This window comes from Burkholderia sp. Se-20373 (assembly GCF_017104705.1).
GTDB lineage: Bacteria > Pseudomonadota > Gammaproteobacteria > Burkholderiales > Burkholderiaceae > Burkholderia.
Genome location: NZ_JAAGPH010000064.1, coordinates 1 through 41,071 on the forward strand (window position 1 = coordinate 1; position 41,071 = coordinate 41,071).

27 protein-coding genes and 1 pseudogene are annotated in these 41,071 nt (G+C 65.3%); 9 read left to right on the forward strand and 19 right to left on the reverse strand.

The genetic code is table 11. The annotated features are described in order from the left end of the window. From mhpT to G3N96_RS21035, 5 genes are all read right to left on the reverse strand, one after another. On the reverse strand, positions 1 to 943 hold a 943-nt coding region (gene mhpT, locus G3N96_RS21015; RefSeq protein WP_206138342.1), incomplete at its 3' end, for a 3-(3-hydroxy-phenyl)propionate transporter MhpT. Between the two features lie 143 nt (positions 944 to 1,086). Next, positions 1,087 to 2,979, reverse strand: a complete 1,893-nt coding sequence (locus G3N96_RS21020; RefSeq protein ID WP_206138343.1) for a feruloyl-CoA synthase — start codon at positions 2,977 to 2,979, stop codon at positions 1,087 to 1,089. An 11-nt stretch (positions 2,980 to 2,990) separates the two neighbouring features. After that, complete coding sequence (locus G3N96_RS21025) at positions 2,991 to 4,439, reverse strand: aldehyde dehydrogenase (RefSeq protein ID WP_206138344.1); 1,449 nt, start codon at positions 4,437 to 4,439, stop codon at positions 2,991 to 2,993. A gap of 71 nt (positions 4,440 to 4,510) precedes the next feature. Further along, positions 4,511 to 5,341, reverse strand: coding sequence for a p-hydroxycinnamoyl CoA hydratase/lyase (locus G3N96_RS21030; RefSeq protein ID WP_089495957.1), 831 nt, complete (start codon positions 5,339 to 5,341; stop codon positions 4,511 to 4,513). A 235-nt stretch (positions 5,342 to 5,576) separates the two neighbouring features. Continuing rightward, a complete protein-coding gene (locus G3N96_RS21035; RefSeq protein WP_124583261.1) occupies positions 5,577 to 6,080 on the reverse strand; it encodes a MarR family winged helix-turn-helix transcriptional regulator in 504 nt (167 codons plus the stop codon). Between the two features lie 231 nt (positions 6,081 to 6,311). Here G3N96_RS21035 and G3N96_RS21040 point away from each other — a divergent pair, with 231 nt between their 5' ends. From G3N96_RS21040 to G3N96_RS21050, 4 genes are read left to right on the forward strand one after another with little or no spacing between them, the layout of a single operon-like run. Then, the gene (locus G3N96_RS21040; RefSeq protein ID WP_206138345.1) at positions 6,312 to 6,581 is read left to right on the forward strand and encodes a PAAR domain-containing protein; all 270 of its coding nucleotides are present in this window, start codon (positions 6,312 to 6,314) and stop codon (positions 6,579 to 6,581) included. Then, entirely contained in the window at positions 6,582 to 9,110 is a 2,529-nt protein-coding gene (gene tssI, locus G3N96_RS21045; protein ID WP_241022756.1) for a type VI secretion system Vgr family protein, read from the forward strand. It begins immediately after the preceding gene. Continuing rightward, positions 9,094 to 10,437, forward strand: coding sequence for a hypothetical protein (locus G3N96_RS39280; protein ID WP_241022757.1), 1,344 nt, complete (start codon positions 9,094 to 9,096; stop codon positions 10,435 to 10,437). Before tssI ends, G3N96_RS39280 begins: the two co-directional genes overlap by 17 nt. Position 10,438: 1 nt before the next feature. Beyond that, a complete protein-coding gene (locus G3N96_RS21050) occupies positions 10,439 to 11,311 on the forward strand; it encodes a hypothetical protein (RefSeq protein WP_206138346.1) in 873 nt (290 codons plus the stop codon). A 109-nt stretch (positions 11,312 to 11,420) separates the two neighbouring features. On the opposite strand, the gene G3N96_RS21055 is transcribed toward G3N96_RS21050, so the two are convergent. The 7 genes from G3N96_RS21055 to G3N96_RS21085 all read right to left on the reverse strand — a co-directional run bounded on the left by G3N96_RS21055 (position 11,421) and on the right by G3N96_RS21085 (position 19,830). Further along, positions 11,421 to 12,323 (reverse strand): SMP-30/gluconolactonase/LRE family protein, encoded by a 903-nt coding sequence (locus G3N96_RS21055; protein ID WP_206138347.1) that lies wholly within the window; start codon positions 12,321 to 12,323, stop codon positions 11,421 to 11,423. A gap of 51 nt (positions 12,324 to 12,374) precedes the next feature. After that, entirely contained in the window at positions 12,375 to 13,394 is a 1,020-nt protein-coding gene (gene araH / locus G3N96_RS21060; protein ID WP_206138348.1) for an L-arabinose ABC transporter permease AraH, read from the reverse strand. A 32-nt stretch (positions 13,395 to 13,426) separates the two neighbouring features. Beyond that, complete coding sequence (araG, locus tag G3N96_RS21065; RefSeq protein ID WP_206138349.1) at positions 13,427 to 14,971, reverse strand: L-arabinose ABC transporter ATP-binding protein AraG; 1,545 nt, start codon at positions 14,969 to 14,971, stop codon at positions 13,427 to 13,429. Between the two features lie 20 nt (positions 14,972 to 14,991). Continuing rightward, positions 14,992 to 16,005 carry an arabinose ABC transporter substrate-binding protein gene (locus tag G3N96_RS21070; protein ID WP_046548784.1) on the reverse strand — a complete coding sequence of 338 codons (1,014 nt, stop codon included), beginning with the start codon at positions 16,003 to 16,005 and terminating at the stop codon, positions 14,992 to 14,994. Between the two features lie 74 nt (positions 16,006 to 16,079). After that, the gene (locus tag G3N96_RS21075; RefSeq protein ID WP_124583267.1) at positions 16,080 to 17,009 is read right to left on the reverse strand and encodes a Gfo/Idh/MocA family oxidoreductase; all 930 of its coding nucleotides are present in this window, start codon (positions 17,007 to 17,009) and stop codon (positions 16,080 to 16,082) included. Between the two features lie 36 nt (positions 17,010 to 17,045). Further along, positions 17,046 to 17,975, reverse strand: coding sequence for a dihydrodipicolinate synthase family protein (locus tag G3N96_RS21080; protein WP_206138350.1), 930 nt, complete (start codon positions 17,973 to 17,975; stop codon positions 17,046 to 17,048). A gap of 103 nt (positions 17,976 to 18,078) precedes the next feature. Next, positions 18,079 to 19,830: an IlvD/Edd family dehydratase gene (locus G3N96_RS21085; protein ID WP_069252773.1), complete on the reverse strand. Its 1,752-nt coding sequence runs from the start codon at positions 19,828 to 19,830 to the stop codon at positions 18,079 to 18,081. A gap of 114 nt (positions 19,831 to 19,944) precedes the next feature. On the opposite strand from G3N96_RS21085, the gene G3N96_RS21090 reads away from it, so the two are divergent. Next, positions 19,945 to 20,895 carry a LysR substrate-binding domain-containing protein gene (locus G3N96_RS21090; protein WP_174973911.1) on the forward strand — a complete coding sequence of 317 codons (951 nt, stop codon included), beginning with the start codon at positions 19,945 to 19,947 and terminating at the stop codon, positions 20,893 to 20,895. Positions 20,896 to 21,096: 201 nt separating this feature from the next. Here the strand turns inward: G3N96_RS21090 and G3N96_RS21095 are convergent, their stop codons facing one another. From G3N96_RS21095 to G3N96_RS21120, 6 genes and pseudogenes are all read right to left on the reverse strand, one after another. After that, on the reverse strand, positions 21,097 to 22,833 hold the full coding sequence (locus G3N96_RS21095; RefSeq protein WP_206138351.1) for a ShlB/FhaC/HecB family hemolysin secretion/activation protein: 1,737 nt from the start codon (positions 22,831 to 22,833) through the stop codon (positions 21,097 to 21,099). A gap of 24 nt (positions 22,834 to 22,857) precedes the next feature. Continuing rightward, on the reverse strand, positions 22,858 to 23,079 hold the full coding sequence (bcpO, locus tag G3N96_RS21100; RefSeq protein WP_206138352.1) for a CDI system lipoprotein BcpO: 222 nt from the start codon (positions 23,077 to 23,079) through the stop codon (positions 22,858 to 22,860). Between the two features lie 32 nt (positions 23,080 to 23,111). Next, the gene (locus G3N96_RS21105; RefSeq protein WP_241022758.1) at positions 23,112 to 23,927 is read right to left on the reverse strand and encodes an Imm49 family immunity protein; all 816 of its coding nucleotides are present in this window, start codon (positions 23,925 to 23,927) and stop codon (positions 23,112 to 23,114) included. Then, positions 23,924 to 33,340: a contact-dependent inhibition toxin BcpA gene (gene bcpA, locus G3N96_RS21110; protein WP_206138353.1), complete on the reverse strand. Its 9,417-nt coding sequence runs from the start codon at positions 33,338 to 33,340 to the stop codon at positions 23,924 to 23,926. The genes G3N96_RS21105 and bcpA overlap by 4 nt, the downstream gene beginning before the upstream one ends. A 353-nt stretch (positions 33,341 to 33,693) precedes the next feature. Continuing rightward, positions 33,694 to 33,876 (reverse strand): annotated as a pseudogene (locus tag G3N96_RS21115) (glutathione S-transferase); the annotation flags it as partial. Positions 33,877 to 33,896: 20 nt separating this feature from the next. Then, positions 33,897 to 34,373, reverse strand: coding sequence for an OsmC family protein (locus G3N96_RS21120; RefSeq protein ID WP_206138354.1), 477 nt, complete (start codon positions 34,371 to 34,373; stop codon positions 33,897 to 33,899). A 131-nt stretch (positions 34,374 to 34,504) separates the two neighbouring features. On the opposite strand from G3N96_RS21120, the gene G3N96_RS21125 reads away from it, so the two are divergent. Further along, positions 34,505 to 35,146: a GntR family transcriptional regulator gene (locus tag G3N96_RS21125; RefSeq protein ID WP_206138355.1), complete on the forward strand. Its 642-nt coding sequence runs from the start codon at positions 34,505 to 34,507 to the stop codon at positions 35,144 to 35,146. A gap of 106 nt (positions 35,147 to 35,252) precedes the next feature. Here the strand turns inward: G3N96_RS21125 and G3N96_RS21130 are convergent, their stop codons facing one another. Then, positions 35,253 to 36,293 (reverse strand): LacI family DNA-binding transcriptional regulator, encoded by a 1,041-nt coding sequence (locus G3N96_RS21130; protein ID WP_206138356.1) that lies wholly within the window; start codon positions 36,291 to 36,293, stop codon positions 35,253 to 35,255. Positions 36,294 to 36,481: 188 nt separating this feature from the next. Between G3N96_RS21130 and ugpC the strand changes: the two genes are divergently transcribed. From ugpC to G3N96_RS21145, 3 genes are all read left to right on the forward strand, one after another. Continuing rightward, on the forward strand, positions 36,482 to 37,630 hold the full coding sequence (gene ugpC, locus G3N96_RS21135) for a sn-glycerol-3-phosphate ABC transporter ATP-binding protein UgpC (protein WP_206138357.1): 1,149 nt from the start codon (positions 36,482 to 36,484) through the stop codon (positions 37,628 to 37,630). 9 nt (positions 37,631 to 37,639) lie between these two features. Beyond that, positions 37,640 to 39,625, forward strand: a complete 1,986-nt coding sequence (locus G3N96_RS21140) for a beta-galactosidase (protein WP_206138358.1) — start codon at positions 37,640 to 37,642, stop codon at positions 39,623 to 39,625. Between the two features lie 63 nt (positions 39,626 to 39,688). Beyond that, positions 39,689 to 40,948, forward strand: coding sequence for an extracellular solute-binding protein (locus tag G3N96_RS21145; protein ID WP_206138359.1), 1,260 nt, complete (start codon positions 39,689 to 39,691; stop codon positions 40,946 to 40,948). Positions 40,949 to 41,071: the final 123 nt, after the last annotated feature.

A 41,071-nucleotide genomic window follows, 5' to 3' on the forward strand; every position in this document is an offset into this window, starting at 1 on the left:
CGAACGCTGCGGCCGCGAGCGACGCGAAACCGGGCGCGGCCGCGAGCGCGGCGAGCGACAGCACGATCCCGACATACATGCCGCCGACCACGCGCGACGCGCGCATCCGGTCGAGCGCCGCGCCGATGCCGAGCGCGCCGAGCCCCGCGCCGACGTTGAACGCGATCTGCACGAGGCCGACGTGTGCACGATCGAGCCCGCGCGCGGCCATCAGCGACGGCAGCCAGTTCAGCAGGAAGTAGAGGACGATCAGCGTGCAGAAGTAGCTGACCCACAGCGCGACCGTCGACGTCGTGCGGCCGTCGCCGAACAACGTGCGCGCGACGCTGGTGCGCGCGGCCTGCGTGCCCGCTACGTCGAGATACGCACGCGATTCCGGCAGGAACCACACGAGCAGCGGCACGAGCAGCAGCGGCCCCACGCCGCCGACGTAGAAGATGTGCCGCCATTCAGTGTCGCCGGCGAGCAGCACGCCGATCACCGACGCGATCACGCCGCCGAACGGGATCCCGCAGTACATCGTCGCGACCGCGCTGCTGCGCGAGCGCGGCTCGACCGCTTCGGACGACAGCGCGATCAGGTTCGGCATCGCGCCGCCGAGCCCGATGCCGGTCAGCACGCGCACGACGACGAGCATCGCGAAGGTCGACACCTGCGCGGTCGCGATCGACAGCAGCCCGAACAGCACGACCGATGCGATCAGCACGCGCTTGCGGCCGATCCGGTCGGCGAGCCGCCCGCCGAGCATCGCGCCCGGCAGCAGCCCGAAGGTGCCCGCGCTGAACGCGATCCCCATCTGCGATACGGACAGCCCGAATTCGCGCGCCATGCGCGGCGCGGCGACGCCGACCGACTGCAGGTCGAGCCCTTCGAGGAGGGCGATCGCGAAACACAGCGCGAGCGTGGTCGCGACCGTGGGTTTTTCGGCAACGTAAGTGTTCATCCTGTCTCCAGTCCCATGTCTTGTAGTCGGTCGGCCCGGTAACGGCCGCCTTTATCAGGCAACCTGATTCACTGGCCGCAAGCGTGCCTGCCGGTATCGTGGCCGGCAGGTCATTGTGTCTGCGTGATGCGATGCGCTTCCGGTTACGCGTAAATCACGTCGGGATCGCGCCGCGCCGGGTCATACAGCGCGTCGATCGTCGCCGCGCGATGCTTCTGCACGGCCGCCTGGTTCAGCGAACCCTTGTCGGTCACTTCGCCGAGATCGAGCGACGGCGGCGTGTCGATCAGCCGGATGCGCGCGACGAACGTCGAACCGCCGCTCGCATTCCGATTCAGCTCGACGAGCCATTGTTCGAACGCCGCGCGCACGGCCGGCGCGCGCAGCACGTCGGTCACGGACGCATCGGCGGCAAGCCCGGCTAGCGCACGGCACGCATCGACGCGTGGAAACACCAGCAAGCCGATATCGTCGCGATTGATCCCGGTGACGACCACGTCCTGCACGTACGGCGCGCCGCTCGACACCGCGTTCGCGCGCAACGGCCCGACGCTGACGAAGGTGCCGCTGCTCAGCTTGAAATCCTCGGTCAGCCGCCCGTCGAACAGCAGCCCGAGCTCCGGCCGCGCCGGATCGGCGAACACGCCCGCATCACCGCTGCGGTAATACCCTTCGTCGTCGAATACGTCGCGCGGATCGACGTCCGCATGCCAGTAGCCGCGCATCACGTTCGGCCCCTTGAAACGCAGTTCGAGCTTGCCGCCGCACGGCACGAGCTTCGCATCGCAGCCGGGCGCGGGCAGCCCGATATAGCCGGCGCGCATCAGCGGCCCCGTCGTGAACAGGCACGACGGCGACGCCTCCGTCATCCCGAGGCCGGCCATGATCCGGATCCGCTCGCCGCAATGCGCGTGGGTCACGCGGTCGAGCCGGTCCCACGCGGCCTGCGACAGGCCCGCGCCGCCGAAGAAATACAGCTTCACGCGCGAGAAGAACGTGTCGCGCAGCGCGGCATCGCGTTCGAGCGCGGCCGTCAGTTCTTCCCAGCCTTTCGGCACGTTGAAGTAGATCGTCGGCGCGATCTCGCGCAGGTTGCGCACGGTTTCGTCGAAGCGGCCCGGCATCGGGCGGCCGTCGTCGATATACAGCGTGCCGCCGTTGTACAGCGCGATGCCCAGGTTGTGACTGCCGCCGAACGTGTGATTCCACGGCAGCCAGTCGACCAGCACCGGCGGTTCGCGCGTCAGTTCGGGCATCGTCTGGCGCAGCATCTGCTGGTTGCTGCACAGCATCCGGTGCGTGGTCGGCACGGCCTTCGGCTGCTTCGTCGAGCCGGACGTGAACAGGATCTTCGCGAGATGATCGGGGCCGACCGCCGCATGGATCGCGTCGATCGTACGCGGGGTGGTGGCGAGCAAGTGCGAGAGCGGCACCGCGCGGCCTTTTCCGTCGGCATCGACATCGTCGTCGTGTGCGACGATCAGCGCCGCATCGGCCGGCAACACGGCGTCGAGCGCGCGCGCGAACGGCGCACGTTCGGCGACGAACACCGCACCCGGCTTCAGCACGCCCAGCGTGTGGCGCAGCTTGCCGTAGTCGGTCGACACCAGCGAATACGCGGGCGAAATCGGTGAATACGGCACGCCGGCCAGCATCGCCGCGAACATCAGTTGCAGATGCTCGAGATCGTTGTCGGACAGCACCGCGAGCGGACGCTCGGCCGACAGCCCGAGATCGACGAGGCCCTGTCCGAGCGCGCGGGCGCGGTCGAGCATCTGCGCGTAGGTGATCTCGATCCAGCGGCCGTCGTCGCCGCGCTTCGCGGCCAGCACGCGATCGGGATGCGCTTGCGCGCCGTTCACGAGGCAGTCGGTCAGGCGCGTCGGGTAGTCGCCGAGCGGTTCGCGCGAACGCAGGTACCACGCGCCGTTTTCCGCGCGACGAATCTCGGCCGCGCCGACGGCGACGGCCGCTGCGCGATAGCGCACGCCGCCGGTATCTTGTGCGCCCTCACCCGGAGGCTTCGCTACATTCATCGTCGCCTCGCTCATATGGGGTAATGACGCGGCGTGGTCTGCACGGTGATCCAGCGCAGCTCGGTGAATTCGGCGATCGACGCACGGCTGCCGAAGCGGCCATAACCGCTTGCCTTCGTGCCGCCGAACGGCATCTGCGCTTCGTCATGCACGGTCGGCCCGTTGATGTGGCAGATTCCCGATTCGATCCGTCGTGCGACCGCCATCGCGCGCGCGACATCGCGGCTGAACACGGCTGCCGACAACCCGAACTCGCTGTCGTTCGCGAGCGCGACCGCTTCGTCGTCGCTGTCCGCGCGCAGGATCGCGACGACCGGCGCGAACGATTCCTCGCGATACAGGCGCATGTCGCGCGTCACGCCATCGACGATCGCCGGCTGCATCGTCGCGCCTTCGACGCGACAGCCGAGCGGCAGCTGAGCACCGTGCGCACGCGCATCCTCGACGAGCGATGCCGCACGCGCGGCGGCCGCCGCGTCGACCATCGTGCCGAGCGGATGGCCGGCCAGCGGATCGCCCGCGACCAGCGTGCGGGCCTTCGCGGCGAGGCGTTCGACGAGCGCGTCGGCAATCGGCCGTGCGGCGATCACGCGCTCGGTCGACATGCAGATCTGCCCCTGGTTGAAGAACGCGCCGAATGCGATCGCATCGACGGCCGCGTCGAGATCGGCATCGTCCAGCACGAGCACGGGCGCCTTGCCGCCGAGTTCGAGCAGCACCGGTTTCAGGTGGGCGGCCGCGTGACGCGCGATGATGCGCCCGACATGCGTCGACCCGGTGAAGTTGATGCGCTTCACGTGCGGATGCGCGATCAGCCGCTCGACGAGTTCGGGGGCGTCGGCCGCCGCGTGCGTGATCACGTTGACCACACCCGCGCCGAGCCCCGCTTCATCCAGCACCGCGCCGATCAGCGCATGCACGCCGGGGCACGCTTCGGATGCCTTCAGCACGACCGTGTTGCCGCATGCGAGCGGCATCGCCAGCGCACGCGTGCCGAGGATCACCGGCGCGTTCCACGGCGCGATGCCGAGCACGACGCCGCAGGGCACGCGCATCGCCAGCGCAAGATTGCCGGGCACGTCGGACGGGATCACGTCGCCGGCGATCTGCGTCGTCATCGACGCGGCTTCGCGCAGCATGTTCGCCGCGAGCGTCACGTTGAAGCCGATCCAGCCCGGCGTCGCGCCGGTTTCGGCCACGCCGGTCGCGATGAACGCGTCGATGCGCGCGTCCATCAGGTCGGCCGCCTTCAGCAGCAGCCGGCGGCGCTCGGTCGGCGCGAGCGCCGACCAGGCGGGAAACGCGCGGTGCGCGGCGTCGATCGCCGCGTCGGCGTCGGCCACGCCGGCCGCCGGCGCACGCGACGCCAGCGCGCCCGTCGCGGGGTTGAATCGGTCGAAGGTACGCCCGTCGCGGGCGGCGCACCACTCACCGGCGATCAGCATCCGTCTGTCGGTCATGTTGTCTCCTGCCTTGCCTGTCTCTTGCGATTACGCCGGCGGGGAAGCCGGCGGCTGCGTCCGCGCTTGTATCAGCGCTTGTAGGCCTGCAGGCCCGGCTTGATCGTCTTGTCGTCGAGGAACTGCTTCAGACCCTGCTCGCGGCCGCGCTCCGGGTCGCGCAGCTGCGCCTGGTCGAGCTTCGCATACAGGTAATCCTCGCACTGTTCCCACGTGAGTTCGCGCGAACGCTTGAAGCCGTGCTTCGCCGCGCGCAGCACGACCGGGTTCTTGTCCATCAGGCGGGCCGCGAGCGCGATCGTCGCTTCACGCAGTTCGGCCAGCGGCACGCTGCTGTTCACGAGGCCCATGTCCGCTGCTTCGGTGCCGGTGAACGTGTCGCCGGTCATGATGTAGTGCAGCGCGCGGCGGTGCCCGACCGTGTCGGCCATCGCCTTGCTGACGAGGTTGCCCGGCGGGATGCCCCAGTTGATCTCCGACAGCCCGAACACGGCTTCATCGGCCGCGATCGCGAGGTCGCACGCGACGAGCGGCGAGAAACCGCCGCCGAAGCACCAGCCGTTCACCATCGCGATCGTCGGCTTGTTGTACATCCGCAGGCGGCGCCATTGCCATTCCGATGCGTCGCGGCGCACTTTTTCCTGCAGTGCGTCGGAGCCGCCGTCGATCTCGCGGAAGTACTCCTTCAGATCCATGCCGGCGGTCCATGCGGCGCCCGCGCCGGTCAGCACCAGCACCTTCGCCTCGTCGTCGAACTCGACCGCGTCGAGGACTTCCAGCATCTCCCGGTTCAGCGTCGGGCTCATTGCGTTGCGCTTCTCGGGGCGATTCAGCGTGACCCACGCGATGCCGGCCTCCACGTTCACTTCAACGGTCTGCCAGCGGTTGTCGTACTTGCTCATGTCTGTTCCTGTCGTTCGTTTCCAGTGCGATTCGGTGCGCAGCATTCCTGCTGCGGACGGCTTCATTTAATATCAGGCTACCTGATATTGCAAGCGGCACGCGCGCCGGTGTAAACCCGGATCGGAACGCGGAGAACGCGGCGGGGAAATCAGGGAGCGGTCGGGCGGCCGTCGATGGCGCGGACGAACCGAGCGCGGGCCGGGCGGGCCCGTGTCGTGAAAAGCGGGGGAGCGGTCAGCCGCGCAGGTTGCGCGAGAACAGTTCGAGCGCGCGCTGCACGTGCGCGGCGTCGTCGGCGGAGATGTCGCCGAGCATGCGTTTTTCGAGCGGGCGCAGCACGGCTTCGCATTCACGCAGCATCGCCGCGCCTTCGTCGGTCAGCGTCAGCAGGATGATGCGGCCGTGGGAAGGGTCGGCTTCGCGCGTGACGAAACCGCGGGCGGCCATCACGCTCATCACTTCGTTCGCCGATTGCGGCGTGATCCACGAGCGCTCGGCCAGTTGCGCGTTCGACGATGCGCCGCGCGCCTCGAGCACCGACAGCGCCGTGTATTGCGCGAGCGTGATGCCAAGCGGGGCGAGCGCGTCGGTCATGTGGCGGCGCAGCAGCCGGTCGAGACCGCCGATCACGTAGGTCAGGCGCTGCTGCACGCGCGCCTTCGGCTTGTCTCCGGTCGCGCGGGCGGTGTGCTTCGCGGCGTTCTTCGGATTCGCGGGTTTGGTCGGTGCGGAACTCATGGTGCGGGCGGGATGGAATTGCGGGCCATCTTACCAGCACGTCGGAAGGCGAATCGCATAGCCGTGACATCGATCTCGACACGGGTCACATTCACAATGAGCTCATATAAGTACGAAAATATCAGTCGATCTGCTAATTAAAATATTGAAAATTACCCAATCCCATCTTGAAAATTGTGCGGCGCTTTGATGCGAGGTAAAAGAGTGCCTCATTCCTCGAACGTGTCATCGATGAAGAACGCACAAGGCCTCGAAATGGTTCGACTTGGAGACGCCACCGATCATGGCGGCACCGTCATTGAAGCTGCCAGTGATCTGAAGCATCGTGGCATCGGTGTCGCACTTGACGGCCATGGCGTTCGTTGTCCGAAATGCGGTGGCATTTTCCCCTTGCTCGCGAGTGGCCCACGCACGCATCGCGGCCGGCGCGTGGGTTATCACGGCGACAAGACCGCTTGCGGTGCGACCATCATTGGTCAGCGGACGACAGGGGCAGCGTAAATGGCGCTCTTTGCTCAGGCTCGCACGCTGTCACTTGCGGGCGCAGCGCTGCCGACTTACGGCATGGATGCGCTGCCGGTATTCGTCCCGGTGCGCCTGCAAGGCACCGAAACCATCGGCCGCCTCGACGAATGCCGCTACCTCGTCACGCTGCGCACCGATGATGCCTATGCCGTTTCGCCGAGCCGCACGGCCGATCTCGATCTGGACAAGATAGTCGGCACGGAAGTCACCGTGTCGATCCAGCTCGAAGGCAAAGGTCGGTTCATTCCAGGGCTGGCGGGTGCCGCCGGACTTGGCAATATCGGCGCGGGTACGCGTGAAATTACCGGATTGGTCGAAGCGGCACGGCTTGCCGGTCAGGATCGTGACGCGATCCTGTACGAACTGGAACTGCGGCCGTGGCTCTATCGCGCGACCCTGACGCAGGATTGCCGTCTGTTTCAGGATATGACCGTCGTTGAAATCACCGACGCAGTCCTCTCGAAATATCCCTACCCCGTCGATAAGCGTCTCGGCGCATTCAGGGGCGTCTATCCGAAACGGGACGTACAGCGACAGGCCTTCGAATCGGACTGGGCGTTCCTGCAACGCCTCTGGGAAGAATGGGGAATCTGGTGGTGGTTCGAACACGATGACGGCCATCACCGTCTGGTCCTGTGCGACGCGATGGGCGGACACCAACCGCACGGGGAGGCTTATGAGACGTTGCGCTATCTGCCGCCCGGCGGTCAGCGCATCGACGAGGAACACATTCACACGCTGTCCGTGACCAGTCGATTGACGGCAGGCTCCGTGAGCGTGACGGATTACGACTACACGCGGCCACGCGCGAGGCTGGGCACTACCGCGGAAGACCCTCGTCCGACGGCCTGCTCGGATGGCGAGATTTATGATTGGGGAGACTACAGTCAGCCGCTCGCCGGCGCGCAAGGGCTGACGGGCAAGCCAAACGATACGGAGTGGGAGGCGCGGCACTTCGCGCGTGTGCGGCTTGAGGCGCAGCGCTGTGCCGGGCGACGGGCAAACGGTAAAGGGAGTTTGCGCGGCCTCACGGTAGGCCACACGTTTACGCTCGTCGGCCATCCGCAGCAGGCGGCGAATCGTGAATATGTGGTTGTGTCCTGCACGCTCGATATCGAGGAAGTCGCCGGGCGAGCCGGCAGCGCGCAGACATATCGCGCCGACGCGCAATTCGAACTGCTGCCGACGAACGAGCCGTTCAAGCTCGAGCGCAGCGTACGCAAGCCCACTATGGGCGGCCCCGAGAAAGCGATTGTCGTCGGCCCCGCCGGGCAGGAAATCTGGACGGACCAATACGGCCGCGTGAAGGTGCAATTCGCGTGGGACCGGCAAGGCCAGCACGACGAGAATTCGGGTATCTGGCTGCGTGTGCTGTCGCCTTGGCAAGGCGCGGACATGGGTGCGACGTTCATTCCGCGTATCGGCCATGAAGTGGCGGTGTCGCACTACTACGGCGACCCGGATTTGCCCGTGATTATCGGGAGCACCGTCAACGCATTCCGCCAGCCTGCACTGGACCAGCCGCACAACCACGCGGTGTCGGTCATTCGTGGCCGGGAGCTCCATGGCACGGCGTCCGGCCATCTGGCGATCGACGATACGCGGGAACAAATCCAGACGCAGCTTGCCAGCGACGCGGGCATGTCGATGCTGAGCCTCGGCAACCTTCGGCGCATTACCCGAAAAAAGGGCCGTGCCGACGCGCGGGGCAAAGGCTTCGATCTGCGCACCGACGACTGGGGCGTCGTTCGGGCGTTGAGGGGTTTGTTTGTATCGACGGACGGCCAACCGGGCGGCCCGGGTCATGCGAAGGACGCCAAGGAAGCGGTGAGTCGGCTGACGCGGGCGCACGAGCTGCAAGAAAGCCTGACGAATTTGGCGCAGCAGCACGACGCACAACAACGTGGTGCAGACCAGAACGATGTAACCCGTGCGATCAAGGCGCGTTGCGATGCGATTCGGGGAACACCGTCCGGTACGTTGGACGAATTCCCGGAGCTGACGGAACCCGACATTGTGATGACCGGGCCGGCAGGGATTAGTCTTGCCGCCGAGCGTAGCACCCATATCGCGAGCGCAGAGGATGTGGCGGTGACGACCGGCCGGCATGTCGGGCTTGCCGTGGGGCGTTCGCTGTTCGCGAGTGTGTCGAATGCGTTCTCGCTGTTCGTGCACAAGGCCGGCATGGCGCTGGTCGCCGCAGCGGGGAAAGTGCGGATCGAAGCACAGACCGATGGTGTCGACGTGACCGCCCGGAAAGCAATCCAGATCACGAGCACGACCGACAGTATCCACCTGCACGCGGCAGACGAAATCGTGCTGCACGCGGGAAGTACGGAGGTACGCATCAGCGAACGGGGCTATGTCGTAAAGACCGCCGGCGAACACACGATCCACGCAGGCAGCCATCAGACCGACGCGGCGCAAGTGCGACCGATGCGCCTGCCGGTCACGCCCGACAAATCCGGGGCAGTACGCGGCGCACTTCGTGCTGTTGGAGCATGACAGCGGATTTGCGCTGCCGAACCAGCCGTACCGGGTCACGCTCGACAACGGGCACGTGATCGAGGGCGTGAGCAACGAGCTGGGCGAAACGGACGTGGTGACGAGCCACGATATCGCGTTCGGCACGGTGGAACTGCTGGCGGCGAGCGATCCGGACAAGGTGATTGCGGTGAATCGGGCCGCCATCGTGCGCGAGAACACGACGCCCTACACCGCGCAAGCGCCGAACGCCGACAAACGCACCACGACGATCAAGGGCAAGAAGGTCAGCACCCCGGAACAGGGGGCGACGTCCGAGCGTCAGCCGGCCGCGTTCGCGACCTGCGATCCGCTGAACTTCGGGTTGCGCTTCCATCACTTCATCGACGGGGCTAAACAGGGTGATGCACCTCCTGACATGCCGGTGCGCCGGGATGTCGAGTATCCGGTGGCGAAGGCCTATGCGGTAGCGATCAAGAAGGCACTCAACGGGATCGAGTGGGGCAGGTTCGATACGTTGAGCGGCGAGATATCCGATGAGGCAAAGGAAAGCATCGCGCTCGCGGTTGGCAATGTATTGAATACCGCCCTTGCGGCTGGGCCGTTTGGCTTGCCAAGTGGTTCTTCAGGGGACCCGATGAAGTCAAATGGGGCGACTCCCAAGATCGATATTGTTAATGCAACGGAAGGGGCTGCCAAATACAACATGCGCTCGGATGTCAGTGCATCATTTGTTGGAAACTACTGGGTAATAGGTATCCAGGAGAGAGAAATCGCGAAAATCGTTAAATCATCGAATAATGCGACTTCCTTGGATGGCACGCTGAAGGCATTCTCGGATTTGCTTTATCACGAGGCACGACATTGCCAGCAAACATTCTGGATGATGGCCTTGCTTCAACAACATCCGAGCGACTACGCGATGTTCTCTCAGGCAATGCGAGTGTATGACGACAGTGTGCGCAAAGATGTTTTTTTCGCAGCCGAGAAGACGCGACTCCCAGATGACGCGCGGGTAATGGCTGGGCTACATCGCATGTTGGTTTTTCACTATTACTGGATGATTTCGCACATGCGAAATCAGACGGGCGGAAACTATATGAAACCCGATGTGCCGATCGCACAGGCCGAGGTGTGCAAGCTGTTGAGAGTTTCGCCAGAAACGGCGGCCAAGATGGTGAGATACGAAGAGGGATACCGGAGCCAGTTACATGAAGAAGATGCTTATGCGTGTGCAGAGGTGGTGCAAGCCCATTGGGACCGCCCTGGTCGTGCTTTCGTGCGTAACCCCGGTACATGCACAGGAGGATACGATGCTTCACTTAACGCCATTGGGGGAGGGGTTTGAAATGCAGACGACCGACGAAGAGCAGCGCGTCGCGCTGCGCGCCATCCTTAAAACAGCAATGTCGATCCTGCGCGATGATGCACCGTACGATCCGAAGAATATTATCTTTGGAACAAACTACACAACTTGGACGCACCCTCCGGCAAAAGGGTTTCTTTATAAATACGCAAATCGCTCATTGCATGGGACGAAGATTGAATTTTCCACTGGCGACGATCCGGAAGACTACAGTGAGGATCGCGACAAGGTGAAAATTGTTCCGGCTGGGGTAAGAATTGTCGTTGACGCAAGGGTTGCCAATCTGCCTGACACGGAAATAAAGTCGCTTCTCCAGTTAGAGGACTATTGGGTTAACTCTCGAGGGAATCATCGATATGGGAATGAAATAAGGACGCGCACCCCCGATGCTCCCAACTTGCAGTCCTTTCGCTATCGCTCAAAAGACATCCCCGGGAGCAAATTTCCGATCGACGTCGATCTTGGTTACATCAATCCGGTGGATGGATCATTTCCGCAGCGACTGTGGATAGTCGAGATACGCCGCACATATAAAATCTTGACGCCCGAGGAACGCAGGCAACGTCGCCTTGAAGAGCGGCAGGCGAAACGTCAGAAATACGGCGAAATGAACCTGTGCACTGGCATGCTGTGTCCCGAGACAGGGTTGTGGGAGGGATTCTCCACGAATTCCAGCTCCCACCCATTGGTGGTCTACAAGGGGCGAGCATTCCCCACGGTCCGCACGTTGATGCCTTGGGAGGAGCGCGAACAACGGCGGCCCACCGAGCACGTGCCGGGCCGCTGGATGTGGTTGCGAGAGCCGCACGATCATCCGGCATGGTGGATGCACGACCCGGAATTCAATCAAGCGTGAGCCGGAAAGACGAAAGTCCATAAGCAAAATCGCGTTCAAGACATCGCCTCCGCACACACCGGATGCTTGTCCGCGAGTGGATGGACTTCCCCCGTCATCCGCCGGCCATTCAGGCCGTGCGCATCCCCGCAAACCGCGCCGTCGGCAACCCCGCGTACCGCGTCTGCGCGACGAACACGCCGCCCGCATGCGGGTCGTCGGTCAGCGCATCGTCGCTCAACCCGACGCGCGCGCTCGTCACGTACAGGCGGCCTTCGCCGTCGAGCGCCGTGCAACTCGGCTGCGCGGTCGGCACCGCCACGCGATCCGTCTCGACACCGTCCGGCCCGTAGCGCACCACCCGCCTGCCGCCCCACTGCGCATTCCACAGCCCGCCGTCGCGATCGACGATCGAGCCGTCCGGATCGCCGTCGGCATCGGTCAGGCGTGCAAATGACCGCACGTTCGCGACATCGCCGCCCGCACGGTAATCGCACACGAAAATCTCGCGCACCAGCGAATCGCAAAAGTACATCTTCGTGCCATCCGGCGAGAACCCGATGCTGTTCGCAATCGCGGCCGCAGGCAATGCGAGCCGCTCCAGCGTGAGATCGGCATTGAGCCGGTAGAACCCGCCGACCGCTTTCGGCGGCTCGCTGCCTTCGTCCTTCATCCCGAACACGAACGCGCCCGAACCGTCGCAGCGCCCGTCGTTCAGCCGCGTCGGCAGCTCGGGTTCGACGTCGACGATCCGCGTGAACGCGCCGCTGCGCAGATTGAAGAACGCGAGATGCGTCGCGAGCCCGACGAGCAGCACGTCCGGATCGTCGGTCAGCGCGAAGCACGCGAGCCGCTCGGGCATCGCCCACGGCGTGAGGTCGGAGCCATCCGCGCGGCAGCGCCACAGTTGCGTGCCTTCGATGTCCACCCAATACAGCGCGTGCGTCCTGTCGCACCACGTCGCGCCTTCGCCGAGCGTGTTGCGGGTGTCGGCCAGCAGCGTCGCCTGCCCGGCCGGATGAATCTGTTGCATACCGTCTCCCGATATCTGTCGCTTATGCAGGCGGCCGCGCGTTCGCCAGGGTCAGATCTTCATCGCGCGCCGCTGGTTGCGACGATACTGGTCGAACAGCACCGCGAGCAACAGAATTCCGCCGCGTATCAGATATTGGTAAAACGTCGGCACGTTCAGCAGGCTCATCGCGTCCTGCACGGAGCCCATGATCAGCACGCCGACCAGCACGCCGGAGATCGTCGCGACGCCGCCCGTGAGCGACACGCCGCCCAGCACGCACGCGGAAATCACGCCGAGCTCGAGCCCGACCGACGTCTTCGGGTCGCCCAGGCTCATCCGCGACGCGAGCATCACGCCGGCAAAACCGGTCACGAGCCCCTGCAGCACGAACACGGTGATCTTGATGCGCATCACCGGCAGCCCGGCGAGCAGCGCGGCCTCGCCGTTGCCGCCCACGGCGAGCACGTTCTTGCCGAACACCGTCTTGCGCAGCAGGAAGCCGAACACGACGAAGCCGACGATGTTGCTCCAGATCGGATACGAGATGCCGAGGAACGAGCCGCCGCCGAGATCGAAGAAGCGTTCCTCGGAGATCATCACCGCGTCGCCGTTCGACGTGATGAACGCGAGCCCGCGCACGACTTCCATCATCGCGAGCGTGACGATCAGCGAGTTGATCCGCCAGCGCGCGATCAGCACGCCGTTGACGAGTCCGACCGCCCCGCCCGCGAGCACGCCGCCCGCGATGCCGAGCACGACGCTGTGCGTCGCGGTGATCAGCGTCGACGCGACGACGCCCGAGAACGCGACGATCGACGCGACCGACAGGTCGACCTCGCCGAGCGCGAGCACGAACATCATCGTCACCGCGATCGAGCCGATCAGCGTGACCGACAGCAGCAGGCCCTGGATGTTGCGCGGCGTGAGGAAGTCCGGCACGGTCAGCGACAGCGTCGCGAACAGCACGAGAAACACCATCACGATGCCGGAGCGGTTGATCAGCTGCCACACGCCGCCGCGCGCTCGCACGGGTGCGACGGCGGCATCGGGGGACGGGGAAGTGCGTTGGGGTTGCATTGCCTGGCTCATGTCGTTTGCATCCGGTTGATCGTTGCGGGGCGCTAGCGCGGCAGCGCGAGCTTGATCAGCGCGTCGGGCGTCGCCTGCGCCTTCGCGACCTCGCCCGCGATCCGTCCTTCCTTCATCACGATGATCCGGTCCGACACGCCGATCACCTCGGCCAGGTCGCTCGACACGAGGATCACCGTGCGGCCCGCTTCCGCGAGTTCGTAGAACAGGTTGTAGATTTCCGCGCGCGCGCCGACGTCGATGCCGCGCGTCGGCTCGTCCATCAGGAACACGTCGATGCGTTCGGCCAGCCAGCGCGCGAGCACGACCTTCTGCTGGTTGCCGCCGGACAGCGCGCCGATCGGCGTGTCGCCGTCGCGGGTCTTGATCGCGAGCCGCTCGATGTAGCGTTGCGCGAGTTCGCGTTCACGCCGCCCGTCGAGCAGCACCCGCGCCGGGCTGAAATGCCGGCGCGCGCTGATGTTCAGGTTGTCGGCCACCGACGCGATCGCGACGATGCCTTCCTGCTTGCGGTCTTCCGGGCACAGCGCGAGGCCGGCGCGCACCGCGTCGCGCGGGCTCCCGAATGCCACCCGCTTCCCGTTCAGCTCGACGTGTCCCGCGCTCGGGCGCGCGGCGCCGTACAGCAGCTTCATCAGCTCCGAGCGGCCCGCGCCGACGAGCCCGAAGAAGCCGACGATCTCGCCGCGCCGCGCGGTGAACGACACCGGCTCGGACACCCCCGGCCCCGCCAGCCCCTTCGCCTCGATCAGCACGTCGCCGGCCAGGCGCGGCCGGTAGCCGTACACGTCCTCGATCGAGCGGCCGACCATGCAGCCGATCAACCGGTCGCGGTCGAGATCGGTGACGGAATCGAACGTGTCGATGCGGCGGCCGTCGCGGAACACCGTCACGCGGTCGCACAGTTCGTACACTTCCTCCATCCGGTGCGTGACGTAGATGATCGCGCGCCCTTCCGCGCGCAGCGCGCGGATGATCCGGAACAGCTGCGTGGTTTCGCGCGCGGACAGCGAACTCGTCGGCTCGTCGAATGCGATCACGCGCGCGTCGCGCATCAGCGCCTTGCCGATCTCGATCATCTGGCGCTGGCCGATCGACAGGTACTTCACCGGAATGCCCGGATCGATGTGCTCGCCGAGCCGCTCCAGCGCATCGAGCGCGCGCGCGGCGAGCGTGCGTTCATCGACCACGCCGAGCCGGCTCGGCAGTTGCCCGAGCATCAGGTTCTCGGCGACCGTCAGCTCGGGCACCAGATGCAGCTCCTGGTAGATGATCGCGATGCCGGCCTCGAGCGCCGCGCGCGTCGACGCGAAGCGCTGCTCGGTGCCGTTCAGCGTCAGCGTGCCGGCCTGCGGCTGGTTCACGCCTGACAGCACCTTCAGCAGCGTCGACTTCCCCGCGCCGTTCTCGCCCATCAGCCCGTGCACTTCGCCCGCGCGCACCGACAGCGACACGGCGTCGAGCGCGCGCACGCCCGGGAACGTCACCGTGATGCCGTCGAGCGCGAGCAGCGGGCTGCCCGGCGGCGTCTCGGCGGCATCGTTGCCGGATACGGCCGTCATCGTCTGCGTCGTCATCGCGTTCTCGCCTCGTGCGCTCAGATGCCGAGCTCGGCGCGCACGGCCTGCCAGTTCGCGCGCGTCATCAGCTTGCCGCTCGTCTGCGTGTCGGCCGGCGGCGTCTTGCCGTCGCGAATCCATTCGACGAGGTTCTGCGTGCTGTCCTTGCCGTGGTTCGTCGAGCTGACGGCGATCGTCCCGTAGAAGCCGGTCGGCTCCTTCTTCTGGAATTCGGCGAACGCCTCGCCCGCGCCGTTGATGCCCACGCCGATCACGTCGGCCGCCGGGATATGCAGCTGCTCGGTCGCGCGCACCGCGCCGAGCACGGTCTCCTCGTTCAGCGCGTAGACCACCCACTTCTTCACGTTCGGATGGCGCGCGAGCACGGGCGCGGCCGCACTGAAACCGCCTTCGTCGTCGGTCGTCTTCTGCGGCGCGTCGAAGATGTTCTCCTTGCGGAAACCGTTCGCGAGCAGCGCCTGCGTCGCGCCGTCGGTGCGCAGCTTCGCGGTCGGCAGCTCGTAGTTCGTGATCCGCAGCGCGCCGACTTCCTCGGGCTTCCAGCCGCGCCGTTTCATCTCGTCGGAAATGGCCTGGCCGACCTGGTTGCCGATCTTGGTCGCCGACATCCCGAGGTGCGGCACGTTCGGCAGCGGCTTGCCGGTCGAGTCGACGAGCTGGTCGTCGACGGTCACGAACTTCATGTTGTAGCGCTTCGCACGCGCGGCGATCGCCGGGCCGAGGCGCACGTCCGGCGCGCAGATCACGAAGCCCTGCGCGCCCTGCGAGCCGAGGTTGTCGATCGCGGCGAGCACCTTCTCGCCGTCGGGCGTGCCGATCTTCACGACCGAGAAATTCTCCTTCTGGCCGAGCGCGGACGCCGCGTTCTGCTCGTTGATGAACCACGCCTGCTCGGGCATCTTCACCAGGAAGCCGATCTTCAACGGCGCGTCGGCGCGTGCGGCGCCCTGCATGCCGAGCGGTGCAATGCAAAGCGCGGCGAGCAGCGCGCGCAGGGTATGGCGGCGGATCGTGTGAGTCGTGCGGTTCATGCGGTGTCTCCTTTGTGTCGGCTCATGCCGTAATGATTCGTCGTGTGCGATCGCGCCGCGGCGCGACCGCGTGATCAGCGGCCGAACGCGTCGGTCTGCACGCGCCGGCCGAACAGGAACGCATCGGCGACGAGCCGCAGCGGCCGCACGTCGACGTCGCTTTCGCCACGCGCGATCAGCGCATGGAAGTGCGCATACAGCGCCGGATATTCGCGTTCCGGCCCGAGCTCGACCGGCTCGCCCGCGATCGACAGCTGCGCGCCGCCGCGGCTGATCGCGAGCACGCCGTCCGCCGTATCGACCGCGATCTCCCATTGCTCGACCGGGCCGTGCCGCCAGTCGAATTCCGCACGCACCGGCACGCCGTCGGTATCCGCGCAATCGAGTTCGGCGGCGATCGGCGTCTGCACGTCGCTCGGCACGATGAGCGTCGCCTCGCGCAGCACGAGCTCGCGCGGCAGGATGCGCGTCACGATCGACAGCGCGTTGATGCCCGGGTCGAACACGCCGAGGCCGCCCGGCTCCCAGATCCATTGCTGCCCCGGATGCCAGCGCCGCACGTCCTCTTTCCAGCGCACCTGCACCGCGCGGATCGCACGCGTCGCGAGCCAGTCGCGGGCCGGCTCCACCGCACTCGCGCAGCGCGAATGCCAGGTCGCGAACAGCGTGAGGCCGCGCTCGCGCGCGAGCGCCTCCAGCACGGCCACTTCGCCGAGCGTCGCGCCCGGCGGCTTCTCGAGCATCACGTGCTTGCCGGCTTCGAGCGCGGCGCGCGCCTGCGCGTAGCGCACCTGCGGCGGCGCACACAGCGACACGGCGTCGAGCTCGCGCTCGGCGGCCAGCAGCGCGCGCAGATCGCGATAGTTGCGTACGCCGGCGACTTCCGCGTGGCGGCTCGCGCACGCGGTCAGCTTGAAACCCGGTTCGGCGTCGATCGCCGGCAGGTGCTGGTCGCGTGCAATCTTGCCGATGCCGACGACCCCCAGCGAAACCTGATCACTCATCGTGCATGCCTCCTTCGCGAATCGTTCGGTGACCGTTCAGTGCGCCCAGCGCAGCACGAGCGGGTCGAGCCGGCGCGCGATCGCGAGCAGTTCCGCGCGCGTGTCCGGATGCAGTTCCGGCATCGGATGCCGCGGCCGCTCGCACGCGATCACGCCGCCTGCGCACATCAGCGCCTTCGCGGTGAGGATCCCGGACTGGCGGTTCTCGTGGTTGATCAGCGGCAGCCAGGCCTGGTAGCGCGCGTAGGCGTCGTCGTGCCTGCCGTCGCGCCACGCTTCGAGGATCGGCCGGATGCCGTCCGGAAACCCGCCGCCCGTCATCGCGCCGGTCGCGCCCGCGTGCAGATCGGCGAGCAGCGTGATCGCCTCCTCGCCGTCCCACGGCCCTTCGATGGCATCGCCGCCGAGCCGGATCAGCTCGCGCAGCTTGTTCGCGGCGCCCGGCGTCTCGATCTTGAAGTACGCGACCTGCTCGATCTCGCGCGCCATCCGCGCGAGGAACGGGGCCGACAGCGCGGTGCCGCTCGCGGGCGCGTCCTGGACCATGATCGGAATCGCGATCGCGTCGGACACGCGGGCATAGAAATCGAAGATCTGCGCTTCGGGCACGCGGAACGTCGCGCCGTGATACGGCGGCATCGCCATCACCATCGCCGCGCCGAGCTGCTGCGCGCGCAGGCTGCGCGCCGCGCACACCTGGGTGCTGTAATGCGACGTCGTGACGATCACCGGCACGCGGCCCGCGACGTGCTCGAGGATCGTGCGCGTGAGCACGTCGCGTTCGTCGTCGGTGATCGCGAACTGCTCGGAGAAGTTCGCGAGGATGCACAGCCCATCCGAGCCCGCGTCGATCATGAAATCGACCGCGCGCTTCTGGCTCGCGAGATCGAGTTCGCCGGTGTCGGTAAACGTCGTCGGAACGACGGGGAAAATGCCGCGATAGCGCGGCGTGCTGCTCGATGTCATGGTTCGCGTCCTGCTTCGGCCTCGGTGACGACCGGCCGTCATGCGTTTACGGTTTCACGTTACGCGGGCCGGGCAAGCCCGCAACCGGCTGCCGCGCAGCCGCTCAATGCGAATGGCTCGGCACTTCCGCGCCGCGCGTGCCGACCAGGAAATCGAGGTCGCACCCCTCGTCGGCCTGCAGCACGTGATCGATGTACAGCCGGGCGTAACCGCCCTTGCCGAGCTGGCCGGCCACGCCCGGCGCGGCGGTCGGATCGACGTCGGACAGGCGGCGCTGCAGTTCGTCATCCGTAATGTCGAGATGCAGCGTGCCCGCCTCGCAGTCGAGCTCGATCCAGTCGCCGTTGCGCACGGCCGCGAGCGGCCCGCCGGCGGCGGCTTCCGGCGCGACGTGCAGCACGACCGTGCCGTACGCGGTGCCGCTCATCCGCGCGTCGGAAATCCGCACCATGTCCTTCACGCCCTGGCGCAGCAGCTTCGGCGGCAGCCCCATGTTGCCGACCTCGGCCATCCCCGGATACCCGCGCGGCCCGCAGTTCTTCAGCACCATCACCGAGCTTGCGTCGATGTCGAGCGCCTCGTCGTTGATCGTCGCCTTGTAGTGGTCGAGGTTCTCGAACACGACCGCGCGGCCGCGATGCTTGAGCAGCTCGGGGCTCGCCGCCGACGGCTTCAGCACCGCGCCGCGCGGCGCGAGATTGCCGCGCAGGATGCGGATGCCGCCGTCCGCGATCAGCGGCCGGTCGAGCGGGCGAATCACTTCGTCGTCATAGTTCGGCGCTTCGCGCACGTTGTCCCACAGCGACTTGCCGTTCACGGTCAGCGCATCCGGGTTCGGCAGCAGTCCGCCTTCGCCGAGCCGGCGCAGCACCGCCGGCAGCCCGCCCGCGTAATAAAACTCTTCCATCAGGAATCGCCCCGACGGCATCAGGTCGACGATCGTCGGCGTGTCGCGGCCGATGCGCATCCAGTCTTCCAGTTCGAGCGGCACGCCGATGCGGCCCGCGATCGCTTTCAGGTGGATCACCGCGTTGGTCGAGCCGCCGATCGCCGCGTTCGCGCGGATCGCGTTTTCGAACGCCGCGCGCGTGAGGATCTTCGACAGCACGAGCCCTTCGAGCGCCATCTCGACGATGCGGATGCCGGACATGTGCGCGAGCACGTAGCGGCGCGAATCGACGGCCGGAATCGCCGCGTTGTGCGGCAGCGCGACGCCGAGCGCCTCGGCCATGCACGCCATCGTCGACGCGGTGCCCATCGTGTTGCAGGTGCCGGCCGAGCGCGACATCCCGGCTTCGGCCGACAGGAAGTGATGGACGTCGATCTCGCCGGCCTTCAGCGCTTCGTGCAGTTGCCACACGGCGGTGCCGGAGCCGATGTTCTTGCCTTCGAGCTTGCCGTTCAGCATCGGCCCGCCCGACACGACGATCGCCGGCACGTCGCAGCTCGCCGCGCCCATCAGCAGCGCGGGCGTCGTCTTGTCACAGCCGGCGAGCAGCACGACCGCGTCGATCGGGTTGCCGCGGATCGCCTCCTCGACGTCCATCGACGCGAGGTTGCGCGTGAGCATCGCCGACGGGCGCAGGTTCGATTCGCCGTTCGAGAACACCGGGAACTCGACCGGGAAGCCGCCCGCCTCGGAGATCCCGCGCTTCACGTGCTCGGCGAGCTTGCGGAAGTGCGCGTTGCACGGCGTCAGTTCGGACCACGTATTGCAGATGCCGATGATCGGCCGGCCGTCGAACTCGTGATCGGGGATGCCCTGGTTCTTCATCCAGCTCCGGTACATGAAGCCGTTCTTGTCGTTCGTGCCGAACCATTGGGTGGAGCGCAGCCTGGGTTTCGTTGCCGACATCGTCAGTCCTGTGGTGACGGGATACCGGCGCAGTCTAGGCAGAATTTTGATAACTGGCTAATGACGTTTTTGGCGATTACGATATCGATTCCGATATCGATATAAACCCGTACGATGCCCGAAGCCAGCCCGTGGGGAAACCGTGGCCGCCTGAAGACGCGCCAGCTTCTGCTGGTCGTCGCGCTTGCCGACGAAGGCAGCATTCACCGCGCGGCGGCCGCGCTGAACATGACGCAGCCGGCCGCGTCGAAGCTGCTGCGCGAACTCGAGGAATCGATCGGCGCGGTGCTGTTCGAGCGCCTGCCGCGCGGGATGCGGCCGACGCTCTACGGCGACGCGCTGATCCGGCATGCGCGCGCGGCGCTCGGCAGCCTCGACCAGGCGCACGAGGAGCTGGCCGCGCTGAAGGCCGGCCATCTCGGGCACGTGGCGGTGGGGGCGATCACGTCACCGGGCCTGCGGCTCGTGCCGCCGGCCGTCGCCGCGGTGAAGGGCACGCACGCCGGCCTGCACGTGTCGGTCGAGATCGACACCAGCAACGTGCTGCTCGAACATCTTGCGCAGGAGAAGATCGACATCGTGATCGGCCGGCTCTCCGCCGAACACGACAAGCTGCGGCTGCGCTACGAGCCGCTGACCGGCGAGTCGGTGGCCGCCGTCGTGCGGCCCGGCCATCCGCTGCTCGCGCAGGCGCCGCTGTCGCTCGCGGACGTGCAGCGCGCCGCGTGGGTCGTGCCGCCGGCCGGCAGCGTGCTGCGCCACCGCTTCGATCTCGTGTTCCAGCGCGCGAGCCTCGCGCCGCCGGCGAACCTCGTCGAAACGTCCGCGCTGCTGTTCATCACGCAGTTGCTCGAACAGAGCGACATGATCGCGGTGCTGGCCGAGGACGTCGCGCGTTACTACGCGCGGCACGGGATCGTCACGGTGCTGCCGCTGGAGATGGATTGCCGGATGGACGATTTCGGGATCATCACGCGCACCGACCGGCTGCATTCGCCGGCCGTCGCGATGATGGCCGATGCGATTCGCGCGGCGGCGCGGGAGGTGTATGGAATCGGGTTGTGAGGCCGCGGCCGGATTACGGAGTGCCTAGGTAAAGCCTCGCCCTTGCGTCGATGGCAACACTGACGTCGCGGCGGGGACGTGGCTCGTGGCTCCCGGACAATAGACCGGCGATCCGGGTGCCCAGCAAGGCCGGCAGGTCCCGGTCGTCGTCGGCGTCGTGTCCGACGACAGCGTGCCGAGTATCGGCGCGCTCCCCTTTCATCAGAACTGTGCCGTGACCTGGAAACCGACGGTTACCCGTGCCGTCGGAAATCCGGATGGCTTGTAGATCGGCGTGCCGGCAAACAGGTCGTAACCGTAGGCGCCCAATCGGGTCGTGACGCTGCCCTTCACGCCGATCACGGCGCCGGCCAGTTGCGTGCCGACGAGTGTGATCGGCTGCGGACCCCACACGCGGCCGTAGTCGATGCCCGCATATACCGCCTGCCCGGTTTGGCCGATCGGCGCCTGCAGTTCGTTACGCCAATAGAAGCCCCGCGACGCGGCCAGCATGGTTTCCCCGTCGAAGCCGCGCACCGTGTAACGGCTGCCGATCGTCAGGTCGTCGATGTAGTACAGCGTATTGCCCGTGTACTGGCCATGGAACGTCGTCACGTAGCGGAACGGCTGCTGCGCGATGGCGAACGGCACCGACAGGTTCGCGTCGAGCACGGCCATCTTGTAGCGGTAGGTCGGGCCACCGTCGCCTGCCAGGATGTCGTCCTGTGCACCGAATGCGCCAATGCCCTGCCGGTACGCAAGCGTCCCGTCGAACTGCGCGTTGCCGAAATAGTGGCGATCGGTCAGGCCGAACTCGACGAACGTGTTGTTGCGGCGCTGCTGCGGAATCTCCGTGTCTTCGATAAAGCTCTGGCCGAAGCGGCGCAAGAGCCGGAACTGTGCGCCGAACACGTCGTTCTGGCTGCGCGACAACACGCGATTCAGCTTGAAATCGATCGTCTTCGAATTGCCGCTCGCGATGAACGTCTGGTTCACGCCGGCAATCTGTTGGTAATACGTATTGGTGTATGCCGAGAGCGTGGCGGTCCAGTATCCCCACGGGATCGAGTAAAAGCCGTTCCAGCCGTGCGAGCCGAGGCGCTTGTCGCCGAGTTCCAGATCTTGGCTCACGCCGATGTTGAAGATATCGTTCAGGCTCAGCGGATTGTCGATGCCGAGCGACAGGTTGCCCTGTAGCCGGCCGGTCGCGCGCGTGCCCGAGTTGTCGATCGACGCGACCACGGTCCAGGGCTTGCCGCGCTTCACGTCGAGCACGACATCGCTCTCGCCCGGTACATCGGCGGGGACGATCTGCATCGACACGTCCTGGCTCGATACGCGCTTCATTTGTTCGAGGCCCTGTTCGAGGTCGCGCAGGTTCAGCAGTTCGCCATCGCGGGTCGGGAAAGCGGTTTTCCAGGTGCCGCGCAGTTTCTCGTCGGCGAAACGCACGTGACGGATCACGCCGGGGATCAGCGATAACTTCAAGGTGCCGGTCGACAGATCCTGTTCGGGCAACAGCACGCGTGTCGTGACATACCCGCGTGCCAGGATCGCCTGCGACAGGCCCTTGATGAGCACGTCGATGCCTTGCTTGCCGACGCACTGGCCGGCGTAGTGATCGAGCCATTCGCGCGCGAACGCGAAGCGATCCATCGGCAAGGCGGATGCGCCTTGCGATTTCACGGAAGCGGGCAGCGCGTCGGGCACGTCGAGAGAGAAGCGATCGATGCGAAAACACGGCGACTCCGACGGCAGCGTCGGATACCCGGCACTCGCCGTCACGCCCGAACGCACCCCGGGCGCGGAGACAGCACGCTCGCGCTCACGCGCTTCTTCCTGCTGCCGGCTTTGCTGATCGTTACCCGGAATAATCAGCCGCGGCGCTTCTTGCGCCCACACCGCCATGGGTATCAGCCACGCAGCTGACAGAAGCACGGCCGGAACACGGATTGTCATAGTTGTGGTGTTATTGTTTTGATCTTAAGGTTTATGTGCAAAGTGGCCTGGAATCCAAACCCATTCGGTACCGCTCCATTTCCAAAAACCCATGACCCACGTCGTGGTCGACCACGAAGGCAATACGGGTTCCATTTCCGGCTTCGGCGGGGGACGCGGTGGTGCATCCGGTGGTACGGTCTCGCACGCTGCGAGAAGCGCTGACGTGACAAACGCCAGGGCCATGGGCCATTTGGATTTCTTCATCGGTGCCTCAAAGCGAGTGCGACGTTGGCAGATTACGTCTTAAACCACCGAGAAACGCGGCCGATCAACCCTTGCGTAGGAGGCACCCACCCCGGCTTCAGAAAATCGTAGACGTCGTCGTAATGATCGAGAGGCTTGACTGGCATCAGCTCCATTGGCACTAGCGGATGATCAATTTCGACTTGGATACCGCGGCGCCAACACAATTTCGTTTCAAGTGCCCCAAGATATGAAATAAAGTCCTCGTCAATTGGATCAGCACTTTTAATTGACGCATCCCTGGATTGGATTAACGTCTCCAATTCTGCTCGACTACCCTTCAGTAGCAACGAATAGAAGTCGCGACCTCCCGCACACTCTGCTCGCAACGGGTTTTTGCCATTTTTTGCAATTTTTACAATCATCTTTTCAATCTGCTCATCTTCGCCACGAATGGCAAGATGGATCATATAAAGATGGAAGTCCTCACTTAATGGATTTTCCTTATATCTCGCGAATTTCTGCTCCTTAATCGCCAAAATATCGCGCACCACCACTTCGTTATCAGACAAAAGAGCTTCCTGAATAATCGACCCGGTCTCGAAGGACCTCCCACCCGGCTCTCCAGCACTCGCAAGTGCCAACTTGGTAGACAAGAAGTAATTTTGCTTAAAACCGGAGGCATCGTTATCGATAAAGTACGATCGAACACCGATGGCCTTATGGTAACGCGACACGCTGGAAAGTACGGCGCCCCGCTGGAATTTTCTCCGTCGCCCGGAACTTAGACCCTCGATTCTATCCGGCATTGATTTCTCATAGAACGAAATGATTCGCTCCAGATCGTCTCTTTTTTCATCGCCACTCATGGCGTACTCCAATTCGGTTTCACCAAGACCATTCCACTATCGTTGATTCCGGTTACAACCTTTACCAAATTCCCGCTGCTTCTTGCTTGGTCGATAATTTCGGCTGTTCGCACTAGATTTGGATCCTTTGATTTTGACAGCCTCTCAATAGAATAATTAATCCAGTCATCGCTCATCTGTGTTTGCAGACTGCCGTTCTCAGGGTTCAATTGTATCGATCCATTGGAATTCAGCGGCTTGACTTCGTTGACGTACACTTTGTCCCCCTTGATGTAGACGCCGTCGAAGCAATTGACGCCACACTTGCCATCCAGTGGAGTAAAGCCGTTGCGTACGAAGTAGTTGTTCGCCACATACTCCCGCGCCTGTCCCTGCAAGTCCTTGGACGGAAGCTGGTCGAGTTGCGACAGCACACCTTGCTCCGCAGAATTCAGCTTCACCGGCATGCTCTCCATCGTTACCTTGCCGGTGCTGATAAACCCTTTGTTCGTCGGATTCACCGTTCCCGCCAACCAAACATCAATCGACTCACCCACGCGTGCAGCCGTCGACGCGATCTTGTTGGTAAGGATACCGCCGATGACCGTTTCCTCGATCGTGTAATCGGGCTTCACGGAGCCGTTTTGCGTGGCGAAGGAATCCACTCGACTCTGATCACGCTGGCCTGCGCCTGGCGCGATCGAACCTGGGAGCGAACCTAGTACAGAGTTCAGATACTGGTCAGAACGCTGCTCAGGCGTCGCACTAAAATACGTCTGTGCCGCCCCATCGGAGATCATCGGTGAACCGCGTACCAGAATCGGCTTGCCCATATACTGCGACAACATGTCTTGCGCTGTCTGAAGGTTCGCCAGGTAGGAGCTCAGCCCTCCCATTGCGCCTTCGCTGGTCGGATTGTTCGCCGTCTGGATCAGCGTCTGGAGATACGCCATGTTTTCCTTGTTGGCGGTGTCGTCGACCATTCCCTTCGCCGCGCGCTCGAGCATGTCGGTCCAGTAAGTCGTTGCCTTCGCCACGCAACTTGAATCGCCGCGGCATACCGCCTGCGCCTTTTCCTTCGCGAGCTGCTCGACAACCTTCACCTCTTCCACGTGAAGCTGCCGATTGTAAAGCTCGTTGTTCACGGCCGACCCTGCACCTGCCAGCGCACCGGATGAACCGCCACCTGCGACAACGCCAGCCGCCGCACCGCCCGCCGTCGCCACGATCTCGTTCAACGCATTCCGCGCGGCGGCTTGCGCGCTCAGCGGCAACTGACTCACTGTCTGATCGATGATCGGCTGCGCCAGGGACTGCAGAACATCACCGGCCAGCGAACCCGCGATCGCTCCGCCGATGTTGCCACCCGACAGCGCTGCCCCGATCGCCGCCACTGCGGCGTGCAGCGCGTCGCGACCCGCACCGCCTTCGCCGAACAATGCCTTCATCTGCGGGCTGCTGTTTTCCAGCTGAGTCGCCGCTTCCGCCACCGCGAACGTCGCGACCTTGCCGAACGCCTGCGCAAAGGCCATATTGTTCTGGACCTTCTGCAGGTTGAATGTGTTCTCCACCGTCTGGTTCGCGTTCGCGGTGTCGCGCGACAGCCCGGCCGTGCTGTCCGTGCCGTTCTGTTCATCCGACTTCACGACGATCTTCGCCGGGCTCACCGCGGCGTGCGTGACGCCGCTCGCGCTATCACCCGTCTGTGCGAAGCTCGGGCCGCCCGACGTCGAAAACCCTTCCGACGAACCCGAATACGACATCTTGTTCTGGATGTCGGTAAATCCGAGGCTGCCGGTCGTCAGCGTATTGCTGTCGGCTGGCGCGGCGCTCGCGATCTGCGCGCCGTTGAGCTGCGTATGGCCGGCCACGTTGACATCGAACCCTTCCTTGCCTGCCACGATGCCGGTTAGCTGGTTCGCCGACGCATAGTTCGCGTCGATACTGGTATGGCCGATCGACGCATCGACACCGCCACCATAGCCGAACGTAAAGCTGCCACTGACGCCCGTGTTGTGCTGGTTGCTGCTGTAGTTCGACGTATCCTGAAGGCTCGTCATCGTCAGGTCGCCGCCGACATCGACCTTGACCTTGTCGCCTGAAACCTTGGCGCCCGACAACGTCGTGTCACCGCCCGACTTCATCGTCAGCGTGTTGCCGGCCGCCACCGTCGTGTTGGTTTGCGTGATGCTGTCGCCGTTGCCCTGGCCGTGCGAGTTCGAGCCATTCGCGAAGACGCTGATCCCCGTATTCTTGCCCACGCCGATCGCCGCGCCTGCATTCCAGCCGGTCGAACTGTTCGAGCTCGTACTCTGTTCGGTGCTCTGCGCGCTTTGCAGCGTGATCGCATTGTTGGCGTCGAGCGCGACGTTCTTGCCGAGCACTGACGCTCCGGTCATCGCAATGTTTCCGGTGCCCGCCTGAGCGTTTCCGTTTGCGTCCGGTGTGCCCGTCGCGGTGATGGAGACGTTGCCGTTGCCTACGATCGACGAACCTTTCGCGCTCGAAATCGATGTCGTCGCATTGCTGCTGCTATGGCTCGACCCGATGCTGAGCTGTACCTGAACGCCCTTGGCAGCTTCGCTCACGTTCCCGTTCGACAGGGCATTGGCCGCGTCCTTGATCCCGCCGCGGTTCTGGTAAGCCTGTTCGGCAGCCGCCACGGCCTGTACTGCGGCGAGGCGCGAATCGCCCGACTGCTGGCCTTGGCGGACGGCGCCTGCCATCGACTGCCCGAGTCCGACCAGGCCGCCGCCCAATCCGACACTCAAACCCGACTGGCTGAACTGCTGCGACTGCGCGTCCTTGTAGATGTCGTACGCGGCATTTACCGTCACGTTTTGAGCGGCGATACCGACATCCCGGCCTGCCACAATCGTGCTACCGGTAATCGTGGCATCCTTTCCGGCCTGGATCGTGACATTGCCCTGCGATGACCCGATCACACTCCCCTTGTTCGTCACCGAGCTGCTTTGGTCTTGCTGCGCGGCCGAGCGCGAACCTACCGTCACCGACAAACCACCATTCGCCAGAAGACCCGATTCCTTCTTGTCGAAATAGCTGGACGATTGAGTCGTGTCTTGCGAGGTCGTGATGTTGATGTTGCGCGTCGCCTGCAACGTCACGTCGTTCGTGCCAACGACGTTGCTACCCGCCACGTTGATGTCGCGGTTGCTGACGATATTGACGCCGTCGGCTGACACCGTGCTGCCCTGGCTATAGGTCGCCGTCTGGTCGATGCCGCTTGCAACCTGCACGCCGCTCACGACATTGCTGTGGCTGTGCGTTTCGTGTGAGTTCAGCACGTGCGTTTCGGTTGCTGCGCCGATATTCACATCGCCGCTCGCCATCAGGTTCGCATTGCCTTTATCCAGGCTGACCGTGCTGCCGCTGATCGTGAGATCCTTGCCCGACGCCAATGTGACGGTATCGCCGGCCTTGAGCGTTGTGCCTGAGAGCGCCTGATCGGACGTGTGCAGCGTCTCCGCATAGCTGCCGTGACCGTCGCTGCCCGAACTGTTGCTGTTCACCGTCGACGTCGCGCTCGCCGCGCCGAGCGTCACGTTGCCCTTGGCCGCGATCGTCCCGCCCTGGCCAAGGTCGATCTGCGCGCCCTTGGCCGTCAGGTCTCCACCGACGCCGATGCTCGACTGTCCACCAACCGTCACCGAGCTGCCGGTGACCTTGTTGATGTCGGTATTCGACACGCCGTTCGCCCGCTGCACGATCTTGTGCTCGCCCGTCTGCACCGCCCCGAGATCCCAGTTACCGCCGACGTTCATGCCGAGATTGCCGCCGACCGACAGGTTGCCCGCGTTCTGCTGGAAGTTGCCGCCCGTCGTGATCGACGCATTGCCCGCGACGTCCAGTTTCGCGGTCGGCCCAAGCGTAGTCACCACGCTCGTCGCACCGTCGCGGCTCACCCGTGTGTTCGTCTTCGTCGCCGTATCGAGAATCAGGTCCTTCCCGGCGTCGAGCTGCAGGCTTCCGGCCTTCACGTTCGCCGACGTCAGGTCGATATTGTTCTCGGTCTTCAGCGACATCAGCCCGCCGCTTTGCAGCGCGCCGAATGCGTTGTCGATCTGCTTGCCCTGAATTGCCAGCGTGTTGTCCGCCTTGATCGTGCCGCTGTTCGTGAATGACTGTGCGTTCTGGAAATCGATGTTCGTCGCACTGATCAACGGGCCGTCGATATTCTGCTGGCTGGCCTTCGCGAGATAGACGACCGGCACGAGCACCGACTGACCGTCGACCACTCGCGTTTCCATCATGACCACGTTGCTGGTCAGCTTCGACACCTGATCGGCCGACAGGCTCGCGCCGATTGGCAAATCGAGCGACTTCGACAGATCCGCGCCGGCCGCCATCAACGATTGATACGTGGTCTGCAGGTCTGCGTACGGCCCGAGCACGGCCTTGCCGGTCAGCGCCGTGACTTCGTTGCGCACTAGCTGCTGCTCGTAGAAGCCGTCGCCGAGCCGCTTCGGAATGTGCGTGAGGTCGACGCCGAGCTGACCGAAGAAGTAGTCGCTGGAAATGAAATTCTTCTGGTTCGTGAACGCCGGATTCGTTTCGATCACGTAGCTCGCATTCGGCGCTGTCGTCGGCTTGAACAAGCCGCCTTGCGGAATGGTGAGGTTGTTCAGGACGTTCAGCGCCGTTGCACTGGCGATGATCGGATCGACCGGCGCCGACGGACCGCCGTGCACGGCCGACGCACCCGATTTCGCACCGCTCGCGTTACCGCTCAGGTTGGTCGGGGTAAGGCCCGGTACCGACTGCCCCGGCAGCAAGCCAAGCGACGGAATGGATGCATTGCCCGCCGTATTGTTGACGCTGATACCCGTGCCCGAAATCGTGCCGTTCGAACTCAACGTCGAGTCGTATTTCGGCAGTTTGTAATCCTTGATCGACGCCGGCGCCGCCTGGGTGTAACCGCCCGGGCGACCCGTCACGAACGGCGCGTTGCCGAACGGCAACTGCCAGTCGTGTTCCGAATTGTCGTAGTTGTTGTAGTGATATTGGCCCGAGTAGGAAACCGACACGCCCGGCAGCTTCTGGCCGGACGCCGCCCAGCCGTCGGCGTCGTAGTGGGATGGCATCTTGATGTCGCCGACCGCCGCGATGTTGCTCCAGTAGTTTTGCAGTGTGCCGACGGACGACGCATCGATCCTGCCGCCCGACACGATCTGCGCAGCCGGGCTGATGTCCGTCACGGTCGTCGCCGTCGCGCTGTCCGCGTAGTAGGTCGTGAACTGATACGTGCTGTTCCACTGACCGCCATGAGGCGGCTCGGTGTAGACGCCGCCGATGCTGTCCGGATCCTTCACGCCGATCTGGCCCGTGCGACCGCTGATCGGAATGCCGAACTGCGCGAGCGATGCCGGATCGACCTGGCTGGTAGACGTCTTCATCGCGCGGCGCGTGCTCGTCACCTTGTCGGCGTGCAGTTCCATGTCGCCGCCCGACTGGATCAAGGCCGACACGTTGTTGACGAGCGCCGCGTTCGTGTAGTTGCCGCTTGCGTCCTTGCCACCCGCCAGCACGACCTTGCCCATGCCGAAGATCGCCGTCGTCGCCATCGAATCGGACGCAGTCGTGTCGTCGCGGTTTTCGATGTCATGCGCGAGGATTTCGAGCGTGCCGTTGCTGTCCGATCCACCAATCAGCGCGGTCGGGCCGAGGTTCGAGATCGTATTCGTCGCGTTGAGCGACACGCTCGCGCCCACGAGCGCGCCGGTATTGGTCAGGTTGGTCGATTGCGTGTGCAGCAGGCCGCCGGCAGTCAGGGCGCCCACGTTGACGATGGTGCCCGCGTTGACGCTCAGGTTGTTGACCGACTGCAGGTTCGCGTTGTTCGTGAAGGTGCCGGGCAACGTGAAGGCGAGATCGTGCCCAACGTTGAACTGCGTGTCGGACGCCGCCGCGTAGTCGCCCTGCAGGTTCACGTTGGCGTCATGCGTCGCGCTGTATGTGCCGCCACCTTGCAGCGTAGCTGCCGCGACCGACAAGTCGTGCGTCGAGCTGATCTGACCGCCCGTATTCGTGATCGCGCCGATCGTCGTGACGTCCACGTCACCGTGTGAATTCGTGACGTTGCCGATAGTGCCGCCACTATTGTCCAAGGTGTTGCCCTGGACATGAAGCGATGCTCCGCTGAGCTGGCCGCCTTGCGTGTTGCTGATCGATGCTGCGCCAATCGTCACGTCGCCGTTGCCGGTAATCGCACCCATGCCCGATACGCCGCCGGCGTGGCTGTTCGCAATCTGGCTGCCGCCTTGCACCGTCATCTTGCCCGCGCCGAGGTCGACGATGGCGCCGTCCGCGTTATCGATCGAGGCCGATTGAATGGCGAGCGTGCTGGTGTCGCCCGCAGTCGATTGCCCGGCCTGAATGTGGCCACCTCGGTTCGACAGGGCACCGCCGTTCTTCAACGACAGCGATGCGTCAGATCGCAGCAGACCTTGCGCGTTGTTTACGTCACCGGCAATGATCGCGTTGATGCCGCGTTGCGCCGCGAGAATACCGCCGGCGTTATTCCAGGTAGTCGCGTTGACGATGGCTTGTCCCTTCGTCACGATGGTGCCAGCTGCGTTGTTCAGCGCGCTGGCTCCGTTGCCCGCCGCGATCGTCAGCGTGCCCGCGCCGGCATGCGTAATGGTGCCGCCCGAGTTGTTCAACTCGGCCGGCGTGAGCGTCAGGTCCGTGCTGTTGGTCTGAATCACGCCGGCGGCCGAGTTGTCGAGCGTGCCGCTGACGTTCATGCCCATCGCCGACGAACCATACTGCGTGATCGTACCGCCGTGGTTCACGAGGTTCGCGGCCGTCAGCGCAAGCTGATTGGCCTCGAGCTTGCCGCCGCTGTTGTCGAGCGTCGAATCGGCGGTAACCGACAGGTTCGGCGCGACGATCGAGCCGCCCTGGTTCGTCATCGAGCCGGTGTGAATCGTCGCGTTCGTGCCCGCACCGATCTGACCGCCGTCGTTCGCCAGCGTACCGCTGGTGACACTCAGATCCGTGTTCGACAACAGCTTGCCGCTTGCATTGTTCAGCGTGCCGGCGACAGTTGCCGCCAATCCGTTCTGCGCGCTGATCGAGCCCGACGCGTTGTTCAGCGTGCCGTTTTGCGCGACGACTCGACCGTTACTCGCGATCGAGCCGCCGACGTTCGACACCGTGCCCGTCCCATTGCCGAGCGTCAGCGTGCCGGTGCCGGCGTGCGTGATGGTGCCGCCGTCGTTCTTCAGCGTAGCCGGCGCGAGCGTCAGGTCGGTGCTGTTGGTCTGCAGCGTGCCGCTGCTGGAATTGTCGAGCGTGCCCGACACGTTGACGGCCATTGCGCCGGCGCCGGTCTGCGTGATGGTGCCGCCATGGTTCACGACGTCGGTTGCGTTCAACGAGACCTGATCGGCCTGCACGGCGCCGGCGCTGTTGTCGAGCGTCGTGGCGCTGAGCGTCGCCGTCTGGCCGACGATTGAGCCGCCGTTGTTCATCAGATGCGAGCCGGCATCGACCACGACGTTCTGGGCGGCCTGCAGGGTGCCACTACCGTTGTCGACCGACTGGCCCGCAACACGCAGATTTGTATTGGATGTGATCGCGCCGCGGTTGACAACGTTTGCGCCGCGGACCGAAACATCGCCGTTGCCGCCGATGACGCCGCCTTGCGCACCGTTTGCAGTCGTCCCTGCGGCATTGGTCAACTGGCCGCTCGTTGTCACCGACAGGCCGTCGCCGTTGAGCGACGTGATCCGGCCGGCCGTGTTGTCCAGTGACGCACCGGCCACCGTCATGCCGGCCGCGCTTTGAAGCGTGCCATGGTTGTTCGCGATGGCGCCGCCATGCACGTCTGCCGTGCTCTCGGAAATCAGTTCACCGGACTGGTTGGCGATCTGGCCGGCCACGTTGACCGACAGCGGCCCCTGCGATGAAACCTTGCCGCTCTGGTTCGAGAGGGCACCACCGGTCAGCGTCGTGCTGCCGCCACTCGACAGGCTGCCGTGATCGTTGATCACTGTGCCCGAAGCATTCGCCTGTATGGCGCCTTGCGCGCTCGTCGTCGCGTTCGACAGGTTCACATCGCCGGCCGTCGCGTTCAGCGACAGATTGCCGTTCGCTGCGGTCTGGCTGCCGGCGAGATTCACGCTCGCACCGGTCAGTGATGCATTGCCGCCCGCTACATTCTGGCCGGTCGCGTTCAGTTGACCCGATGCCGTCAAGTTCAAGTCGCCGCTGTGCGCAACGGAGCCGTCGTTGTTCACGCCCGCGCCGAGCGTACCGGTCGAACTGACGCTGCCGGCGTTCACCGTCGCGCTCTGCTGCGCGGCGAGCGTCCCGGTGTTCGTAAGATCAGCGCTTGTGCTGGCCGACAGCGATTGCTGCGCGTACGTGGTGCCGCTGTTCTGGATGCCGCCAGCGGCCGACAGCGCGAGGTTGCCGCTCGCCGTGGTCTTACCCGTCAGAACGAGTCGACCGTTCGACTGCAGCGTCAGGTCGCCCGCCTGCGCCGCGATCGTACCGGCGTTGGCCACCCCGACACCGAACTCGTTCGATGCGAGGAAGATCCGGTTGCTGTACATGCCACCCAGCTGACTCACGTCGATTGCAACCGACGGAGCCGGGCCGTCGCCGGCAATCGGTGTCGCGGCGAGCGTGTCGTGGTTGACCTGGGCCGCGCCGGCGATCACATTCAGATTCTTCGCGTAGACCGCCGCGTTTACCTGCACCGCGCGGGCGATGAGGTCCACCTGATCGATATTGGCGGCATTCAGGCCGGCGCCGGCAACCGTCACGAGCCCGCGGTTGACGTTGTAGCCGGCGAGCGAGCCATCAGCACCGTAGTACGGCACGCCCGTTGTGAGGGTTGCGCGACTGGTGTTGATGAAGGACGCGCCATCGAGATAAATACCCGACGGATTCGCGAGAACGAGCTCTGCCCGGGAGCCGGCGATCTCCAACGCGCCGCGAATTTGGGAGGGGTTCGGGCTGTTGACCTGGTTGACGATGATCCGTGCGGCCTGGCCTGCACTGAAATTCGGGTTGCCGTTGATCCAGCCCGCCTGCTGGGTCTGGACCATCGTGGCCGAGTTGTTCAGGATCGCGCCGGCGCGCGAGACGTCGAACTGATTGTAGGTGTTGACCGAGACGCCGGCGCCCGACGGTGCGGCCACGTTGACTTGAGGCAAGCCGTTCGGCGTCTGGATCACATGCGTGCTGGTACCCGGCGCCGGGACGATCTGCGCATCGGCCAAGGTAGGTAGCATGCCGAGCGCTGCGACACCCGCCAGGACGACGCGGGCACCGGACGTCGACGATCGCCGCCGTGCACGTGCCTCGCCCGTCGCCGATTTCCCCTCGGCGGTCGCCGTTTCTGCAACGGCCACCACCATACCCCGAAGCCTGGAATACACCAAGCGATGCGCATTTTTATTCATTCTTGTCGACGCGGCCCGCGTCCATTCATTTGGTCATTGACCGCGAGCTTACTGAAACGCCGAAGAATGACTGTCAAATATTGCCAAGCTGTTGAATGAGAACCACAAATTTCGAATTCCAGACGCGTCTGATTGACGTGCACTCGAACATCTCTGGTCGAGTTCCCACAGCACATATACGGCACATCAGATCGAATTCTCGTGCGTCTGTCGTATGCGCACCCGTTACGTACTCCGGACCAAACTGCGAACTAAAATTGATTCACGGTTGAACGTTGGGATGTGCAGTTATTCGTGCAAGGATCTTCTGAGATTTGTCGGAAGTCGCCCATTTAACCAGAGCGTGCGCTCCGCTACACCCACGGCTCCTCGAGCCCTTCGGTCCGCAACGCCGGCTGGACCGCCGGGCGCGCGAGCACTCGCTGCAGATAGCCGCCGAGTACCGGCCGCTGCCGCGCCGGCTCGGCAAAGCCACGCGTCCAGCGGCACAGCATCAGCGCGTACGGATCGAGCACCGTGTAGTACGCACCGGGCAGCCCTCCGGCGGGTGTCGGCATCAAGCAGCGGCGAACTCGATCACCGGTTCGCAGCGGATCGGAAAATTGACCGAGTTCGCGATATAGCACTTCGCGTGAGCATCGTGATGCAGATGTGCAGCCCGCTCGCGATCGTCGCCGGCCTGGATCGTCACGTGCGGGCGCAGCACGATTTCCGTGAAGCGGCCCTCATCGGCGCTGTCGACCATCGTGCCTTCCGCGTCGTCGACATAGGCGAGCACGCGAATGCCCGCTTCCGAGCACAGATGCAGATACCAGAGCTTGTGGCACGCCGATGCCGACGCCAGCAGCAGGTCTTCCGGATTCCAGCGCGAGGCATCGCCGCGAAACGCCGCGTCCGACGAACCGGGAATGTCCGGCTTGGAACCGGCCCGGATCAGATGATCCCGCCCGTACTCGCGATACCCCGATGTGCCGGTGCCGCGATTGCCCGTCCACTCGACTGCGACGCGATACTTGTGTTCGCCAGATGCCATCTCGCTCTCCATTGATGTGGGTTGCTTCGGCCGGGCCGGATGTCGTTTGACGAAGCCCGCCTGCGATCGCCATTTTGGCACCGGATTCCTGTTTGGTATACCATTATTCCAAATTGACGGAACATGCAGGCATGGAAGCCAAACTCGATTCCACCGCGGACGCGGTTGCCGCCTCGTTGCGGGACATGATCATCAACGGCGAGCTGGACGCCGGCGAGCGGCTCGTCGAGCGCGACCTGGCCGACCGGTTCGGCATCAGCCGGATTCCGATGCGCGAGGCGATCCAGCGCCTGGAGCGCGAAGGCTTGCTGGACATCTTCAGGAATCGCGGCGCCGTCGTGCGCATGCTGAGCGCGTCGGACGTGCAGGAAATCTACGACCTGCGCGCGCTGCTCGAAGGCGACGCGATCTACCGGAGCGTGAAGCGGCTCGACGACGAAACGCTCGCACGCGCCGAGCTCGTCCATCGTTTGCTCGGCGATGCGGCCGTGCCGCGCCGGCAAGGCGAACTGAACCGCGAATTCCACGCACTGCTGTATTCATGCTGCGGCAACGCGCGGCAGTTGAAGACGATCGCGGAGCTGCGCAGCCAGGTCGAACGGTACGAGCGCCTGCAGGCGACGCTGCTCGCGGATACGCCGTCGTTCCAGGTCGAGCACGAGGAGATCCTGCAGGCGTGCCGCGAACGCAATGCGCGTGCGGCTCGTTCGATGACGGTCGCGCATCTGGAATCGGCCAGAAGCATCGTGATGCGGCTCGTCGAAGGCGGGTGAGGACGGCCGTGCGTTTGCCGCTTGCCGTTTGCTAAGGCGGGCGCCACCTGATGCCGGGGCGCAACGATCACGACAGCGACCTCAACCTACTCGCCGCCACCACGCGTCAAACCGACGGCGTCGCGCCCCCGCCCGCCACGCGGCCAGTCGTACCCCGCACCACCAGTCTCGGTAGCGACGCGACACGCACGCTCGACGCCGCATCGCGCTGGCCACCCGCCTCGCGCAGCGCATTGAGCAGCTCGACCGCCAACCCGGCGGCCTCGGCGGTCGGGATCGCGACGGTCGTCAGCGTGGGCCGCGTGTCGCTCGCCAGGTGAATGTCGGTGATCCCGACGATCGACAGATCATCGGGCACACGCCTGCCGCGATCGGCCGCCGCATGCATCGCGCCGATCGCCGGCAGGTCGTTGGTCGCGACCAGCGCGGTCAACTGCGGGTGCTCGTCGAGCAACCACCCCGCCGCAAGCACACCGCCTTCGATCGAATCGGGCTCGGCTGCGACGATCGACGCATCGAGCCCCGCTTCGCGCATCACGTCGACGAAGCCGTCGTAACGCGCCGCCTGCACGCCGCCCGCCGACCCTCCGACGATCACGCCGATGTGCTCGTGGCCCAGTTCGATCAGATGCCGCGTCGCGATCCGCCCCGCCTCGCGGAAGTCCACCGCCACGCACGGCAATCCATCGGGCGGCGCCTCCGGCCGCTCCCACAGGCACAGCACGACCGGCACGCCACGCGCTGCCACATCGAGCAGATCCGGCAGATGCAGGTTCGCATTGGTCACGAGAATCCCTTCGGAGATCGTGCCGGCGATCTGGTCGAGATATGCACGCCCCTGCAACGGATCTTCGTTCGTGTTGCAGACGATCAGGAACTGCCCGTTACGCCGCACCGCGCGCTCGACCGCCAGCGCGAACTCCGGGTAGAACGGGTTCGCGATGCTCGACACCATCAGCGCGACCGTCGGCGCGCGCCCCTCCGCCAGCGCCCGCGCGGCGAGATGCGGCCGATACCCGAGCGCCGCCACCGCCTCCAGCACCCGCGCCCGCGTCGCCTCGCCCACCCGGCCGCGGTCGCGCAGCACGTTCGACACGGTTGCGGCCGTCACGCCGGCGCGGCGCGCCACTTCATCCAGGGTTGCCATCGCTTGCTCACTATATGAGACGTCTATCCAGTATTTGCTTCGCTTACCGAAGCGGCGCACTATCGCTGCACACCCTGCCGCCCGACCGACGGGCGCGACTCGGCCGCGATCGCATCGCCTCTTTTTTTGATCGCGATGATTAAGCGCTTAATCACTGATGAAGCGCATTAGAACATGGAGCGGAGACAATGGCGAGCATCTCGATGCGGCGCGTGCAGAAAGCCTATGGCGATCACGCGCCGGTCATTCGCGACGTCGATCTGGAGATCGGCGCGCACGAGTTCTGCGTGTTCCTCGGGCCGTCCGGATGCGGCAAGTCGACGTTGCTGCGGATGATCGCCGGGCTCGAGGATCTGAGCGCGGGCGAGCTGTCGATCGACGGCCGCCGTGTCGACGACGTGCCGGCCGCCGAACGCGGCGTCGCGATGGTGTTCCAGAGCTACGCGCTGTTTCCGCACATGACGGTCTACGAGAACATGGCGTTCGGGCTGAAGCTCGCGCGCGTGCCGAAGGCCGAGATCGACCGGAAGGTGCGCGATGCCGCGCGCATCCTGCAGCTCGACACGCTGCTCGACCGCAAGCCGAAGGCGCTGTCGGGCGGGCAACGGCAGCGCGTTGCGATCGGCCGCGCGATCGTGCGCGAGCCCGGCGTGTTCCTGTTCGACGAACCGCTGTCGAATCTCGACGCCGCACTGCGCGGCCAGACCCGCATCGAAATCGCGAAGCTGCACCGGCAGTTCGAACGCGCGAGCGTCGTCTACGTGACGCACGACCAGACCGAAGCGATGACGCTCGCCGACAAGATCGTGCTGCTGCATGCCGGCGCCGATACCGCGCAGCACGGCAGCATCGCGCAGGTCGGTGCGCCGCTCGACCTCTACCACCACCCGGCGAGCCGCTTCGTCGCGGGCTTCATCGGTTCGCCGCGCATGAACTTCCTGCCGGCCGTCGTGACCGCCTGTGATGCGCATCGCACGACCGTCACGCTCACGCCGTCCGGCGAAACCTTCGTACTGCAACGTGATGGCTCGGCGCTCGGCGCGGGCGCCACCGTGACGCTCGGCATTCGCCCCGAACACCTGACGCTCGGCGCCGCACACGACGCGACGGCGCTCGCACGCGACGTCGCACTCGTCGAACGCCTCGGCGAACAGACTTACGTGCACCTCGACCAGCCCGGCGGCCACTCGCTCATCGCGAAGGTGCCCGGCGACGCGCAGGTGCGCAGCGGCGAACGCGTGCGCGTGCATGCGCCGGCCGCGGCCTGCCATCTCTTCACCGAAGACGGCCGCGCGGTACCCGCGTGCGCCGACGTCCACGTTCACCATTACGCATAAGGATCGGGCATGCGCCTCGGAGTCTGTTACTACCCGGAACACTGGCCGGAAACGATGTGGGCCGACGATGCCCGCCGGATGAAAGCGCTCGGCATCGAGCAGGTGCGGATCGCCGAGTTCGCGTGGAGCCGCATCGAGCCGTCGCCGGGCGAATACGACTGGGGCTGGCTCGATCGCGCGGTCGACGTGCTCGGCGCGGCCGGCCTCGAGATCGTGATGTGCACGCCGACGGCGACGCCGCCGAAATGGCTGGTCGACCGCCACCCCGACATCCTCGCGATCGGCGCGGACGGACGGCCGCGCGCGTTCGGCTCGCGCCGCCACTACGACTTCTCGTCGCCGACCTATCTCGAGGCGTCGCGCCAGATCTGCACGGCGGTCGCCGAACGCTACGGCCGCCACCCGGCCGTGCGCTACTGGCAGACCGACAACGAGCTGGGTTGCCACCAGACCGTCGTCAGCTACTCGCCGGCCGCGCTCGTGCGCTTCCGTGCGTGGCTGAAGGCGCGCTACGGCACGATCGACGCGCTGAACCGCGCGTGGGGCACCGTGTTCTGGAGCATGGAATATCGCCATTTCGATGAAGTCGACGCGCCTGTCGGCACCGTGACCGAGGCTCACCCGTCGCATCGCCTCGACTACCGGCGCTTCGCGTCGGACGAAGTCGCGCGCTATCACCGGATGCAGGTCGACGTGATCCGCGCGCACTCGCCGGGCCGCCCCGTCGCGCACAACTTCATGCAGCTGTTCACCGAGTTCGACCATTACGAGGTGGCGCGTGACCTCGACATCGCGACCTGGGACAGCTATCCGCTCGGCGCGCTCGAGGAGCAGTGGTTCGCACCCGACGTGAAGGCGCGCTGGCTGCGCACCGGCCATCCCGACTTCGCGTCGTTCAATCACGATCTCTATCGCGGCATGTCGAAGCTGCCGTTCTGGGTGATGGAGCAGCAGCCGGGGCCCGTGAACTGGGCGCAATGGAACCCTGCACCGCTGCCGGGCATGGTGCGCCTGTGGAGCTGGGAAGCGTTCGCGCACGGCGCCGGCTGCGTGTCGTACTTCCGCTGGCGGCAGGCGCCGTTCGCGCAGGAGCAGATGCATGCGGGCCTCCACACCCCCGATGACCAGCTCGACGAAGGCGGCCGCGAGGCGCAGCGCGTCGCGCACGAGATCGCGGCCGTGCACGACGCCGGCGCGGATGCGGATGGCGCCGTGCGCGCCCCCGTCGCACTGGTCTTCGATTACGAAGCGAAGTGGCTGTTCGAAGTGCAGCCGCAGGGCGCCGATTTCCATTACCCGCGCTTCGCGTTCGAGTACTACTCGGCGCTGCGTTCGCTCGGCCTCGACGTCGACATCGTGTCCGCGCACGCGCCGCTCGACGGCTACCGCCTCGTCGTCGTGCCGCCGCTGCCGGTCGTCCCGGACGATTTCGCCGCGCGGCTCGCCGCCTCCGGCGCGCAGGTCGTGCTCGGCCCGCGCACCGGCTCGAAGACCGTCGACCTGCGGATCCCGCCGACGCTGCCGCCCGGCACGCTCGCGTCGATCCTGCCGGTACGCGTGTGGCGCGTCGAATCGCTGCGGCCGAACGTGGCCGAGCGGGTCGACGGCACGCTGCGCGACGGCGCGCCGCTCACCGGCAACGCACGCCACTGGCGCGACTTCGTCGAACTGCATGACGACACGCACAGCGTCGTGCGTGCGCGCTTCGCCGACGGTCACCCGGCGTGGGTATCGCACGGCACGCTGCACTACTGGGCCGCGCTGTTCGACGACGCGACCACCGCCCGGCTGTTCGCCGATGTCGCGGCCGAGGCCGGCCTCGCGCCCGCGCCGCTCGGCGACGGCGTGCGCGTAAGCCGGCGCGGCGGCCTGACCTACGTTTTCAACTATGGCGACGCACCGCACACGATCGACGCGGTGCCCCCGTCCGCGTTCGTGCTCGGCACGGCCCAAGTCGGGCCGCAGGACGTGGCCGTGTATCGAAGCCGTTCGTAGCAACCGCGACCGGCGCCACGACGCGCCGGTCACGCACAACGACACCCAGGACTGGAGACACGTATGACCCATCGCCCCCTTCGCACCGCCGCCCGGCTCGCCACGGCCGCCGCTGTCGCACTGGCATCGCTCGGCATGACGGCGCCCGCCGATGCCGGCACGCTGACGATCAACATCGCGTTCAAGGGCGCCAGCCAGCGCGCGGTCTGGCAGTCGACGATCGAAGCGTTCCACAAGGCGCATCCCGACATCGACGTGAAGGCGACCTTCGTCGACGAGGAAGCGTACAAGGTGCAGCTCCCCGCGTGGCTCACGACCGTCGCACCGGATGTCGTGAACTGGCACGCCGGCGAACGGATGGCGTACTACGCGAAGCGCGGGCTGTTCGAGGACCTGAGCGGCGACTGGACGAAGAACGGCTGGGGCACGATGTACGCGTCGACGCGCGATGCATCGTCGTACAACGGCAAGCAGTACGCGGCGCCGACCGTCTACTACTCGTGGGGGCTGTTCTACCGCAAGGACCTGTTCCACAAGGTCGGCATCGCCGACGAGCCGAAGACATGGGACCAGTTTCTCGACGCGTGCAAGAAGCTGAAAGCGGCCGGCATCACGCCGATCGCGGTCGGCGGCCGCGACGCATGGACGCTCGCCGGCTGGTTCGACTATCTCGACCTGCGCGTGAACGGCAACGTGTTCCACCAGCAACTGATGGCCGGCGACGTGCCGTACACCGACCCGCGCGTGAAGAAGGTCTACACGACGTGGAAGTCGCTGATCGACGCAGGCTACTTCATCGACAACGCGCTGTCCTACGATCTCGACGGCGCGCAGCCGTTCCTGTTCCAGGGCAAGGCCGCGATGATGCTGATGGGCACCTTCATCGCGGCGGGCTTCCCGCCGAACGTGAAGCAGGAAATGGGCTACTACCGCTTCCCGATCATCGATCCGAAGGTGCCGACCGCCGAGGACGGCCCGGTCGAATCGCTGCATATCCCGACGAAGGCGAAGAACAAGGCCGACGCGCATACGTTCCTCGCGTTCGTCGAAACGCCCGAGATGGGCGCGAAGCTCGCGGAGGGGCTCGGCTCGCTGTCGGCCAACAGCAAGTCGCCCGAGCCGGCCGATCCGGTCTCGCGCATCGGCTTCCGGATTCTTGCCGACACGAAGGGCGGCGTCGCGCAGTTCTACGACCGCGACATGACGAAGGAAATGGCCGACGAGGGGATGAAGGGCATGCAGCAGTTCGTCGCGAATCCCGCGCAGCTCGATACTGTGCTCGCGCAGCTCGAACAGACCCGCAAGCGCATCTACAAGAAGTAACCGCGTGACCCAACCGGCGGCCCCGTGCCGCCGTGCCCGTTCAGGAGGCTTGCCGTGTCCAGTCCGATCACGTCCCCCCCGCCCGCCGGCGCGGGCGCCGCGCCGCCGCCGCGCAGCGCATCC

What these genes read in the sequence shown, in the direction of transcription:
- G3N96_RS21030 (WP_089495957.1), bottom strand. Translation starts at nt 5,341, where the DNA reads ATGAGCAAGTACGACAACCGCTGGCAGACCGTTGAAGTGAACGTGGAG.
- G3N96_RS21145 (WP_206138359.1), top strand. Translation starts at nt 39,689, where the DNA reads ATGACCCATCGCCCCCTTCGCACCGCCGCCCGGCTCGCCACGGCCGCC.
- araG (WP_206138349.1), bottom strand. Translation starts at nt 14,971, where the DNA reads ATGACGACGCAGACGATGACGGCCGTATCCGGCAACGATGCCGCCGAG.
- G3N96_RS21130 (WP_206138356.1), bottom strand. Translation starts at nt 36,293, where the DNA reads ATGGCAACCCTGGATGAAGTGGCGCGCCGCGCCGGCGTGACGGCCGCA.
- G3N96_RS21140 (WP_206138358.1), top strand. Translation starts at nt 37,640, where the DNA reads ATGCGCCTCGGAGTCTGTTACTACCCGGAACACTGGCCGGAAACGATG.
- G3N96_RS21125 (WP_206138355.1), top strand. Translation starts at nt 34,505, where the DNA reads ATGGAAGCCAAACTCGATTCCACCGCGGACGCGGTTGCCGCCTCGTTG.
- G3N96_RS21035 (WP_124583261.1), bottom strand. Translation starts at nt 6,080, where the DNA reads ATGAGTTCCGCACCGACCAAACCCGCGAATCCGAAGAACGCCGCGAAG.
- tssI (WP_241022756.1), top strand. Translation starts at nt 6,582, where the DNA reads ATGGCGCTCTTTGCTCAGGCTCGCACGCTGTCACTTGCGGGCGCAGCG.
- G3N96_RS21020 (WP_206138343.1), bottom strand. Translation starts at nt 2,979, where the DNA reads ATGAATGTAGCGAAGCCTCCGGGTGAGGGCGCACAAGATACCGGCGGC.
- G3N96_RS21050 (WP_206138346.1), top strand. Translation starts at nt 10,439, where the DNA reads ATGCAGACGACCGACGAAGAGCAGCGCGTCGCGCTGCGCGCCATCCTT.
- G3N96_RS21040 (WP_206138345.1), top strand. Translation starts at nt 6,312, where the DNA reads ATGAAGAACGCACAAGGCCTCGAAATGGTTCGACTTGGAGACGCCACC.
- G3N96_RS21090 (WP_174973911.1), top strand. Translation starts at nt 19,945, where the DNA reads ATGCCCGAAGCCAGCCCGTGGGGAAACCGTGGCCGCCTGAAGACGCGC.
- G3N96_RS21025 (WP_206138344.1), bottom strand. Translation starts at nt 4,439, where the DNA reads ATGACCGACAGACGGATGCTGATCGCCGGTGAGTGGTGCGCCGCCCGC.
- G3N96_RS21080 (WP_206138350.1), bottom strand. Translation starts at nt 17,975, where the DNA reads ATGACATCGAGCAGCACGCCGCGCTATCGCGGCATTTTCCCCGTCGTT.
- G3N96_RS21095 (WP_206138351.1), bottom strand. Translation starts at nt 22,833, where the DNA reads ATGACAATCCGTGTTCCGGCCGTGCTTCTGTCAGCTGCGTGGCTGATA.
- ugpC (WP_206138357.1), top strand. Translation starts at nt 36,482, where the DNA reads ATGGCGAGCATCTCGATGCGGCGCGTGCAGAAAGCCTATGGCGATCAC.
- G3N96_RS21105 (WP_241022758.1), bottom strand. Translation starts at nt 23,927, where the DNA reads ATGAGTGGCGATGAAAAAAGAGACGATCTGGAGCGAATCATTTCGTTC.
- bcpO (WP_206138352.1), bottom strand. Translation starts at nt 23,079, where the DNA reads ATGAAGAAATCCAAATGGCCCATGGCCCTGGCGTTTGTCACGTCAGCG.
- bcpA (WP_206138353.1), bottom strand. Translation starts at nt 33,340, where the DNA reads ATGAATAAAAATGCGCATCGCTTGGTGTATTCCAGGCTTCGGGGTATG.
- G3N96_RS21085 (WP_069252773.1), bottom strand. Translation starts at nt 19,830, where the DNA reads ATGTCGGCAACGAAACCCAGGCTGCGCTCCACCCAATGGTTCGGCACG.
- G3N96_RS21075 (WP_124583267.1), bottom strand. Translation starts at nt 17,009, where the DNA reads ATGAGTGATCAGGTTTCGCTGGGGGTCGTCGGCATCGGCAAGATTGCA.
- G3N96_RS21070 (WP_046548784.1), bottom strand. Translation starts at nt 16,005, where the DNA reads ATGAACCGCACGACTCACACGATCCGCCGCCATACCCTGCGCGCGCTG.
- G3N96_RS21120 (WP_206138354.1), bottom strand. Translation starts at nt 34,373, where the DNA reads ATGGCATCTGGCGAACACAAGTATCGCGTCGCAGTCGAGTGGACGGGC.
- araH (WP_206138348.1), bottom strand. Translation starts at nt 13,394, where the DNA reads ATGAGCCAGGCAATGCAACCCCAACGCACTTCCCCGTCCCCCGATGCC.
- G3N96_RS21055 (WP_206138347.1), bottom strand. Translation starts at nt 12,323, where the DNA reads ATGCAACAGATTCATCCGGCCGGGCAGGCGACGCTGCTGGCCGACACC.